Source organism: Asticcacaulis sp. YBE204, assembly GCF_000495855.1.
Taxonomy (GTDB): Bacteria; Pseudomonadota; Alphaproteobacteria; order Caulobacterales; family Caulobacteraceae; genus Asticcacaulis.
The window spans coordinates 114,605-172,275 of record NZ_AWGF01000004.1 but is presented as its reverse complement, the minus strand read 5'-3'; the positions used below and the strand labels follow the sequence as shown (position 1 = coordinate 172,275).

At 61.6% G+C, this 57,671-nt stretch carries 48 protein-coding genes and 1 riboswitch (2 of these 49 running past the window's edge); of the genes, 23 read left to right on the top strand and 25 right to left on the bottom strand.

Going from position 1 to position 57,671, the window contains the following annotated elements:
- Positions 1–438, bottom strand: the beginning of a protein-coding gene (aroA, locus tag AEYBE204_RS27880) for a 3-phosphoshikimate 1-carboxyvinyltransferase (protein ID WP_023461750.1). Its footprint begins 837 nt before the window's first position; the window shows 438 of its 1,275 coding nt (coding positions 1–438); it begins with the start codon at positions 436–438; the stop codon falls past the left edge of the window.
- Positions 439–606: 168 nt separating this feature from the next.
- On the opposite strand from aroA, the gene AEYBE204_RS27875 reads away from it, so the two are divergent.
- Genes AEYBE204_RS27875 through AEYBE204_RS27855 form a run of 5 tightly spaced genes read left to right on the top strand, consistent with a single transcriptional unit; the run spans position 607 to position 4,765 of the window.
- Entirely contained in the window at positions 607–849 is a 243-nt protein-coding gene (locus tag AEYBE204_RS27875) for a FeoA family protein (protein WP_023461749.1), read from the top strand.
- Positions 849–2,678, top strand: coding sequence for a ferrous iron transporter B (locus tag AEYBE204_RS27870; protein WP_023461748.1), 1,830 nt, complete (start codon positions 849–851; stop codon positions 2,676–2,678). The genes AEYBE204_RS27875 and AEYBE204_RS27870 overlap by 1 nt, the downstream gene beginning before the upstream one ends.
- Entirely contained in the window at positions 2,675–2,878 is a 204-nt protein-coding gene (locus AEYBE204_RS27865; RefSeq protein WP_023461747.1) for a DUF6587 family protein, read from the top strand. Before AEYBE204_RS27870 ends, AEYBE204_RS27865 begins: the two co-directional genes overlap by 4 nt.
- Before the next feature lie 34 nt (positions 2,879–2,912).
- Complete coding sequence (locus AEYBE204_RS27860; RefSeq protein ID WP_023461746.1) at positions 2,913–3,536, top strand: plastocyanin/azurin family copper-binding protein; 624 nt, start codon at positions 2,913–2,915, stop codon at positions 3,534–3,536.
- The gene (locus AEYBE204_RS27855) at positions 3,533–4,765 is read left to right on the top strand and encodes an outer membrane beta-barrel protein (RefSeq protein ID WP_023461745.1); all 1,233 of its coding nucleotides are present in this window, start codon (positions 3,533–3,535) and stop codon (positions 4,763–4,765) included. The genes AEYBE204_RS27860 and AEYBE204_RS27855 overlap by 4 nt, the downstream gene beginning before the upstream one ends.
- On the opposite strand, the gene AEYBE204_RS27850 is transcribed toward AEYBE204_RS27855, so the two are convergent.
- From AEYBE204_RS27850 to AEYBE204_RS27830, 6 genes are all read right to left on the bottom strand, one after another.
- Positions 4,762–6,171, bottom strand: coding sequence for an efflux transporter outer membrane subunit (locus AEYBE204_RS27850; protein ID WP_031230223.1), 1,410 nt, complete (start codon positions 6,169–6,171; stop codon positions 4,762–4,764). The two genes, AEYBE204_RS27855 and AEYBE204_RS27850, sit on opposite strands and share 4 nt — an antisense overlap.
- A gap of 4 nt (positions 6,172–6,175) precedes the next feature.
- Positions 6,176–8,143: a MacB family efflux pump subunit gene (locus AEYBE204_RS27845; RefSeq protein ID WP_023461743.1), complete on the bottom strand. Its 1,968-nt coding sequence runs from the start codon at positions 8,141–8,143 to the stop codon at positions 6,176–6,178.
- An 11-nt stretch (positions 8,144–8,154) separates the two neighbouring features.
- Positions 8,155–9,360, bottom strand: coding sequence for an efflux RND transporter periplasmic adaptor subunit (locus AEYBE204_RS27840; protein ID WP_023461742.1), 1,206 nt, complete (start codon positions 9,358–9,360; stop codon positions 8,155–8,157).
- 226 nt (positions 9,361–9,586) lie between these two features.
- Positions 9,587–11,644 carry a PAS domain-containing hybrid sensor histidine kinase/response regulator gene (locus AEYBE204_RS39450; protein ID WP_023461741.1) on the bottom strand — a complete coding sequence of 686 codons (2,058 nt, stop codon included), beginning with the start codon at positions 11,642–11,644 and terminating at the stop codon, positions 9,587–9,589.
- A 343-nt stretch (positions 11,645–11,987) separates the two neighbouring features.
- Positions 11,988–12,734 (bottom strand): energy transducer TonB, encoded by a 747-nt coding sequence (locus AEYBE204_RS39445; RefSeq protein WP_023461740.1) that lies wholly within the window; start codon positions 12,732–12,734, stop codon positions 11,988–11,990.
- Between the two features lie 213 nt (positions 12,735–12,947).
- On the bottom strand, positions 12,948–15,023 hold the full coding sequence (locus AEYBE204_RS27830) for a TonB-dependent receptor domain-containing protein (protein WP_023461739.1): 2,076 nt from the start codon (positions 15,021–15,023) through the stop codon (positions 12,948–12,950).
- A 202-nt stretch (positions 15,024–15,225) separates the two neighbouring features.
- On the opposite strand from AEYBE204_RS27830, the gene AEYBE204_RS27825 reads away from it, so the two are divergent.
- Together AEYBE204_RS27825 and AEYBE204_RS27820 are read left to right on the top strand one after the other, a co-directional pair.
- A complete protein-coding gene (locus tag AEYBE204_RS27825) occupies positions 15,226–16,020 on the top strand; it encodes a DUF4198 domain-containing protein (RefSeq protein WP_023461738.1) in 795 nt (264 codons plus the stop codon).
- 12 nt (positions 16,021–16,032) lie between these two features.
- The gene (locus tag AEYBE204_RS27820; protein WP_023461737.1) at positions 16,033–16,521 is read left to right on the top strand and encodes an EF-hand domain-containing protein; all 489 of its coding nucleotides are present in this window, start codon (positions 16,033–16,035) and stop codon (positions 16,519–16,521) included.
- A gap of 40 nt (positions 16,522–16,561) precedes the next feature.
- Here the strand turns inward: AEYBE204_RS27820 and AEYBE204_RS27815 are convergent, their stop codons facing one another.
- On the bottom strand, positions 16,562–17,665 hold the full coding sequence (locus AEYBE204_RS27815; RefSeq protein WP_235068097.1) for an alpha/beta hydrolase: 1,104 nt from the start codon (positions 17,663–17,665) through the stop codon (positions 16,562–16,564).
- Between the two features lie 147 nt (positions 17,666–17,812).
- On the opposite strand from AEYBE204_RS27815, the gene AEYBE204_RS27810 reads away from it, so the two are divergent.
- Positions 17,813–18,043: a hypothetical protein gene (locus tag AEYBE204_RS27810; protein WP_023461735.1), complete on the top strand. Its 231-nt coding sequence runs from the start codon at positions 17,813–17,815 to the stop codon at positions 18,041–18,043.
- Positions 18,044–18,100: 57 nt separating this feature from the next.
- Positions 18,101–18,332, top strand: a riboswitch (cobalamin riboswitch).
- Between the two features lie 108 nt (positions 18,333–18,440).
- On the top strand, positions 18,441–20,747 hold the full coding sequence (metE, locus tag AEYBE204_RS27805; protein WP_031230214.1) for a 5-methyltetrahydropteroyltriglutamate--homocysteine S-methyltransferase: 2,307 nt from the start codon (positions 18,441–18,443) through the stop codon (positions 20,745–20,747).
- A gap of 39 nt (positions 20,748–20,786) precedes the next feature.
- Here metE and fahA read toward each other — a convergent pair whose 3' ends face one another.
- The 6 genes from fahA to AEYBE204_RS40675 all read right to left on the bottom strand — a co-directional run bounded on the left by fahA (position 20,787) and on the right by AEYBE204_RS40675 (position 28,477).
- On the bottom strand, positions 20,787–22,052 hold the full coding sequence (gene fahA, locus AEYBE204_RS27800; RefSeq protein WP_023461733.1) for a fumarylacetoacetase: 1,266 nt from the start codon (positions 22,050–22,052) through the stop codon (positions 20,787–20,789).
- 98 nt (positions 22,053–22,150) lie between these two features.
- Positions 22,151–23,476 carry a homogentisate 1,2-dioxygenase gene (gene hmgA, locus AEYBE204_RS27795; RefSeq protein ID WP_023461732.1) on the bottom strand — a complete coding sequence of 442 codons (1,326 nt, stop codon included), beginning with the start codon at positions 23,474–23,476 and terminating at the stop codon, positions 22,151–22,153.
- A gap of 84 nt (positions 23,477–23,560) precedes the next feature.
- On the bottom strand, positions 23,561–24,880 hold the full coding sequence (locus tag AEYBE204_RS27790) for an NCS2 family permease (protein WP_023461731.1): 1,320 nt from the start codon (positions 24,878–24,880) through the stop codon (positions 23,561–23,563).
- A gap of 335 nt (positions 24,881–25,215) precedes the next feature.
- Positions 25,216–26,130: a 5'-methylthioadenosine/S-adenosylhomocysteine nucleosidase gene (locus AEYBE204_RS27785; RefSeq protein WP_023461730.1), complete on the bottom strand. Its 915-nt coding sequence runs from the start codon at positions 26,128–26,130 to the stop codon at positions 25,216–25,218.
- A 58-nt stretch (positions 26,131–26,188) separates the two neighbouring features.
- Positions 26,189–28,168, bottom strand: coding sequence for a PAS domain-containing methyl-accepting chemotaxis protein (locus AEYBE204_RS27780; RefSeq protein WP_023461729.1), 1,980 nt, complete (start codon positions 28,166–28,168; stop codon positions 26,189–26,191).
- Positions 28,169–28,300: 132 nt separating this feature from the next.
- Complete coding sequence (locus AEYBE204_RS40675) at positions 28,301–28,477, bottom strand: hypothetical protein (RefSeq protein ID WP_023461728.1); 177 nt, start codon at positions 28,475–28,477, stop codon at positions 28,301–28,303.
- 251 nt (positions 28,478–28,728) lie between these two features.
- Between AEYBE204_RS40675 and AEYBE204_RS27770 the strand changes: the two genes are divergently transcribed.
- Entirely contained in the window at positions 28,729–28,932 is a 204-nt protein-coding gene (locus AEYBE204_RS27770) for a hypothetical protein (protein ID WP_023461727.1), read from the top strand.
- An 84-nt stretch (positions 28,933–29,016) separates the two neighbouring features.
- Positions 29,017–29,457 carry a pyridoxamine 5'-phosphate oxidase family protein gene (locus AEYBE204_RS27765; RefSeq protein WP_023461726.1) on the top strand — a complete coding sequence of 147 codons (441 nt, stop codon included), beginning with the start codon at positions 29,017–29,019 and terminating at the stop codon, positions 29,455–29,457.
- Positions 29,458–29,461: 4 nt separating this feature from the next.
- Here AEYBE204_RS27765 and AEYBE204_RS27760 read toward each other — a convergent pair whose 3' ends face one another.
- Both AEYBE204_RS27760 and AEYBE204_RS39440 read right to left on the bottom strand, forming a co-directional pair.
- Positions 29,462–30,205, bottom strand: a complete 744-nt coding sequence (locus AEYBE204_RS27760) for a CVNH domain-containing protein (RefSeq protein WP_023461725.1) — start codon at positions 30,203–30,205, stop codon at positions 29,462–29,464.
- Positions 30,206–30,310: 105 nt separating this feature from the next.
- Positions 30,311–31,291, bottom strand: coding sequence for an EF-hand domain-containing protein (locus tag AEYBE204_RS39440; protein WP_023461724.1), 981 nt, complete (start codon positions 31,289–31,291; stop codon positions 30,311–30,313).
- Between the two features lie 321 nt (positions 31,292–31,612).
- On the opposite strand from AEYBE204_RS39440, the gene AEYBE204_RS27750 reads away from it, so the two are divergent.
- Positions 31,613–32,368, top strand: a complete 756-nt coding sequence (locus tag AEYBE204_RS27750; protein ID WP_023461723.1) for a hypothetical protein — start codon at positions 31,613–31,615, stop codon at positions 32,366–32,368.
- 303 nt (positions 32,369–32,671) lie between these two features.
- Positions 32,672–33,433: a prephenate dehydrogenase gene (locus AEYBE204_RS27745; protein ID WP_023461722.1), complete on the top strand. Its 762-nt coding sequence runs from the start codon at positions 32,672–32,674 to the stop codon at positions 33,431–33,433.
- Positions 33,434–33,436: 3 nt separating this feature from the next.
- On the opposite strand, the gene AEYBE204_RS27740 is transcribed toward AEYBE204_RS27745, so the two are convergent.
- Genes AEYBE204_RS27740 through AEYBE204_RS27730 form a run of 3 tightly spaced genes read right to left on the bottom strand, consistent with a single transcriptional unit; the run spans position 33,437 to position 35,880 of the window.
- Positions 33,437–33,748 (bottom strand): type II toxin-antitoxin system RelE/ParE family toxin, encoded by a 312-nt coding sequence (locus tag AEYBE204_RS27740; RefSeq protein ID WP_023461721.1) that lies wholly within the window; start codon positions 33,746–33,748, stop codon positions 33,437–33,439.
- Between the two features lie 2 nt (positions 33,749–33,750).
- On the bottom strand, positions 33,751–34,005 hold the full coding sequence (locus tag AEYBE204_RS27735) for an addiction module antitoxin (protein ID WP_031230203.1): 255 nt from the start codon (positions 34,003–34,005) through the stop codon (positions 33,751–33,753).
- A 57-nt stretch (positions 34,006–34,062) separates the two neighbouring features.
- Complete coding sequence (locus AEYBE204_RS27730) at positions 34,063–35,880, bottom strand: cation:proton antiporter (protein ID WP_023461719.1); 1,818 nt, start codon at positions 35,878–35,880, stop codon at positions 34,063–34,065.
- A 403-nt stretch (positions 35,881–36,283) separates the two neighbouring features.
- Between AEYBE204_RS27730 and AEYBE204_RS27725 the strand changes: the two genes are divergently transcribed.
- Together AEYBE204_RS27725 and AEYBE204_RS27720 are read left to right on the top strand one after the other, a co-directional pair.
- A complete protein-coding gene (locus AEYBE204_RS27725) occupies positions 36,284–38,425 on the top strand; it encodes a M13 family metallopeptidase (RefSeq protein ID WP_023461718.1) in 2,142 nt (713 codons plus the stop codon).
- Between the two features lie 313 nt (positions 38,426–38,738).
- A complete protein-coding gene (locus AEYBE204_RS27720) occupies positions 38,739–40,898 on the top strand; it encodes a prolyl oligopeptidase family serine peptidase (RefSeq protein ID WP_023461717.1) in 2,160 nt (719 codons plus the stop codon).
- Positions 40,899–40,938: 40 nt separating this feature from the next.
- Here the strand turns inward: AEYBE204_RS27720 and AEYBE204_RS27715 are convergent, their stop codons facing one another.
- Both AEYBE204_RS27715 and AEYBE204_RS27710 read right to left on the bottom strand, forming a co-directional pair.
- Positions 40,939–41,373, bottom strand: coding sequence for a helix-turn-helix domain-containing protein (locus AEYBE204_RS27715; RefSeq protein ID WP_023461716.1), 435 nt, complete (start codon positions 41,371–41,373; stop codon positions 40,939–40,941).
- A 100-nt stretch (positions 41,374–41,473) separates the two neighbouring features.
- Positions 41,474–41,710, bottom strand: coding sequence for a hypothetical protein (locus AEYBE204_RS27710; protein ID WP_023461715.1), 237 nt, complete (start codon positions 41,708–41,710; stop codon positions 41,474–41,476).
- A 368-nt stretch (positions 41,711–42,078) separates the two neighbouring features.
- Here AEYBE204_RS27710 and AEYBE204_RS27705 point away from each other — a divergent pair, with 368 nt between their 5' ends.
- Positions 42,079–42,702 carry a TetR/AcrR family transcriptional regulator gene (locus AEYBE204_RS27705; RefSeq protein WP_023461714.1) on the top strand — a complete coding sequence of 208 codons (624 nt, stop codon included), beginning with the start codon at positions 42,079–42,081 and terminating at the stop codon, positions 42,700–42,702.
- Positions 42,703–43,040: 338 nt separating this feature from the next.
- Here AEYBE204_RS27705 and hisS read toward each other — a convergent pair whose 3' ends face one another.
- Complete coding sequence (gene hisS / locus AEYBE204_RS27700; RefSeq protein WP_023461713.1) at positions 43,041–44,540, bottom strand: histidine--tRNA ligase; 1,500 nt, start codon at positions 44,538–44,540, stop codon at positions 43,041–43,043.
- A gap of 113 nt (positions 44,541–44,653) precedes the next feature.
- Between hisS and AEYBE204_RS27695 the strand changes: the two genes are divergently transcribed.
- Positions 44,654–45,223, top strand: a complete 570-nt coding sequence (locus AEYBE204_RS27695; RefSeq protein ID WP_023461712.1) for a hypothetical protein — start codon at positions 44,654–44,656, stop codon at positions 45,221–45,223.
- Positions 45,220–45,828: a hypothetical protein gene (locus AEYBE204_RS27690; protein WP_023461711.1), complete on the top strand. Its 609-nt coding sequence runs from the start codon at positions 45,220–45,222 to the stop codon at positions 45,826–45,828. The genes AEYBE204_RS27695 and AEYBE204_RS27690 overlap by 4 nt, the downstream gene beginning before the upstream one ends.
- Positions 45,829–45,862: 34 nt before the next feature.
- Here the strand turns inward: AEYBE204_RS27690 and AEYBE204_RS27685 are convergent, their stop codons facing one another.
- The 3 genes from AEYBE204_RS27685 to ubiG form a co-directional block, all read right to left on the bottom strand.
- Positions 45,863–46,942, bottom strand: a complete 1,080-nt coding sequence (locus AEYBE204_RS27685; RefSeq protein ID WP_023461710.1) for a DUF4167 domain-containing protein — start codon at positions 46,940–46,942, stop codon at positions 45,863–45,865.
- Positions 46,943–47,384: 442 nt separating this feature from the next.
- Positions 47,385–48,251 (bottom strand): peptide chain release factor N(5)-glutamine methyltransferase, encoded by an 867-nt coding sequence (gene prmC, locus AEYBE204_RS27680; RefSeq protein WP_023461709.1) that lies wholly within the window; start codon positions 48,249–48,251, stop codon positions 47,385–47,387.
- A 135-nt stretch (positions 48,252–48,386) separates the two neighbouring features.
- Positions 48,387–49,193, bottom strand: a complete 807-nt coding sequence (gene ubiG, locus AEYBE204_RS27675; RefSeq protein WP_081724608.1) for a bifunctional 2-polyprenyl-6-hydroxyphenol methylase/3-demethylubiquinol 3-O-methyltransferase UbiG — start codon at positions 49,191–49,193, stop codon at positions 48,387–48,389.
- A 146-nt stretch (positions 49,194–49,339) separates the two neighbouring features.
- Here ubiG and AEYBE204_RS27670 point away from each other — a divergent pair, with 146 nt between their 5' ends.
- The 5 genes from AEYBE204_RS27670 to ptsP form a co-directional block, all read left to right on the top strand.
- Positions 49,340–50,596: an aspartate kinase gene (locus AEYBE204_RS27670; protein ID WP_023461707.1), complete on the top strand. Its 1,257-nt coding sequence runs from the start codon at positions 49,340–49,342 to the stop codon at positions 50,594–50,596.
- 184 nt (positions 50,597–50,780) lie between these two features.
- A complete protein-coding gene (locus AEYBE204_RS27665) occupies positions 50,781–52,466 on the top strand; it encodes a methyl-accepting chemotaxis protein (protein WP_023461706.1) in 1,686 nt (561 codons plus the stop codon).
- A gap of 184 nt (positions 52,467–52,650) precedes the next feature.
- Positions 52,651–54,339, top strand: a complete 1,689-nt coding sequence (locus tag AEYBE204_RS27660; protein WP_023461705.1) for a methyl-accepting chemotaxis protein — start codon at positions 52,651–52,653, stop codon at positions 54,337–54,339.
- 279 nt (positions 54,340–54,618) lie between these two features.
- Positions 54,619–56,079 (top strand): PAS domain-containing methyl-accepting chemotaxis protein, encoded by a 1,461-nt coding sequence (locus AEYBE204_RS27655; protein WP_031230192.1) that lies wholly within the window; start codon positions 54,619–54,621, stop codon positions 56,077–56,079.
- Positions 56,080–56,515: 436 nt separating this feature from the next.
- Positions 56,516–57,671, top strand: the 5' portion of a protein-coding gene (gene ptsP / locus AEYBE204_RS27650) for a phosphoenolpyruvate--protein phosphotransferase (protein ID WP_235068122.1). Its footprint extends 1,046 nt past the window's final position; only the first 1,156 of its 2,202 coding nucleotides appear in the window; the start codon lies at positions 56,516–56,518; its stop codon lies off the right edge, out of view.

Here is a 57,671-nt window from a genome sequence, read left to right as displayed (position 1 = left end):
CGGTGCGGACACCTCAACCCCCAGTCGCGTCAGGGCCTCGACCAGCGGCCCGATCGGACGTTTGCGCATATGCTCGTCCCCGTCGACGACGACCTCGCCGTCAGCCAGGGCGACTGCCGCCGTCAGAAAGCGCGTCGCCGTTCCGGCATTGCCGAGGAACAAGGGCTTGGCCGGGGCTTTCAGCTTGCCGCTAGAGCGCACGGTCAGGGTCGTTTCGTCTTCACTGTCGATGCCGACGCCCATGTCGCGCAGCGCCGCCGCCATATAGACAGTGTCATCGCTCGACAAAACGCCGGACAGGCGGCTGTCGCCTTTGGCCAGCGCCGCCACCAGAAACGCGCGGTTGGTCAGGGATTTCGACCCCGGCAGGACGACACGGCCTTTCAGCGGGCCGTTGACCGGGACGATTTCAAGCTGCGGGAAGGCGTCGATATTCACAGGATGGGCTCCTCACTCTTGCCCGCTCTCCTAAACGCCAGATACCTATCCGTAAAGTGGGGCCTATCCGTAAAGTGCGCAGGCGTTACGCCGAAAAACATTGTCAGGCCCGTCCCGATTTCGTAATAGCCTTCTTATAATCATTCTCACTTGCAACAAGTCAGCGTCATGAAACTGAGCGAACTGCCCCTGCACCGGCCCGCCGTGGTCACCGAAGTGATCGACAGCGGCCCGGACGATCGCGTCGGGCGTCGCTTGCGGGAACTGGGCTTCGTGACGGACGAGCCGGTAAAGGTCGTGGCGCGCGGTCCGCTGTTCGGGGAACCCATCCTGATCCAGATCGGCTTCACCCGCTTCGCGCTGCGTCGCGCCGAAGCCGCCCGCGTCCTCGTGCAGCAGGGGCAGGTCTGATGTCCGGTTTGATGATCGCGCTTGTCGGCAACCCTAATTGCGGCAAAACCGCCCTGTTCAACCAGTTGACCGGCTCGCGGCAAAAGGTCGCCAACTTTGCCGGTGTGACCGTCGAGCGCAAGGAAGGCAGCTTCACCGCCCCGTCCGGTCGCAGGGTTCAGGTGCTCGACCTGCCCGGCACCTACAGCCTCGACGCGCTGGGCCCCGACGAAGTCATCACCCGCGACGTCTGTCTGGGCAAGGTGGCGGGCGTCGCCCTGCCCGACGTCATCGTCTGCGTCGCCGACGCCACCAATCTGCGTCTGCATTTGCGCTTCGTGCTGGAAATCCGCCGTCTGGGCCGCCCGATGGTGCTGGCGCTGAACATGATGGACGCCGCGGCCAAGCGCGGCATCACAATCGACCGCGAAGCGCTTGAGGCCAAGCTCGGCATCCCGGTCATCGAAACCATCGCCGTCATGACCAGAGGTGCGCGCGCCCTGATCGAATATATCGACACGCAGGGCGTCGAGGCGCCCAAAGCCAGCGACGACAAGGACCTGCACATCGAGGTGCGCGAAATCCTCAGCGCCTCCGTGGTTATGCCGCGCTTTACCGCGAAAATCGACGATCAGTTGGACGGCATCCTGCTCAATCCGTGGCTGGGCATCCCGATCCTGCTGGCCATCATGTTAGTCATGTTCCAGGCGGTTTTCGCGTGGTCGGGACCGTTGATGGACGGCATCGAAGGCGTCTTCGGCTGGGCGGCGGAGGCCGTGCGCGGTTATCTGCCCGAAGGCCTGTTGCAAAGCTTCATCGCCGACGCCCTGATCAGCGGGGTGGGTTCGGTACTGGTCTTCCTGCCGCAGATCATCATCCTGTTCGCCTTCATTCTGGTCCTCGAAGAATCCGGCTACCTGCCGCGCGCCGCGTTCCTGCTCGACACCCTGATGGGGGCGGCAGGGCTTACCGGGCGCGCCTTCATTCCTCTGCTGTCGTCCTTTGCCTGCGCCATCCCCGGCGTCATGGCGACGCGTTCGATCCATGATATCCGCGACCGCCTGACCACCATCATGATCGCGCCGCTGATGACCTGCTCGGCGCGCTGGCCGGTCTATATCCTGCTGGTCGGGGCCTTCGTGCCGGAACGCACCGTGTGGGGCTTTGCCAGCTTCCGCGGCCTGATCATGCTGGCTCTGGTCTTTGCCGGCATTTTCTCGGCCATGATTGTCTCGTGGGTCATGAAGCTGATCCGCCGCGACAAGACCGACTCGGTCCTGATGATGGAATTGCCGTCCTACCGCTTGCCGAACCTGCGTAATCTGGGCCTTGGCCTGTGGGAGCGCGCGGGTATCTTCATGCGCCGCATCACCGGCGTCATCTTTGCCGCCAATACCCTGATCTGGGTGCTGGCCACCTTCCCCCGCGCCCCGGCCAACGCCACCCTGCCGGAGATCGACTACTCTTTCGCCGGCATGATCGGCCACGCCATGGAGCCGATCTTCCGTCCGATCGGCTTCGGCTGGGAAATCTGCATCGCCCTGATCCCCGGCATGGCGGCCCGCGAAGTCGCCGTCTCGGCGCTCGGCACCGTCTATGCCATCGGCGGGTCGGAAGACGCCGTCGCCGATCAGCTATCAAGCGTTATCGCCTCGCAGTGGTCGCTGGCCACCGCCCTGTCGCTGCTGGCCTGGTACGTATTTGCGCCGCAATGCCTGTCTACACTGGCCGTCATCAAGCGCGAGACCAATTCCTGGCGCTTCGTCGGCCTGACCACGGCCTATCTGTTCGCCCTGGCCTATCTGGCTTCGTTCGTGACCTATAACGTAGCAAAAGCGATCACCGGATGACCTACGACCTTTTCCAGAACGCGTTCATCGCCGTCATCGTCGCTCTGGCCGCCGTGATGATGTTCCGCCGCCTGTTCCCGCAAACGGCGCGCAGATGGGTAGGCCGCAAGGCACCGGCCCCGAAAACAAGCGGCTGCGACAGCGGTTGTTCAAGTTGCAACGGCTGTTCATCGATCAAGTTCGAGATCAAGCGAGATTAACCCTGTTTTCAGGCCTGTGGATTATCCTGCGGGCATGAAAATATTTGCGTACCTTCTGCCGCTTGCTTTTGCCCCGGCGGCCTTTGCCGCCGACGTGCCCGTCACCGTGCTCGACATCGCGGGCAAGCCCGTCGCCGACACAGTCATCACCTACACCCCGGATCAGGGCGCGACGCTCAGCGCCGCTGACCGCAAGGGATCGTTCGTCGTGGCGCAGGAAGACATGCAGTTCACGCCCAAGGTGCTGGTCATCCCGGCGGGGTCGACGGTCAATTTCCCCAATAACGACACCGTCTCGCACCATGTCTATTCGTTTTCCCCCGCCAAGAAGTTCCAGTTGCCGCTCTACGGCCACGGCATCAGCCGCAGCATGAAGTTCGACAGCGAAGGCACGGTCGCCATCGGCTGCAACATCCACGATTCGATGCAGGCCTATATCCGCGTCGTCGGCACGCCCTACTTCGCCAAGACCGACGCCAAGGGCCGCGCCGTACTGAAAAACCTGCCCGACGGCAAGGGGCAGGTTCTGGTCTGGCACCCGCTGAGTACGGCCAAGGACGGCGAAACGCTTCAGCCGCTGATCGTCAATGCGGGCGTCAAACCGCTGAACTTCCGCCTCAAGGTCCGTCGCATGAGTACGGCGGGCGGTGGCTATTGAAACGTCTGCTCGCGCTCCTCGGATTGCTGGCGACGCCGGCCCTTGCCGATACCAGTCTGTTCGCCCGTGAAAACATCAAGGGCTGGATCGACCTGCGCGCGGTGTCGGCCAATGGCGAGAAAAGCTGGCTCGACGGCAATTATGGTAAGCTGCGCTACGGCGATCAAAGCAAGCTCAGCCTCGGTGAAGCCACTCTGATCTGGACACCGCGCTTCACCGATACCCTGTCGGCCTATGTGCAGGTCGTCCACTTCCCCGAATGGGGGCATGAAACCGGCGTCAACGAGGCCTATCTCAAATGGCGGCCCGTGCCGAAATCGGGCCTGCGCGTCTCGGCCCGTCTGGGTCAGATGTACCCGCCCGTCTCGCTGGAACACGAAGGCACCGGCTGGACGACGACCCACACTATTACCCCTTCGGCGATCAATGCCTGGGTTGGCGAAGAGGTTATCGTTCAGGGCGCCGAACTGAGCCTGAAACAGACCTTCGACGACCAGCAGATCGGGGCAACGATCGGCGTCTTCCGTGGCAACGACACGTCGGGCACCCTGCTCGCCTATCGCGGCTGGGCCCTGCACGACCTGCGCTCTACGACCACCGCCAAGCTGCCTCTGCCGGTCGGCAAGGCCGGCTGGTCGCAGACCTTTCGCCGTCAGTCGCCCTTCACCAAGCCGCTGAAAGAGGTCGATGACCGTCAGGGCTACTATCTGCGCCTCGACTGGCGACCGCCGGTGCCGGTGTCGCTGAATGTCACCTATTTCAACACCCACGGCAATCCGACCGATTTCGACACCGGTCAGTATGGCTGGGCGACGCGGTTCTTCAATTTTGGCGCCAGGTACGAGGTGACCGAAACCACCGAGATTATGTCTCAGCTCATGGTCGGTAACACCAAGTGGGGCCGGATGCGCACCGACGGCGTGCGCGCCATCGATGCCGATTACCGATCGGCCTATGTCATGGTCTCACACAGGTTCGACAGTGGGTCGCGCCTGTCCCTGCGCGGCGAGGTGTTCGAGACCGAGGACTATTCCGCTCCGTCGCTCGACAACAACAACGAGACCGGCCACGCCGTGACGCTGGCGTGGATGAAGCCGGTCAATGCGCACCTCGATCTGAATACCGAGGTGCTGCATATCGACAGCGACCGCCCGGCACGGGTCTATCAAGGACTGGCCCCGCAGCAGGACCAGACGCAGGTTCAGGTCATGCTGAAGGTCAAGTTCTAGCGCGAAACACCACCGCCGAGCGCCTGATAGAGCGTTGCCTGATTGACCAGCTGCGTCAGGCGGTTGTTATCGACCGCCAGTCGCGCCGAGCGCACCGTTTCCTGCGCGTCGAGCCAGACCCTGAGCGCAACCGAACCCGCCTTGTAACGTACCGCATAGAGCTGCTCGGCCTTTTCGGCATTGGCCAGAGTCCGTTGCAGGCTCTCGCCCTGACGGATCAGTTGCGTGCGGTTCGACAAGGTTGTGTCGACGTCGGACAGGGCCTGCAACAGGGTCTGGCGGAACTCGACGACGGCAATCTCGTAATCGGCTTTCGCGACCTTCACATTGGTGTCGACCTGCCAGAAGTTGAGGAACGGCAGGCTGAGGCCAACGCCCAGCGCACTCGACGGATTGGACAGGACATTCGACAATTCGCTCGACGAGCCGCCGGTCGAACCGGTCAGCGACAACGACGGATAGTAGGACGCCCGTGTCGCATCGACCCCGCGCAGGGTGCCGCGCAGACGCATTTCGGCCGCGCGCAGGTCCGGGCGACGACCCAGCAGATCAGCAGGCAATCCCGGCGCGACCTCCGGCAAAATCGTGTCGGGCAGTGAGGCGGCTTCCTGATCTTCCGGCCACGGCTCGCCATTCAACAACAGCGTCAAAGTGGCGCGATATTCGACCAGTTGCTGCTCCAGCTGGCTGATCTGCGACAGCTGCGCATTGACGCTTTGCTCGGCCTCGGCCATCTCAACGCCGGACACGGCCCCGGCCTTGTACTGCACCTGAATCGTCTCATAGACGCGCTTGGCATAGGCAAGACTGTCGTGCGCATAGGCCAGTTGCTGGCGCGTATAGGCGATGCGCCAGTAGGCTTCCGCCGTGGTGCCGATCAGCGACAACCGCGCCGCCGCAAGGTCTTCGGCGGTGGCCTGCGCCTCCCATTTGGCCGCGTCGGTCGTGGCCGCCAGACGCCCCCACAGGTCGAGTTCGTAGCTGACGCCGAAGCTGGCGGAGTATGTCACATCGTCGCTGCCAGAGCTTTGCACCGTGCCGTCGTCGCCGACATAGGAGGAGCTGTTTTCGCCCAAAGGCTTGCGCGCGGAGACGCTGCCGCTGAGGGAGGGGAACTGGTCCTGCCGCGCCGAACGGACGCGCAGATTGGCCTGCCGCACACGCAGCGCCGAGGCGGCGAGATTGTTGTTCTTGGCCAGCACATTATCGATCAGCACGTTCAGCTTCGGGTCGTTGAACGTCTCCCACCAGCGGTCGGAGACGTTGTACGCCCCTTGGCTCACAGCGTGCTGAAACGACGCGGGCGTATTGACCTGCGGCGTCTCATAGGGCGTCGACAAACAACCAGTCAGGGCGGTGGCCGACAGCAAAAGTGCCGTCAGTGTCAGGCGGAGTGATACTCTCATTCTACTAATCCCTCGAAAGCGCGGCGACGGGGTCGAGCTTCGCCGCGCTACGGGCGGGCAGGAAGCCGAACACGACACCGATCAGGGTGGAACAGGCAAAGGCCGCGACAATCGAGCCTGTCGAATAGACCAGTCTGAAATCGCTGGAAAACTGCGCGAAGACGACGCCGAACAGCAGGGCGAACGCGATCCCCAGCACGCCGCCGATCAGGCAGACCAGAACGGCCTCGATCAGGAACTGCTGCATTATATCGGCGCGTCGGGCGCCGACCGCCATGCGCACCCCGATCTCATTGGTGCGCTCGGTGACCGAGACCAGCATGATGTTCATCACCCCGATCCCACCGACGATCAGCGAGATGATGGCGATAGCCGAAATCAGCACCGTCAGGGTCTGCGTGGTCGCCGTAATCGTCTGACGGATCTGATCCGTATTGATGATGAAGAAGTCCTTGGTCCCGTGGCGTTTGGTCAGCAGACTGACCACACCGTTTTCGGCGATCGCGCTTTCGGTGTCGTCCTTGACCCGCACGGTGATCGAGCGCAGCGTCGTCGTCCCCAGCATCCGCGTATTGACCGCCGTATAGGGCAGATAGACGTTCATGCTGTCATTGCTACCGCCGAAGCTGGAGGTCTGGGCCTTCAGCACGCCGATGATGCGGGCCGGGGTCTTGCCCAGCAGGATGACCTCACCGATGGGCGAGCCCTGAAACTTCATCGTCTTGACGGTGGCTTGGTCGATGACCACGTCCTGCGCCGAGGTCGCGATGGCTTCGTCGCCGAACAGGCGGCCCTGCTCGATCTCCAGCCCCTTGACGCGGAAATAGGCGCTGCCGACGCCCTGCACGGTGCCGGTATTGGCGACCGAGCCGTATTTGACCGTCACCGAAGTCCGCACCAGCGGCGTCACACTGTCCACGTAAGACTGCGTCGCCAGAGCCTCGGCGTCCGACACGACCAGCGTCCGGATCGCGCCCGACCGCCGGTCGCCGAAGCCTGAGCCCGGCATGATTTCCAGCGTATTGGTCCCGATGGACGAAATCTGCTCCAGCACCTTTTGCCGCGATCCGGCCCCCAGCGCCACGACGCAGACCACCGAGGCGATGCCGATAATGATCCCAAGCATGGTGAGAAATGTCCGCATTCGGTGAGCGTTCATGGCCAGCACGGCCATGCGGAAGGCCTCATTAAAGCTGTCCGCAAGCGCCGCCAAACCGGTGCGTCCGCGCGCCGTCTGCGGCGGTAACGGCTCGGTGTCGGCCTCGCCCTGCCCCGCACCCGCGCGGTCGGCGATGATCTCACCGTCCTTGATCTCGATGACGCGCTGACAATGTTCGGCCACGGCCTTGTCGTGGGTGACGATGATCACCGTGTGACCTTCGGCGTGCAGCCCTTTCAGGATGCGCATCACCTCTTCGCCCGACTTGGAATCGAGCGCGCCGGTGGGTTCATCCGCCAGAACGATCTCGCCGCCATTCATCAGGGCGCGCGCGATCGAGACACGCTGCTGCTGACCGCCGGACAACTGACCGGGCCGGTGGCCGGTGCGTTCCTCAAGTCCCAGGCGTTTCAGCAGGGCCTTGGCGCGCTCTTTGCGGTCGTGCGGCGGCACCCCGGCATAGACGGCGGGCACCTCGACATTGCCGACCGCGCTCAGGTCGCCGAGCAGGTGATAGCGCTGAAAGATGAAGCCGAAATGCTCACGACGCAGTTCGGCCAGCTCGTCGGGCTCAAGCTCCGACGTCGCCCGATCACCGACCATGTAAACGCCGCCGGTCGGCCGGTCGAGGCAGCCCAGAATGTTCATCAGGGTCGATTTGCCCGACCCCGATTGCCCGACGATGGCGACCATTTCGCCCGCGCCGATTTCCAGATCGATGTCCTTGAGGACGGTGATGGTCCCTTCACCCGCCGGAAATTCGCGGCGCAGCTTTTCCACCTTGAGGACGGGAGGAGTCCTGACATTGTTCATGCGCTTGCCCCTTACAGGCCGCCGCCCGGAGGGCCGCGCCGACGCATATTGCCGGTGTCGCTCTTAGACGCATCGAGCGCGCCATCGACCGTCACCACGCGTTCACCAACCTTGAGACCGGACTTGACCTCGACATTCGAACCGTCATTGACGCCGGTGGTGATCTTGCGCGGCGCGACCTTACCGTCCTTGTCCTGCACCTTGACGGTGTAGCTGCCGTCAGGCGCGGCTTGACCCAGCGCCGTGGCGGGGATGATCATGACGTTTTTCGCGCCTTCGATGACGATATAGACCTGCGCCGTCATGAAGGTCCGAAGCGTGCCGTCTTCGTTGTCGACGTCGAATTCGCCGTTGTAATAGATGGCCGAGGTCGCATCCGCCGTCGTGACGCTGTCGTTTTCCTTGATGGTTTCCGGCGCAGGCGCGATGGTCCGCAGCGTGGCGTAATAGCGCTTCTTCGGTTGGCCCAGCGTGGTGAAATAGACCTCCATGCCGGGTTTCAGATTGACCACATCGGCTTCGGAAATTTCCGCCTTGATCGTCATGCGGTTGAGCTGTCCCATCTTGACGATGGTCGGCGTCGTCTGGTTAGCGTTGATCGTCTGACCTTCCTTGGTAACGATGGCCAGCACCGTGCCGTCGATGGGCGCGGTGATCTGCGTATAGCCGAGATTGACCTGAGCGGTATTGAGCGACACCTGCGCCTGCGCCAGTTGCGCGTCATTGGCCTTTAACGCCGCCTGCGCGCTTTTGTAGGTATTCTCCGCCGCTTCGAAATCGGCGCGCGATCCGGCGTCGGCCTGATAGAGGGTGCGCTGCCGCTCATAGGTCAGTCTGGCGGCGGCCAGATCGGCCTCGACCTGCGCGCGCTGGGCGCGGACATTGGCGACCTCGGCCTGCTGGCTTTGTAAGGTATTGCGCTGGGTCTGCGAGTCGATCTCGGCGATCAGGTCGCCCTTTTTCACCTGCTGCCCCAGTTGCACTGCCAGCCGTTCGACGCGACCCGAGGTCTGCGCGCCGACGCTGATCAGGGTGTAGGGTTCCAGCGACCCGGTCGCCAGCACCGTGCGTTCGACATTACCCATGGCGACCGGCGCGGTAATGACCGGCGGTGCCTTGGGCTTAGAGAAGAAGGCCGCCTTGATGCCCCATGCCGCCAGCAGAACCGCCAGCGCTGCCAGTCCGATAATTAGCCACTTACGGTTTTTAAACGACATACCTGCCTCTTCTCACACGTTACGATCAGAGAGGTATCACGCGCACCGGGACAACCCTATGTCCGCGTTCGACATATTTCACACCTTATGGGAGATTAAATAAGGTCATTTCGCGACACAGGGAAAGCGGTGTAGAAATACCCATCCAGCTTTTCGGAAACGACAAGACCTTAAAGCGCGTAAGGAATGAATGTGTTTATAGGGTGATATTCATTACCACTCAAAATCAATTGCCACTGAGAGTCTGTATCTTCTCCTGCAATTCATCGGGGTTGAACGGCTTCGGCAAATAATCGTCCATGCCGACCGCCAGGCAGCGCTCGCGATCCCCTGCCAGCGCATGGGCTGTGATACCGATGATCGGCAGCCGCGCCTTGCCCGTCTGAGCTTCGTGCGCACGGATCATGCGCGTGGCGTCGAGCCCGTTGAGTCCCGGCATCTGCACGTCCATCAGCGCGACGATATAGGTGTGGTGCTTGATCTTTTCGAACGCTTCAAGCCCGTTGCGCGCCACATCGACGCGATAACCAAACGCTTCCAGAAATGTCGAAGCGACGAGGATATTGGGCTCGTAATCCTCGACCAGCAGGACCGGCGGTTGCTTCTTGTGGCGCAGGGTATTTTCCAGCACCTCGGCGATCGACGGCAGGGCCACATCGTCGGGCAGGCTATCGGGCGCGATCTCCAGCGGCACGCAAACGGTAAAGGTCGAGCCCTTGCCCTCCACGCTTTCGACCGCAATGGTGCCGCCCATGATTTCGGCCAGCGTCTTGGTAATGGCCAGCCCCAGACCCGTGCCGCCGAATTTGCGATTGATGCTGGAATCGGCCTGCACAAACTTCTGGAATATGGTGTCGATCTTATCCGGTGCGATGCCGATGCCGGTGTCGGCGACGGCGATACAGATCGTCTCGACCCGGGGATCGTCCGTCGGCTGGCAGGTGATGGCGACGTGGATACCGCCCTCATTCGTGAACTTGATAGCATTGGAGCAAAGGTTGGTGATGATTTGGCGCAGGCGCGTCGGATCGCCGAGGAACATGTGATTTTCGGCGCAATGCCCTTCTCCGGAAAAGGTCAGGCCCTTTTCCTGCACCGGCACCGCCATCATCGAGGCGACTTCCTGAATGAGCGCCGTCAGGCTGAAAGGTATGTGCTCCAGTTCGACCGTGCGGGCTTCGATCTTGGCGATATCCAGCAGATCATTGACCAGCCCCAGCATCGAATCCGCGCTCATCTGAAGCGTCTTGATGAACTCGCCCTGTTTTGGCGTCAGGGGCTGCGACTTGGCCAGAATCGCCGACAGACCGACGATCGCATTCATCGGGGTGCGGATTTCGTGGCTCATATTGGCAAGGAATTCCGACTTGGCGATATTTGCCGCCTCTGCGGCATGGCGTGCGGCGCGGATTTCCTGTTCGGCCATGTGGCGGTCGGTGACGTCGGCGCCTTCGACGAAGATGCCGGTGATCTCACCCGACGCGTCGATGATCGGCTGGTAGACGAAGTCGAGGAAGCGGTCTTCATAGGTGCCATCGTCCTGCCACAATGCAATCTTTACCCCATTCGCGACGATGGGTTCACCCGTGGCATAGACCTGATCCAGCAGGGCGACGAAACCCTGCTCGACGGTTTCCGGCAGCCCCTCGGCCACAGTCAGGCCGACGACCTCACGACCGGCAATCAGGCGGCGATAGCGCGGATTGCAGTATTCGAAGCGATGCTGCGGCCCGCGCAGCAGAGTCATGAAGGTCGGGGCCTGTTCGAACAACGCCGCCAGCCGCTCACGTTCGGCGCGCATCTTGCGCTCGGCGTGGACCTTGCCGGTCGTTTCGACCACCGTATCAATGATGCCGACCACCTTGCCATTTTCATCGTGGAAGGGACTGTAGGAAAAGGTAAAATAAGCGTCTTCCGTCTCGCCGTAGCGGTTGAGCGGAATCGCATAGTCCTCGAAAAATGCCCCCTCGCCCGCCAGAGCCCGCTCCGCGATCGGGCCCATCGAGTCCCAGACCTCGGCCCAGGTGACGCGGAATGGCTCGCCCAGAGACTCCGGTTTGTCGCCGGTCAAAGGGATATAGGCGTCGTTATAGATGGCAATCAGATCAGGCCCGAGGAACAGGCAGATCGGGAAATGCGACGACAGGCACAGATTAACGCCGACGCGCACCGTCGCCGACCACGTCTCTATGGGGCCTAGTGGCGTCGAGGCCCAGTCGAAGGCCCGAATCTTCTCCGCCATGACGCCACCGACCGCCGGAAACGTTCCCTCAGCGCCCGCCATCGGTCCGCGCTCCCGCCATGTTCAACCCCTTATGATACCTTCTCCGGTTATACGAAGCGCGTATAAGAAAGCGATATTATTCGACGGGGAAACCGAGCAAAAAAAAAGCCGCGCATTGCGGCGCGGCCAAGTCTACAGGGAGGAAACGCCCAGGAAGGGCAATCGACGTAAAAACGTCGAATAAGTTGGATTTAGTTTGCGACGCAGCAAAAAGCAACCTGAATCGTAACTTTTCATTATCAACTAAGGTTACAAAAGCGTTTGCTGCCAGCGGTTTTCGTGAGGGGTGGCAGGAAAAACCCTTCGCAATCGCACCATAAACAGACAAATCGGAACGGATCGTTCAGTTTTCCAGCGAAAACTCGGTCATCACGTTCAAATCGATGCGATCGCCCGTTACATCGGCGGGGGGTTTCGGCAGGGGTTGTGCGGCGGTGAGCATGTCGAGCGCGGCCTGATCCAGTTCCGCCGAACCCGACCCTTTGGTTATGTGCGACGACAGCACACGCCCCTGACGGTCAATGGTGAAGCTAAGCGTTATCGTGCCCTCGACGCGGCGGCGCTTGGCCTGTTTCGGATAGACCTTGAAGCTTTCGAGGTGGCGGCGGACCAGTGCCAGATAGGACGCCCTGTGCTTGCCGATTTTGACGGCACTCTGGGCCGCAGGCGTTGGGCCGGAAGTGGGCGCAAGCGGCGCATCGGACTGAACCCTGCCATTGCCGGGAGCCGCAAGTGTGATCGTCGCCGGTGATTTTGCGGCCGTGTTGGACGGGGCTTCCGCGCGAACATCGGCGGGCTTCTCCGCCGGTTTTTCCGGGGCTTTCTCCGGCGTTTTCGTGTCCGATACAGGCTTCGGTTTCGGCAGCGGCTCCGACACCGGCGGGGGTGGAGACTCTGCCGATGGCGGTGGCGCGGCGCTGTCTCTGGCAATCTCTGCCGACAGGTCGAGCGGCTCCATCGACACCTCCATCACGACGTCGGAGGTGGCTGTGGTCACCGTTGGCGACCAGAAAGCAAGCGCCAGCAGGAAGCCTCCGTTGAGTACAACGGAGGCCCCTGTGGCGAACAGCTTGTGCTTGAAGGTCAGCATGAAAGCTTAGAGCGCCCTCCCTCCTCCCTACGAAGTGGGGAGGTGGCAGCGAGCAGAGCGAAGCTGACGGAGGGGGGCGACTCCGAAACTTCCCGCACGTTGAACCGTTTGGCGCTATCCCCCTCCGCCTCAACGCTGCGCGTTTCGGCACCTCCCCACGCAAGCGTAGGGAGGAGAGAGCTGAATGACGTCTCCACTTTAAGCTATTCCTGTCTAGAAGGTCTTGCCGACGCTCAGGCGAAAGGTCTGGCCCTCGGCCGGCAGGGCCGACAGGTGGCGCTGATAATATTTGTCGAAGATATTGTCCCAGTTCAGACGCACATCGAGGCCTTCCAGCGGACCGCCGTCGGCGCGGTAGCTGAGGAACAGATTGTGGATCGTATAAGATTTGTGCGAGGTCGAGGGGCTGACCACGCCCGCCGTCGTATAGGCGTATTGCTTGTCGGCGATCTCGCCCTTCCAGCCGACCGTCAGGCCGAGGTTCGGAATGATATAGCCCGCCGTCAGGTTCAGTTGTTCCGCCGGGATCGTGGCGAACGGAATATTGGTCACCTTGTTATAGCCGTTGACCGTCGAATAGGCCGCGCGGGTGAAGAACCGGCGCGAGGCGTATTCGGCCTCAAGCTCGGCGCCTTCGTACCGGGCTTCGCCGACATTGGTGTAGGCCGATGACGTCGCCGTGGTGCGCGTGATCAGGTTCTTAATATCGTTCTGATAGACGGTTAGCTTGACGTTGAAGCCGTCACCCGCCTGGATCAGGCCGCGCGTCGAGAACGACGCCCCGATTTCACGGTTTTCCGATTCTTCGGGTTGAAGGTTGAGGCTGATCGTCTGGGCCGCGCCACGGGTGTAGATTTCATCCAGCACCGGCGAACGTTCGGTGTGCGCCAGCGAGCCGAAGACGTTGATCTTGTCCGTCACGGCGTAGATCACGGCGACCTTGGGCGAGACGGCGTCGAGATCGACTTCCGACGGCATGCCGGTCGAACCGACGACATAGGTGCCCGCGCCGGGCTTCAGCTTCGACTTGTCGAAACGGACGCCGGGGATGACGGTCAGCTTGTCGCCGATCAGGATTTCGTCCTGCACATAGAAACTGACACGGTTCATATCGCCTTCGGGGTGCGTCGTCGCGCCGTTGGTGACGGTGCCGGTCAGGCTGTAGCGCGGGTTGCGGCGCTCCTGATTATAGGTCTGCACGCCGACGGTGAGGAAGTGATCGAGCGGCCCCGTAGTGAAGCGCGAGACGTTCTCGACCCTGGCCTGCACGGTCTTGTAGCTATATTGCGAGGTATAGCCCAAAGCCGTGGGCGAGAAGGTGTTGTCGCGCTGATCGGTGGCGGATTCGTCGAACGCGATCTGCGCCTTGATGTCGAGCCAGTCATTGCCTTCGAAGCTGTTGTCGTAGCCGATGACATAGTTGGTGTCTTCGGTTTGACGGCGCACCATATTGGTGAAGGCGGCGGCCTGCTGATCATAGAGTTGGTACGAGTCGCTCGACCATTTCTGCGCCGAGGCCCAGACGCTGTGTTTGCGGTCGCCGCCGATATAGTAGCGCGTCTTGACCAGCACCGAGTCGCCCGAGGCCTGCGACGGCGACACCACATTGCCGTTGCCGTCCTTATAGTCGTTCGAGTCGCGCTTATTGGCGACGAACAGCAGGTCGAGGTTTTCCAGCGGCTTTACCGCCACGATGACCGAAGCGAGAGTGCCCTTGGCATTGGTGTCGTAACCGCCCTTGAGCCTTACGGCAAGCGTGTCGTCGCCCTTGAGGAAGTCCGACGCGTCCTTGGTGGTGAAGTTGACCGTCCCGGCCAGCGCCCCCGTGCCGAACACCGTCGAGGACGACGGGCCGCGCAGCACTTCGACGCGCTTATACAGTTCTGGATCGGTGAACAGGCTGCCCATGCGGTAACCTTCGAAGAACTTGGTCACGCCGTCGATGGTGAAGACGACGCGGCTGTCCGATTCCGACAGGGCCGTGCCCATGCCGCGGATGTTGAAGCCCTGCCCCAGCGACGACACGCCGCCCGCCGCATCGACCCCGGCGACGCTTTCCAGCAGCTCACCGACGGTGCCGGCCTGAGCCGCGTCGATGTCCTTTTGATCCAGAACCGTGACCGATTGCGGCGTGTCGGTAGCGACCTTTTCCTTACCGGCGGACACGACGATCTTGCCGAGCGACAGCTTGGTCGCAGCGCTGTCCTCGGTCGTTTCCTGCGCCAGAACCGGCGCGGTTGAAAGGGCGAAAGCACTGACGGCCAGAAGGCAGGTATATTTAAACGACATCCCCATTACTCCTTTAGAAAACTGGCTCACACGCCAGATGAGGTGGCAATATAACACCGTTGTTACATTTGCGAATAATTCTCATTGACTCGGTGCCTATACCTCACGCCGCAGTGCGTCAAGGGACTTGCAAATAATAATGATTCTCATTAGTAAGTTGTGACAATGCGACCACATCGCGTTTCAACCCTTGGGGACCACCATGTCGACATCACTGAAATTGAGCGTCAGCTCATTGATCCTGCTGGGCTTTTTAGCCGCACCCGCCCTTGCCCACTCACCCTATCTCAAGCCGAACAGTTTCACGCCCGCCGCCCAGCGCGATCATGTCACCGTCGAAGCCTCGTTCGCCGAGGGCGATCTGCGCCCGGATGTGGCGATGAAATCCGACAGCTTTTCGGTCACCGGTCCGGACGGCAAGGTCACGCCGCTGACGCCCGCCGCCACGCTGCGCGACGCGGTGTTCCTCGAAGTGCCGCTGGCCACGCCGGGCACCTTCCTCATCTCGTCCGGCGTGCGTAAGGGCCGCGTCGCCAAGGCCGCCCTCGTCAATGGTGAAGTTCAGTTCATCGAGCCCGGTAAGACCCCCGCCGCCGGGGCGCAACTGGTCGACGTCCAGAGCCTGACCCGCGCCGACGTCTATGTAGCGCACGGCACGCCGACCAAGCCCGACATCGCGGTCGAGGGCGTGCAGATCCACCCGGTCACCTCACCCTACGACGCCTATGCCGGTGAGCCGGTCACCGTGCAGATCCGTGAAAACGGCAAGGGCCTGAAGGGCGAAAGCCTGACCGTCATCACCGACGGCCAGACCTATGCCACGACCAAGTTCGCCGAATATGACCTGAAATCCAACGACACGGGCGAAGTCACCTTCACCCCGAAAACCGCCGGTCTGTACCTGCTTCAGGTTCGCGTCCGCCGCCCCGCCGATGGCACGCCGAACCTGTGGAACAGCCACACCGCGACCCTGACCCTCGAAGTCCTCCCGCAGTAAAAAGAGCTTAACATGAAATATCTTATCCTCGCCCTCGCCCTTTCGGCGATTGTCGCCGCCCCGGCCTTCGCCGCCTCGCATTCCTCCGCCGTCTTCATCGAAGAGCAGGACCTCAATGGCGACGGCAAGGTTTCGACCGAAGAGTTCAAGACCGGTCGCAAGGTCGAGTTCGTCAAGGCCGACTTCAACGAAGATGGTGCCTTAAGCGAAGTCGAATATGTCGGCGAATTTGAGGGCCGTCTGATGGTCCGCCTGAGCCAGATCGCCGATCCGGAAAAGCGTCTGGAAGAAAACCAGCGCCAGATGCGTCAGGCCAGGGTCCGCTTCGGTGTGCTCGATACCGATAAGAACGGGTCGATCAGCTTTGAGGAATATCTGGCTTCGGGCCTGCGCATGATCGGTATGCACGACCGCGACAAGGACGGTTTCGTCACGGACAAGGACGTCGCCCTCGCCGAAAAGGCCGCCAAGGAAGGCAAAAACGATTTCGTTCAGCCGTAAAACGAAAAAGCCCTCCGGATCGCTCCGGAGGGCTTTTTGTTTAGAACGAGCCGCGCAGGTCCATGGCCGCCATCGTCCCGGCCAGCTTGGCCTCTCCCGTCACCAGCGCCATGCCGAAGAATTCGTGCGTCGCGCCTTCAAACACCCGCGAATTGACCTCGACCCCAGCATCTTTCAGCTTTTCAGCGAGGATTTCGCCGTCCGAACAGAGCGGATCGATCTCGGCCATGATCAGGGTCGTCTTCGGCAGGCCGTGCAGATCGGCCTTGCCGATGGCGTCGATGCGCGGATCCTGAAGGTCCTGTTCACCGTTGGTATAGTGCTTAACGAACCACTGCATCATCGCCTTGTTGAGCGGCTTGGCATTGGCGTATTTGATGTAGGATTCGGTTTCCATATTCACGCCGGCGACCGGATAGACCAGCACCTGATGCACCGGTAGTGGCAGACCGACGTCGCGCGCCTCGATGGCGGTCGCCAGCGCCAGATTACCGCCGGCGCTTTCGCCGACCAGCGCCACGCGTTCCGGATCGCCGCCGTACTGCGCCGCATGGGCCAGCACCCAGCGGTAGGCCGCAAAGGCGTCGTCGTGCGCGGCGGGGAACTTGTGCTCCGGCGCGTGGCGGTATTCCGCCGAAATCACCACCGCATTGACCAGCTTCGACAGGGCGCGCGGCGAGGAATCGTAAACATCAATATCGGCGATGACAAAACCGCCGCCGTGGAAATAGAGGATGACCGGCAGCGGCTTGTCAGGGCTGGAGCCCTCGGGGATATAGACGCGTGCGGGCAGCGGGCCGGCCGCGCCATCATAGGTGATGTCCTGGGTTTCGACGCCCAGCGGATCGTTCGGATCCATGCCCTTTTCGCGCAAGACCTTGGCCGCGCCATCGGCGGGCGTCGGCTGCAACCGCGCCTCGTCGGGTGTCAGGGTCTCGATCGGCAGAGGATTGAGGCTGGCCAGCGCATCGAGCACACGCTGCATATCGCCGTCGGGTATATTGGGGGCGTCGGGGTCCTTACCCATCAGTTTATCGGCGATGTCGGACAGGGGCTTGGTGATCGATTCGAGCACGACGGTCTCACAAAACAGGGGGTGCAGTTGGACCTCCACCTTGCCGGTTTGTGCGTAAGTAAGAACCACGAGCACCCGACTCTCAGGTCAAATCACCATAAAAACCCGTCCCTTAGGGCCGAATCGACCTTGCCGCTTCCTTACGAAACGCCGTGTAACCGGTACTGATAATTACGTTCTCGCCTGTCATGCTGAGGTAAAGAAAAGGAGTTTCCCATGACTCAGTACCACGAAGACCCACTGCATGCCGAAGGCGACGAACAGACCCGCGCCGGTCCCGAAGGCCCCGGCAATCTGCCGTCACGCCGCCTGCCGTGGGGCGTTGTGTCGATTATCGCTGTTGTCGCCGGTTTTCTGATCGCCTTTACGGCGTTGAACCACGAAAGCCCGACGGCAAAAGGTCCTGAGGCTGTCTATGACGCCAACCGCCCGACGCAAACTCAATAACACATAATCATATAAACATATCTTTATATCTCTATTGCAATTCCACGGACAAGGCCGTATAGGTGCCTTGTCCGTGGTTCTGCGTGCCCGCAAGGGAACGCAGCTAAGAGGGAAGCCGGTGACCTGAGCGCATTCCAAAAATGCGCGCCTCAAGGAAGTCCGGCGCTGCCCCCGCAACTGTCAGCGGCGAGTTCTGATCAGCATATGCCATTGGGGTGACAGCCCGAGAAGGCGAGATTGGAACGACGACCCGCAAGCCAGGAGACCTGCCATCGACCTCATATCCACACCGGGCGGGGTGCACCGGCGATGCGTCATGACATCGTTCAGGCCCCTCACCTGCGCAGGAAGGTTGACGCACGCCTTAACACACGCCCTCACATCACGGGGTTACGTTGTGTCATTATCCATTCCTGTCGCCACCTTGGGCACGCCGCGCATCGGCCTTAAGCGCGAGCTGAAATTCGCTCTCGAATCCTACTGGGCGGGCAAATCCGATCAGGCCGCCCTTCTCGATACCGCCAGAGCCTTGCGCGCCGCCAACTGGGCGCGGCAAGCCAAACGCGGCGTCACGATCATGCCGTCGAACGATTTTTCCTTTTACGATCAGGTACTCGACACCTCGCTGATGGTGGGTGCCATTCCGGCCATCTATGGTGATAAGGCCGATCTCGACACCTATTTCGCCATGGCGCGCGGGGCGCAAGGGGCCACCGAAACCTGTGCCCACGGTCATGTCCATACGACCGGCCATGGTGTCCCGGCGCAGGAAATGACCAAGTGGTTCGACACCAATTACCACTACATGGTGCCGGAATTCACCCCTGATCAGGCCTTCCGCCTGACCTCGCTGAAGCCCGTCGAAGAGTTCATCGAGGCGAAAACCTTGGGCCACCACACCCGCCCGGTGTTGGTCGGACCGGTGACCTTCCTCACCCTCGGCAAGGGCGTCGAGCATCCGGTGCGCCTGATCGACCGCCTGCTGCCGGTCTATGTCGACCTGTTGAAAAAGCTGGCCGACGCCGGGGCTGACTGGGTGCAGATCGACGAACCCGTTCTGGCGCTCGATGGCAGTGTCGATGTCGCCGCCGCTCTGCAAAAAACCTACGCGCGCTTCGCGACCGAAGTGCCAGAGTTGAAGATCATGGTCGCCAGTTACTTTGGCGATCTGAACGAGAATCTGTATGTCGCGACCTCTCTGCCCGTCGCGGGTCTGCATATCGATCTTGTTCGTGCGCCTGAGCAACTCGACGCCGTGCTGGACGCCGCACCGAAAGACCTGACCCTGTCGCTGGGTGTCATCGACGGCCGCAATATCTGGCGCGCCAACCTGCCAGCCATCCTCGACCGCATCGCGCCCGCCGTAAAACGCGGCAACATTCAGATCGCCCCGTCGTGTTCCCTGCTGCATACGCCGATCGATCTGGAACTGGAGACCGGTCTCGACGCCGACGTAAAATCGTGGCTGGCCTTCTCGGTACAGAAGCAGTCCGAACTGGTCATTCTCGCCCGCGCGCTTAACGAAGGCCGCGACAGCGTGAAGGCCGAACTCGACGCCTCGGCTCAGGCCGCCGCCGCCCGCGCCGCCTCGCCAAAGGTGCATAGTGCCGCTGTCCGGGCGCGTTTGGCGGCGGTCACTCCGGATCAGGCGCAACGCGCGCAGCCCTTTGCCGCCCGTGCCGCGCTTCAGCGTCAGGCCTTTGCCCTGCCGGCGTTTCCGACGACGACCATTGGCTCGTTCCCACAAACCTCCGAAGTGCGCAAGGCGCGTTCCGACCACGGCAAAGGCACCATCGACGACGCGCAGTACGAACGGTTCCTGAAGGACGAGACCGAACGCGCCATCCGCTGGCAGGAAGAGATCGGTCTCGATGTGCTGGTCCACGGCGAGTTCGAGCGCAACGACATGGTGCAGTATTTCGGCGAGCAGCTTTCAGGCTTCACCTTTACCAAACACGGCTGGGTGCAGTCCTACGGTTCGCGCTGCGTGCGACCGCCGGTACTGTACGGTGACGTGGCGCGCCCGGCACCGATGACGGTGGCGTGGTGGCAGTATGCGCAAAGCCTGACCGACCGACCGGTCAAGGGGATGCTGACCGGGCCGGTGACTATCCTCAACTGGTCCTTCGTGCGCGACGACCAGCCGCGTTGGGAGAGTTGCCGCCAGATCGCGCTCGCCATTCGTGACGAGGTGAGCGACCTCGAAGCCGCCGGGGCGAAGATGATCCAGATCGACGAGGCCGCCCTGCGCGAAGGCCTGCCGCTGCACCGAAGCGACTGGGCGCATTATCTCGATTGGGCCGTGGAGTCGTTCCGCCTGTGCGCGTCGGGCGTGCGCAACGAGACCCAGATCCACACCCATATGTGTTATTCGGAGTTCAACGACATCATGGACGCCGTGGCCGCGATGGACGCCGACGTCATTTCCATCGAAACCTCGCGCTCGAAGATGGAGCTGCTCGACGTGTTCAAAACGACGAAGTACCCCAACGAAATTGGGCCGGGCGTCTATGACATCCACAGCCCGCGCGTGCCGGAAGTGTCGGAAATGACCGATCTGCTGTCGCTGGCGCGCGAGCGTCTGTCGGACGCGCAGATCTGGATCAATCCGGACTGCGGCCTGAAAACCCGAAAATGGGACGAGGTCAAACCGGCCCTGGTCAACATGGTCGCCGCCGCGAAAGCCTTGCGCGAACCGGTGTGATACGGCGAGCTGCGCTACAGCATCATACTGTAGCGCAGCTTATCCTCTTATAGTGCCCCGGCACTCGCCAAAGCCAATCGGCGCAAACCCGTCAGTCACGCCGCGCGCCCTTAGGGTCACCTCGTCGCCGTCCTGAAGGAAGGTCCGTGTCTCGCCGGAAGGCAGTTCAATCGCCGATTTGCCGCCGTTTGTCATTTCCAGCAGGCTGCCGTGCATACCGGCGTCCGGTCCCGACAGCGTCCCTGTCCCCAGCAGATCGCCGGGCCTTAAGTTGCAGCCGCCGACCGTATGGTGCGCGATCATCTGCGCCACGGTCCAGTACATGTGGCGGCTGTTCGACCGCGCCAGTCGATGCGGCGGCAAACCCTGCGCGCGCATCTGCGCCGTCAGGATCGACACCCCCAGTTCGAGATTCAACGCACCCGTCGCCTGATCGCTGTCGCTCCACAGATAGGGCATGGGGTGTGGATCGCCCTCCACTCGCTGGGTTTGCGCCACGCGAAACGGCGCCAGAGCCTCCGGCGTAATCACCCACGGCGAAACGGTGGAGGCGAAATTCTTGGCCAGAAACGGCCCCAGCGGCTGATATTCCCACGCCTGCACGTCGCGCGCCGACCAGTCGTTGAGCAGGCAGAATCCAGCTACCTGATCGGCGGCGTTATCGATACCGACCGGCGCGCCCATCTCGTTGCCGGGACCGATCCACACCCCGAGTTCCAACTCGTAATCCAGTCGCTTCGACGGCCCGAAAATCGGCGTGTCACCGTCCGGCGCTTTCGTCTGGCCGTGCGGACGATGCACGTCCGCGCCCGACGCCTGCACAGACGAGGCCCTGCCATGATAGCCGATCGGCACGTGCTTATAGTTCGGCAGCAGAGGATTGTCGGGACGGAACAGCGCGCCGACGTTCTGCGCGTGATGGATACCGACATAGAAGTCGGTATAGTCGCCGATATGAAATGGCAGGTGCAGAGTGCAATCCGACGCCTTGTGCAGACAGGCTTCCGCCAGCGCGCGATGCGGGCTGCCGTCACGCAAAACCTCCACCAGCCGCAGGCGCAAAGCCCGACGCGGCGCGCTACCCAAGGCCATGAACGCATTCAGCGTTTCGCCTTGCGGCACGACATCGAACAGGGCTTTCGCCGCCGTCAGGTCGAGGATCATGTCGCCTATGGCCACGCCCGGACGCGGCGTGTCACCCGTCCTGAAAATCCCTAGCGGCAGGTTCTGGATCGGAAAATCGGGGTGTCCATTGGCGGACGTGACCCAGCTTTTCAGGGTGATGTCATGGGTGTGATCGATCATGCTTTCCTTTCCCCTCGCCCCCCATTCTTGACTTTCAGGGGGAGAGGGTGGCCCACAGGGCCGGGTGAGGGGGAGTTACGAACGCCGGTGTTGCCCCCTCACCCTAGCCCTCTCCCCGTAGGGGCGAGGGGATCAAAGCGAGACTCTAACCTCTGTCCATACATGCCGTACTCGGCCTGCCGCATCGGACTCTCCCAGGCCCAACGCGTCACCTGTTGCGGCAATCGCGTCTCCAGCATGAAGGCCAGTGTCCCTTCCAGCTTCTGCGGTTTCAACTCGGCACGGGACGCCGCCGCAAAGGCCTCGGCGTCCGGGCCGTGCGGGATCATCCGGTTGTGCAGCGAGGCTGCGCCCGGTGCGAAACCGTTCGGTTTGGCGTCGTATTGCCCGTGGATCAGGCCCATGAGTTCGCTCATAATGTTCATATGATACCACGGCGGCCGGAAGCTGTGCTCGGCGACCAGCCAGCGGTCGGGGAAAATAACGAAGTCGATATTGGAGGTGCCCGGCACCTCGGACGGCGAGGTCAGGACGGTGAAAATCGACGGATCGGCGTGGTCGAACAGCACGGGCCCCATCGGGCAGAACTTGCGCAGATCATATTTATAGGGCGCATGGTTACCGTGCCACGCCACGACATCGAGGGGACTATGGGCGATATCGGCAGCCCACAGATTACCGCCCCATTTGATGTAGAGCTTCGAAAGCGTTTCAACATCCTCGAACGCCGCCTGCGGGTAAAGAAAGTCGCGCTCGTTGGCCAGGCCATTGGCACCGATGGGACCGCGCTCCGGCAATTGAAACGGCGGGCCGTAGTTTTCGCACAGATAGCCCCGCGACGGGCTGTCGACTTCCAGCCGGAACTTGACGCCGCGCGGGATGACGACGATTTCGGCGGGCTCGGCCTCGATTAGCCCCATCTCGGTATAGAAGCGCAAACCGCCCTGTTGCGGCACAAAGAGCATCTCGGCGTCGGCATTGTAGAAATATTCGTCCCGCATCGACCGCGTAAACCCATAGACCGACGCTGCCATACCGTGCCCGGCCTCGACATCGCCGCACGTCGTCAGGGTGTGGACGCCTTGCGGAAACGCGACCTCGCCCTCCGGCAGCGGCAACGGGTCCCAGCGCAGGGGCTGCGGCGGCACCTCGATCTCACGCGGCCCAACATCGCCTATATGCGCGGAGCGCCAATCACCCGCCTCGACCTTCAAAAACGCGCCCCAATGCGCCAGAGTCGGGCGGATGCGATAGAGCCAAGACCGGCGGTTCTGCGCGCGCGGTGCGGTGAACGGCGTGCCGCTCAACTGCTCGGCATAGAGGCCATAGGGACAGGTCTGCGGCGAATTCTGCCCGTCCGGCAAGGCATTGGGCAGGGCTTCGCTGGCGTGATGATTGCCGAAACCGGAGAGGTAAGCGGACATGGACGTTTCCCGTTATATTTTGTCACAATTGTAACTAAAATAACGAAACGCTCAAGCGTCATTTCCTGTGTTCACGGGCAAGTGTTAGCCCGCGCTCAGATAGATAAAGCGGAACACGAACAACCCAGCCAGCACCAGAAGCATCCAGTCGCTCAACCGTGCCTGACCGCGCAGCAGCTTGATCACCGCATAGGCCGTGATCCCGAACGCCAGACCGTTAGCGATGGAAAAGGTCAGCGGAATCCCGATCAGGATCAGGAACGCCGGAACGGAAACCAACGGATCGTCCCACTCGATTTCGCGTAAGGGTGCCATCATCATCGCCCCGACGATGATCAGGGCAGGCGCTGTGGCGGCGGCGGGGATGACCTGCGCATAGGGCGCGAAGAACATGACGATCAGGAACAGCAACCCGGTCACGACCGCCGTCAGGCCGGTACGCCCGCCTTCGGACACACCCGCCGCGCTTTCGATATAGGAGGTCACCGTCGAGGTGCCGAACAGCGCGCCGACCATAGAGGCAATCGAGTCGGTAAACAGGATGCGATTGAGGCGCGGGATCGTACCGTCGGGCTTCATCAGCCCGGCTTTTTTCGACACGCCGACCAGGGTGCCGACATTGTCGAACAGATCGACGAACAGGAAGACGAAGACGATCTCAAGGATGCCGAACCCAGTCTTGCCGATATCGAGCGCCGCGGGAATATCGAGCGCAAACGCCGTCGCCGTCAGGTCCGTCAGGCTATAGGGCGCGGGCATATAGGTCACCATGCCCAATACCCAGCCAATGCCCGCCGTGGCTAAAATCCCGATCAGGACCGCGCCCTTGACGCGCCACGCATTCAGGATGGCGATGATCAGCAAGCCGCCGAGCGCCAAGGCCGGGACCGGCGATTTGAGGTCGCCGAGACCGACGGTGGTGGCCGGATTGGCGACGATGATCCCGGCTTCTTTCAGGCCGATAAAGGCGATGAACAGGCCGATGCCACCGGCCACGGCGGCGAACAACGGCTTGGGGATGGCGTTGACGATCATCTGACGGACGCCGCCGAAGGTCAGCAGCAGAAAACAGACGCCCGAGAGAAAGACGCAGCCTAATGCCGTCTGCCACGGCAGGCCCATGCCCTTGACGACGGTGAAGGTGAAATAGGCGTTCAACCCCATGCCCGGCGCCATGGCCAGCGGGTAGTTGGCGACCAGCCCCATCAGGATCGAAGCGAACGCCGCCGAAGCGCAGGTCGCGGCGGCAACCGCAGCCAGCGGCATCCCCGTCTGCGACAGGATCGCCGGATTGACCAGCACGATATAGGCCATGGTCAGGAAGGTCGTGAACCCGGCCATGACCTCGGTGCGGACATTGGTGCCCTGTGCCGTCAGGCCAAAATACTTATCGAGAAACCCCATGATCGTCCCCACACACAAACCCGGATATTAGCGCCCAAGGCTTGGTGTTCCGCAAGCTGAAAGTTAAAGACTTAACCAGTGGAAATTTCGGGAAGTAACGATGGCCCCCACCACCACATCTAGCCGCTGCGCGGCGTCGTGCGGTCCCCCTCCCCGACCTCATCCATTGCGCTGAATCTTTTGCGCTGAGGCCAGGGAAGTATGAAAGAGAGTCATTTCTGAATCATACCTCCCCAGCTTGCTGGGGAGGGGGACCGCACGAACATGCCGAGCCTTGGCGAAGCATGTGAGATGTGGTGGTGGGGGCCCTTACTAAGCGCGAACTCCAGCAAAGTTTAAGGCAAAGCCCGGATAAACCTGCACACCACCGTCGCTGAATTTTCCGCTGCCAGCGTCATGAACACCGCCATCTGATTGGCGTGCTCGTCGCCGCCCGCCAGATCCGACAGACTGCGGAAAACGATAAACGGCACACCGTTGGCATAGGCCACCTGCCCCACGGCGGCGCTTTCCATATCAGCGACGCGCGCTTTGAACACCCGATGCAGATAGTCGCGGTAATCGGCATTATCGACAAAGGCCGAAGACGAGACTCCCTCGCCGCCCACATGCAGCTTCGGGCGATGATCGAGGCATTGGCCGTCTTTGGTACACCATGCCAGTTCGGTCTGCTCCAGTCCGGCGGCCACGGCCAGCATGGTCGGATCGGCCTCGAACCAGACCTTCGGTTTCGCAGCTTCCGCCGCATTGCCGACCACGACCGAATTGGGGATCATCATACCGTAAGGCGCCATACCGTCAGGCGCCCAGGTCAACCAGTCGGGCTTTACGAAACCACTCGCTGTTTTCCGCCCCATGATCGTTTCCAGCGACTGCGCCCAGCGCGTCGGTACGACCACGTCGCCGATCTTCAGCGTCGGATCGATCCCGCCGGCGATCCCGGAAAAGACGATATGCTCGACATGAAAGCGGTCGATGAGTATCTGCGTCGTCATGGCGGCATTGACCATCGACATGCCCGACATGGCCAGGACCACCGGCTTGCCTTCCAGCGTCCCGGTGACGTAGCTCATGCCATTGATCTTATGGGTCTTTGCGTCACCCAGCCGTCCGATCAGGGCCTGCCATTCGGGCTCGAAAGCCGACATGACCGCGATGCGCGGCATCGTATCCAGTCGTTCACCCGCGCGCGTCCCGGTCACCATTACCCCCAAAAGGATCGTCAGCCAGACACCCAAAGCCCGCCACATGTGTCGCTCCTTCGCAGTTGCGAAAGGCTAGCGCGAGACGTCGGCTCGGGCAATCAAATTATGCGGCATAGACGGCGCTGGCGGCTTCCATGAAACGGACGCCGATATCGCCCTTGCCGCGACGCGCGATACGGCAGCGGCGGCGGCCCGGCTCGTCGCTGATTTCCAGATCGAAAACGTCCGGCAAATGCTGATGATCGGCGATAATCAGCTTGGCACCGCTCTTCGACTGATTGCGCAGCGAGCAGTTGATCGATCCGCCGTGCGGCAAGATGATGCGCGCGGCCTTGGCGGTGCGAATGCGCGCATCGAAGCGGCGCTCTTCCATCCCGATGATCCAGTCGTCGAGATTGCGCCCGATATCGGCCACGCCGCCCGCCGCCACGTGCATATTGGCGGAGATTTCCTGCGTCACCGCGCTTTGTTCCTGAATAGATCCCGTCGCCGTATCGACAAAACCCTGCACTTCGTCGATGGCGGTGGTGATCGATTCCAGCGCGCCGACGACCTGATCCGACAGGGTCTGCATCCCGGCGATCTCCGTAGAGATACGCTTGGTCGCCGCGCTCGTCTGGGCGGCGAGCACCTTGACCTCATTGGCGACGACGGCAAAGCCGCGCCCGGCCTCACCGGCGCGCGCCGACTCGATGGTGGCGTTGAGCGCCAGCAGATTGATCTGCCCGGCGACCTGCGCGATCAGTTGCACCACACCGTCCATCGACTGCGCGGCATTGCGCATTTCGCCGGTCGAACGGCCTGCGGCGCTGGTGCGGGCGTGGATCTGATCGACGGCTTCCTTGGTGCGCAGCATGCTGGTGGCGATGTCGCCGACCGAGACGTTCATTTCCTCAGCCGCCGCGGCGACTGTTTCGACATTGTTGAGCGTGTCTTCGGCGGCTTCGACGGCGCGCGAGCGAGCCCCCATGCTGGCGGTGATGTCGGTGGCGTATTTGACGATCTTGACCGGCTGACCATTGGCGTCGAGGATGGGGTTATAGGTCGCCTGAAGCCAGATCAGCTTCCCGTCCTTGCCGAAACGCTGATAGATGGCCGACAAGGCTTCGCCGCGCCCCAGCCGCTCCCAGAAAACGCGGTATTCGTCGCTGGTGGCGTAATGCTTGGCCACGAACATCCGGTGATGCTGGTCCTTCACCTCGTGCAGGCGGTACCCCGTGGCGGTCAGGAAGTTGTCGTTGGCATCGATGATCGTGCCGTCGAGACGAAACGAAATGACCGCCTGGGTGCGGTTGATCGCGGCGATCTGGCCTTCGTAATCGGCGTTGCGGCGCTTTTCGGCGGTGACGTCGGTGGCGAACTTGACGATCTTTATCGGGCGCCCCGTCTCGTCGAGGATCGGGTTATAGGTGGCGCGAATCCACACTTCACGGTTGCCCTTGCCCAGACGACGGTATTCGCCGGCCTGAAACTCGCCGCGACGCAGAGCGGCCCAGAAAGCGGCATATTCGGGCGACGAAGCCTCTTCCGGCGTAACGAACATCCGGTGATGCTGTCCGGCGATCTCGCCCACACCGTAGCCCATCGCATTCAGGAAATTGTCGTTGGCCTCAAGGATAATTCCGTCCAGGTCGAACGCAATCACCGCCTGAGCGCGCTGGATGGCGGCGATCTGACCGGCGTCGCTGATCGAACGGTGCTTGTCGGCGGTAATATCAGAGGCGATCTTGACGATGCGCGTGACGCGACCGCGCGCGTCCGTCACCGGATTATAGGTCGCCTGAAGCCAGATTTCGCGCCCGCCCTTGGCGACGCGGCGGAATTCGCCGTCCTGAAAATGCCCGGCACGGAGCGAGGCCCAGAAGGCGCGGTAGGTGTCGCTGTTTTCCTGCCCGTCCGGCATGAACATACGGTGCGGCTTCCCGATCACCTCGGATTCGCTGTAACCCATCGTCTTCAGAAAATTGCCATTGGCCTCCAGCAGCCGACCCTCGGTGTCGAAACTGACCACCGCCAGAGACTGATCTATGGCGCGTTGAAGGGCGACATTGCGGGCTAGCGATGCAGGGGTCCACAGGGGCATGGGCGCGCTCCGTACTCAATACTACTTACAGGTGTGGATAAGATTGCCCGGTTCGGTAAATTATCACTTAACCTGAACGCCGCCGTGCCCCGCGGTCACAAAAAAAGCGAGCCCGAAGGCCCGCTTTTTTGTCTACCGATCCTGCTGATTACCCGAATGGGTGGTATTGATCTTCGTATTGGCCGACTGACCCTTCTGGTCCGGATTGACCGAGTCGTGGGCGATGTTCGGATCGGCATTGGTGGCGTGGGCGTCCGCAGGACCGTTGGGGCTGCGGCTGGCCGGCGGAATGGGGGGCATATGGCTCATAAGAACACTCCTTTTACGAGCATCCATCTTAGGGGCAAGGCTCATAAGCGGACAATCAGAAGCCCCACCCCAGACCTAAAGCTTTGATCCCTGCCGCATCTTTACAGCAAAAAAAGCGCGCCCCCTGCTCAGCTCAAGGGCTAAAAATAAGCGCGCAATAGGGAAGACGGGTTTTAATGGGGGTTAACCTGTTATAAACAGGCCGGGGCGATACTTCTTTCGTTCCCTATTCAGTATTGAGAGACGCGTTTATGTCCTTTGTTCGCACGCTGCTGCTGCCCAAGAAAATCCTGACCGCCGCCTGGGTCATGGTCGCGACTCTGTGGGTCGCCATCGCCGTCGAGCACTTTACCGAGGTGCAGACCCTGCCCTTCGTCAAGACCGTCTTCTTCTATCTGCTGCTGGACTATGTGTGGACCTCGCTGTCGCGCGAATGGTCCAAAAGCGAGTCCTGACGCCGGACAGCCTCCATCCGGCTCGATTCCTTACACGGCGGTGCGTCACAGTGTGCGCCGGAAACGCTGTAAAGGAACGCCCCCATGAGCCTCTCTCTCGAAGACATCGCCAAGGCGATGAAGGACATCGACCTCTGCCTGCTGACGACCAGCGCCGCCGATCACGACGGCCTGCGCACCCGACCGATGAGCAATAACAAAAAGGTCGAATACAACGGCGACTCGTATTTCTTCGCCAATGGCGACACGTCGGTCGTGCGCGATATCGCCGCCAATCCCGAAGTCGATCTCGGTTTCAGCCACCTGCCGGCCCTGCCGCCGCCCTTGGGCAAGGCCGTGTTCCTGTCGGTCAATGGCCGCGCGGAGTTGATCCGCGACCGCGCCGAGATGGAAAAGCACTGGGACAAGGATATCGAGCTGTGGTTCAAGGACGGTCTCGATACGCCGGGCCTGACCCTGATTAAGGTCCATGCCCGACGCATCAAATACTGGCGCAACGAAGAGGACGGCGAGTTGATCCTGTAGGGGATCAGTCGCGGCAGACCAGATTGCCGTTGCGGTTCTCGACAACATTGGTGCGGCAGCCCTGAAGATTCAGTGCCGTCGGATTATAGCTGTTGTACTTGTTACGGCACTGACCCGACAGGGTGTCGCCGCGCAGGCTGAGATCGCGGCAGGTTTCACGGTAATTGCCTTCCGGCAGACGACCATTACCGCCATTGCCGTATCCGCCGCCATAGTTGCCGCCGTTATACCCGCCTGCACATTGCAGATTGCCGTTGCTGTTCTCGACATAACCGCCGCGGCATTCGCGCAGGGACATAGAGCTATAGTTATAGCTGCCGTACTTGTTGCGGCACTGCGCCGTCAGGCTGTCGCCGCGCACCTCGATATTACGGCACGAGTCGCGGTAGTTGCCGTCGGGCAGACGGCCATTGCCGTAGCCGCCACCGGAATTGCCGCCGCTGTATCCTCCGGCGCATTGCAGGTTACCGTTGCTGTTCTCGACGAAGCCGCCCCGGCATTCGCGCAGGGACAACGACGTATAGTTATAGCTGCCGTACTTGTTGCGGCACTGCGCCGTCAGGCTGTCGCCGTGCATCTCGATATTGCGGCAAGTTTCGCGGTAATTGCCGTCGGGCAGGCGCTCATAACCGCCGCGCTGCTGGGCCGGTTGCGCACCGCGATCCTGAGCGGCGGCTGCCGACGGCAAGACGGCGCTCAGGGCGAGAGAGAAAACGAATCCGGAAAGTATCGAAAAAAGTTTGCGCATGGCGGCGAGTCCTCAGATGCCTTGTTATGAGGCTACTTAAACCCCGCTTGCCTGAACCGAAGGTGAACGGAAAAAGAGCGGGCCGTTCTGACCCGCTCTTTTTGGTTACGCGGCGACCGAAGTCGTCGTACTGGTCGTCTGGTCGGCGATCACGCTGGCCATCGACTGCATCCAGCGGCTGGTCAGGGCCGCGAACTTGGCAGCGGTCGCATCGCTACTGGCAGAGGCGCTGTCAGCCGAAGTGCTGCCGGTCGAGGCCATCTGCGTCGCACCCCCTGGCGGCGGCGGGCCGTTGGCGCGCATCTGTTCGTCGAAGCTCGACTTTTCGCTTTCGGTCACCGATCCGTCGCCGTCAGAGTCCATCGCCGTGAACAGTTCCTCGATCTTCGACGTATCACCACTTTCGTCAGCCCCCGAAGCCGCCGTCATTTCGTCGAGGCTCACAGTGCCGTCCTGATTGGTATCCAAGGCGTCGAAGCTTTGAGCGCCGCCGCCCATGCCGCCCATACCCTGAGGACCACCCGGACCGCCCGGCGGCGGGCCGTTGGCGCGCATCTGCTCATCGAAGCTCGACTTCTCGCTTTCGGTCACCGAACCGTCACCGTCGGAATCCATGGCCGAGAACAGTTCCTCGACCTTCGACGTGTCTTCGCTCTCGTCGGTGCCGGACGCCGCCATCATCTCATCGAGGCTGACCGTGCCGTCTTCGTTGGTGTCGAGTTCGTCGAAGCTTTGCGGCGCGCTACCGCCCTTAGCGCCACCGGTCCCGCCCATCGGCGGCGCACCGCCTTCACCCTGACTCGCCTCCTGGGCCTGTAACATGCCGCCCATAGTCCCGGACGCAATCTGGGTCTGAAGGTAACTGACGCTTTCCTCTTCGGTCACCGATCCATTGCTGTCGGTGTCCATGCTGGCGAAGCGTTTCGCCACCGAAGCCGCATCTTCAGTCTTGCCCGTCTTGCTGGTGGGCGCGCCGGAGGTCATTTCCTCCAGCGTAATGCCGCCGTCGCTGTTGGCGTCGATTTTGGAAAAAATCTTCGCCTGCATTTGCGCCAAGGCGGCCGCAGATGTCGATCCGATCTGCATAATCCATCTCCTTTTACAAGATTCGTCAACATGACGAACCCCATATGAAGATGATCTTATTCTTAATGATGTATTTAATTAACACTAATTTCTTACTCGAAACGAGAAAGACATATTTTAAACTTTAATTATGCCAGATTTAACTTAGACTATATCATGAAAAATACAATTCAAGCGCTTTTTTCTTACCGGCAAAATTTACCCTGCTTGGCGCTCACCTCATGCCATCTGAATCTATGTCATTGCCGCCATATTCCAACCATGTAAAAAGCACATATGGACCTCAAATAAGCGTCCAATATATCCGGCGGGAACCTTCTTATGACGATCAAGACCCTCGTTTCTTTCAGTTTCATGGCACTGGCCATCGCCGCGCCCGTGCTGGCGCAACCCGGCCCTCCGGGCGGCGGTGGTGGTCGTCCGAACATGGGCCCGCCCCCTTCCGGCGATCAGGGCCCGCAGAACAGCGGCCACACAGTCGGTCAGGCGGTCTTCTTCAGCCCGTCGGGCGAAGTGTTCAAGGCGCCGCTGAACGCCCCCTATCCTTCGGCCATCTGGTTCGCCGCCGCCGATACGGACAAGGACGGCGCCCTGTCGCGCGACGAGTTCATGACCGACGCCCTGCGCTTCTTCGCCATCGTCGACCGCGACGGCAAGAAGATCATCACCTCGCAGGACAACAGCAACTACGAAGCCGTTCTGGCTCCGGAAATCGCCGGTTTCAGCCCACTGGTCAGCCAGCCGAAGAACCCGCGCCGCGCCGAGGACGAAGGCGACAAGGAAGCCACCCAGAACCGCTACGTCAAACGCGTGGTCGGCGCCGCCCAGTTCAGCCTGATCAACGAACCGCAGCCGATCCGCAACGCCGATACCAATTTCGACTTCCGCATCACGATCGAAGAATGGATCAATGCCAGCGGCCAGCGCTTCGACATGCTCGACGCCAATAAGGACGGCAAGCTCACCTTCGCCGAACTGCCCAAGACGCCGCTGCAACGCGGGCTGGAACAACGCGCGGCGGAACGCGAAAAACAACAGAAGAAGGGCGGCGGCCTGTTCGGTGGCAAAAGAGAATAGATTACCGCTCTCAACTTAGACTTTGCTTGCCGTCGATGCCGAATGAACAGCATCGACGGCATTTTATTTAGTAACAAAAGAAACGTGTTGCGATTTAAGAACGAATGCAACCGCTTTGTTTGCAAAAGCAACGACAGGTTCGTGCAAATTTTTGCCACGCGGCGCAAGATATTTGCAAAAACACCCTTAATTCCTGCAAAATCCATCTAATTATACGCGGGTTTGGCGTTTAATGTCGCACAGCTGTTTAGAACATGCTACGCCGCCTCCCTTCTAAAAAGATAACTATAAAAGCGACGTGACGTGGTGAAAAAAGTTCACAGACTGGGTCTGTTCGGGTTAGGGGCCTTCGGGCGGCTGATCGTGCGTCATCTGGCGCCCTATTTCGACATCCTGGCCTATGACCCGTCGCCCGAAGCCAGGGCCTATGCCAAGCGCCACAATGTCTCGCTGGTCTCGCTCGAAGAAGCCGCCGGCTGCAAGGTCGTCATCCTCGCCACGCCGATCCGTACCCTGAAAGAACTGGCGACGAAGATCGGGCCGCACGTGCCGCTGGACGGCCTCGTCATCGACGTCGGTTCGGTCAAGGTTAAGCCCGCCGCGTGGCTTCAGGAGGCCCTGCCGCCACAGGTCTCGATCCTGTGTACGCACCCTTTGTTCGGCCCGCAATCGGCGAAATTCGGCATCCACGGTATGGAAATCGTCGTCTGCCCGGTGCGTGTGCGTCACCTGAAACCCATCGTGCAGTTTTTCGAGCGGACGCTGGACCTCAAGGTATCGCTGACGACGCCGGAAATCCACGACCGCGCTTTGGCCGCCGTGCAGGGCCTGACCCACATGATCGCCAAGGTGCTGAGCGGCCTTGAGCCCCTGCCGCGCGTCCACACCACGCGTTCCTACGACCTGATGATGCAGGGTGTCGGCCTTGTGCAGGGGGATTCCGACGAACTGTTCATGTCGATCGAGCGCGACAATCCGTTCGCGGCCGAAATCCGCAAGCGCTTCTTCGCCGAGATCGACGGTCTGCGCGACCGTTTGGAAGCCCACAGCCACGCGGCGGATTGACGCTCATAGACCAAATGCGTCCTTGAGCCATTCGATCTGGTGCATCCGCTGATGCAGTATTGTCACGATACCGATGTCGCCATTCGATAGCCATCTCCAATAGACGAAATGGCTTTCATAACGGAAGACATAGCCATCGACGCCAAATTCCGCCGGGACGGGTCGGGAGTTAACGCTGCGGCTTTCAATACGTGCAAACGTCTGAAACAGTCCGTTAATATATGTATCCGCCTGCGCATCGCCCCATCTGTCGCGCGTGAACCTGTAAATTTCATCAAGGCGTACCGAGGCGGCCTCTTGAATCCGCACAGCCATGCCTACGACCTGTTGCGAGCAATGACTTCTGCCGCCGACAACGGTTGGTAAGATGTTTCAGGAGCCGAAAAGGCCTGAGTCAATTCCGCTTTCAGTCGTTCAAAAGCGCGCTCATCGGCTTGTGACTTATCCTTACGAATAAGGTCGCGAATATATTCGCTTACATTTTCATAGGCACCGTCAGCCCCGACATTTTGAGCGACGAAATCGCTCAGGGCACCGCTGACGCGAACCGTCATGGTCGTGGTATGGGACATGCGCATTCTCCTAACACCTGTCTTCATTATAACCAATAATGAAGACAGGTGCAATAATTACGCCTCGCCTGCCGCCTTTCGCAGGGTCGAGCGCAGGATGCGCGGCACATGACCATCCGGTGCGTATTTGAGCAGGTCCTTGCGGAACTCGTCGCGCTTTTCGTGGATCGAGGCCAGGACCAGCCCCATCGGCACCCCCAGATCGACCAGCGTGTTTTCCGCCAGTTGCAGCGAGGCCTCGATGGTTTCGGGCACGGCGTCGGTGACCCCCAGACCGTAAAGCTTTTCGGCGTGGCGGGCATCGCGCGCGCGCGCGATCAGGCCGACATCGGTGCGCACCGTCCGTACCGCTGAGACCACATTATCGGTAAAGGTGGCGTTCGACACCGTGACCACCACCGCGCGAACATTATCGAGCCCCATCCTTAGCAGCATTTCGGGGTTTGACGCATCACCGTACCACGCTTCGACGCCCTCCTTGCGCGCACGCGAGGTCACGCGCGGATTGGCGTCGATCACCGCGAACGGGATATCGTGCCGCTTCAGCATATCGACGACCAGCTCGCCGACGCGCCCATAGCCGACCACCAGCACATCGACCTTTTCGGAAACCTGCGACGGCGCGACCGCCGTTTCGCTCTCCGCCACGGCGGATTTGCGATTGACCTTACCGCCCAGCATGGCCAGCGCCGGGACGAGGAACATCGAGACGATGGCCGAAACGATCACGGCGTGGCCGAAACCTGACGAGACCAGCTTGCGCCCTACGGCCTCGTCGATGATGACAAAGGCGAACTCGCCCGCCGGGGCCAGCACGGCGGCGGCTTCCAGCGCGCCGCGCCAGCTCAGGCCGAAGCTGCGCGCGATCGGGGCGACAATGGCGATCTTGAGCGCGATCAGGGCCACAGCAAACCCCAGAACCAGCACCGGCTGGGCCATGACGATGGCGAAGTCGAGCCGCGCGCCAACCGTGACGAAGAACAGGCCGAGCAGCAGGCCTTTGAATGGCTCGACCATCATTTCGATTTCGCGGCGATATTCGGTTTCGGCCAGCAGCAGCCCGGCGATAAAGGCCCCCAGCCCCATCGACAACCCGGCCCAGACCGCCAGTTGCCCGGACACCAGAACGACGAGGAAACAGGCCGCCATGAAGATTTCCGCGCTTTTGGCCAGCGCCGCCGAGCGGAACAGCGGCCTGAGCAGCAAACGCCCGCCGACGACGATCAGGCCGATGGCGAGGATGGCGGGAATGAGCGCCAGCAAGCCGCTGATGCCGAAGGAGTCGGTGCCTGACGCCAGCACGATGACCGTGACCATGATCGGCGCGACGGCCAGATCCTGCGCCAGCAGGACGGCGAAGACGCTGCGACCCGTGGCTGTATGCAGACGCTTGCGCTCGGCCATGACGGGCATGACCATCGCCGTCGACGACAGGGCCAACCCCATCGCCACGGCGACGGAACCGCCGATGCTGCGCCCCAGCAGCAGGAACAGCCCGGTCAACACGGCGGCGCACAGCACGATTTGTAGCGCCCCCAGCCCGAAGACCATTCGCCGCATGGCCTTGAGGCGCTCCCAGGTCAGTTCCAGCCCGATGGCGAACAGAAGAAAGACGACGCCCAGTTCGGCGAGTTGATGCACATCCTCGGTTTGCGAGATGGTGAACATCGAGACGAAGGGTACATGGTCTTCCAGCCGTCCTAGGCCGAACGGCCCCAGAAGCGCGCCGACCAGCAGAAACCCGAGGACCGGCGAGACGCGAAAGCGGTGGAAAAACGGTACGAAGACCGCCGCGGCGATCAGAAACGCGATACCCGACGAACTGGTGCCTGACGTCGCCACATGCGCGGCGGTCCCTTCCGGTAGCAGATTCATCGGCAACGCGTAGATCCCCTTCGTGATACGAGTAAAACTCCCTTATGAGACAACCTGCGACATAGCTTCCGATTATGAAAGAAATTTTATGAGACGAACGCAAAAAAATGCGCCATGGTGCCGCGTCGTTTCAAATGAGCCTATTTTCACTGGGGACGACAGCCCTACTTTCACGGCCTGTATGAGGCTGCTTATTTCATACTCCCCCACCCCGTGGGGGAGGTGGATTTTTGAGCGCCAGCTCAAAAAGACGGTGGGGGCCTTGCGAAGGATCGACCCGCGCCGCGCGTTGAACACTCCAAAGGCCCCCACCACCCCGCGCTAAAGCGCGCGGTCCCCCTCCCCGCGTAGCGGGGAGGTATGAAAAGTAACCCCATTCGCCCCCCTCTATACCGGACAGACCATGCGTACACGTTTCCCACTGCTCGCCACCACCGCCTTGGCCCTGAGCCTCGTCACGCCCGCCCTCGCCCACGCCGATGAGCGTCGCTGCCTTGACGAGATGTGCTTCTACCAAAGCCTTCCCACCGTCGATGCCCTGTTGTCGGGCGGCGGCGCGGACGGCACCGAACCGGGCGGCCTCAACTCGACGGTCGCACGCACCTTCGGCACCTGGGGCTTCGACCTCAAGGGCATGGACACCTCCGTAAATCCCGGCGACGACTTCTTTCGCTACGCCAATGGCAAGGCCGTCGATGCCATCGTCATCCCCGACGACCGCACCTCGTGGGGCGCTTTCATCGAACTGCGCAACCTGTCGGACAACCGCCTGAAGGTCATCATCGACGACCTGTCGACGAAACAGGGCCTGACCGGCGACGAAAAGAAGATCGCCGACTTCTACAATTCGATGATGGACACGAAGTCGCGCAACGCGCTCGACATCGCGCCGCTGGCCCCAACGCTGGCCAACATCCGCGCGATTAAGACCAAGGGCGAGATGGCTGCCTATATGGGCCAGACCTCGGGCAAGTTCGGCGCCTCGATCTTCGGGCCGTCGATCAATGCCGACCAGAAGAACCCCGGCATCAACATCCTTTACGTCTCGCAATCGGGCCTCAGCCTCCCGGACCGCGATTACTACCTGAAGGACGGCTTCGCGGCCAAAAAGACGCTGTACGAGGCCTATGTCACCGATGTTCTGCGCATGGTCGGCTACCCCAACGCTGCTCAGGCCGCCAAGGACATCGTCGCCTTCGAAACCAAGATCGCCGAGGCCTCGTGGTCGCGCATCGAAAACCGCGACGACAACAAGACCTACAACCCGATGACGATCAAGGAGATCGCCGCCGCGTCGCCGGGCTTCGACTTCGTCACCTTCTTCAAGGCCTCGGGTCTCGACAAGGCCGAGAAGATCGTCGTGTCGCAAAACACCGCCTTCCCTAAGATTGCGAAGATCTACGCCGACACGCCGCTGGAAACGATCAAGGCGTGGCAGACTTTCAAGACGGTCGACGAAGCCGCACCTTACCTGTCCGACCGCTTCTCGACGCGTCAGTGGGAGTTCCGTTCGCGCGATCTTTCGGGCGCAAAGGTCCAGCGTCCGTTGTGGAAGCGCGCCCTGTCGGTCACCGACGGTGCGATGGGCGAAGCGCTCGGTCGCGAATACGTCAGCCGCTACTTCCCGGCCGAATCCAAGGTCATGATGCAGGGCCTCGTGGCGGATTTGAAAACCGCCATGGGCAAGCGCATCGACGGTCTGACCTGGATGAGCGCCGAAACCAAGGCCAAGGCGCACGAGAAGCTGAACAAGTTCGGCGTCAAGATCGCCTATCCGGACAAGTGGAAGGACTATTCCAAGCTGGAGGTCAAGGCCGACGATCTTTTCGGCAACATCGTCCGTAACTCTCAGTTCCGCTGGAACGAGCGTCTGGCCAAGCTCAACAAGCCGGTCGATCCGCTCGAATGGGGCATGACGCCGCAAACCGTCAACGCCTATTATTCGCCGACGCGTAACGAGATCGTCTTCCCTGCCGCCATCCTGCAACCGCCCTTCTTCGACCCGAAGGCCGATCCGGCGGTCAATTACGGTGCCATCGGCGGCGTGATCGGCCACGAGATCACCCACGGCTTCGACGATCAGGGCCGTAAGTCCGACGGTGACGGCTTCCTGCGCGACTGGTGGACGGCGGAAGACGGTGCCAAGTTCGACGCTCAGGCCAAGATCTTCGGCGCGCAGTACGACACCTACGAGCCGCTCCCCGGCGCGCACGTTCAGGGCGGCCTGACCATGGGCGAGAACATCGCCGATCTGGGCGGTGTGCTGATGGGCCTCGAAGCCTATCGCCTGTCGCTCAAGGGCGCGGAGGCTCCGGTACTCGACGGCATCACCGGCGATCAGCGCGTCTTCCTCGGCTTCTCGCAGGTCTGGGCGACCAAGTACCGCGACGACGCCCTGCGCGCGCAGGTCGTTTCCGATCCGCACTCGCCGGGCATGTTCCGCGTCATCGGCCCGATGCGCAATATCGACGAATGGTACAAGGCGTTCAACGTCAAGGACGGCAAGTATTACCTCAAGCCGGAAGACCGCGTCAAAATCTGGTAACGCCAAACTATACCTCCCCGCTGGCGGGGAGGGTGGCACTGCGGAGCAGTGACGGGTGGGGTGGCACCGTAAAGCTGAACGAATACACCCCACTACTATTGGCTCTGCCAAATGGTCCCCTCCCCGCACTGAAGTGCAGGGAGGTATAAGAATTGATAAGCCCTCCGGTTAGCGCCGGAGGGCTTTTTTGCGCCTGTAACCCTGCCCCATATTACCGTCTTGACAGAATGCGTAACAAAGTTACCACTTCAACCATTCTCAGTTCAGCATTGCCGTGCCTGCCATTCCTCATTCCATATTCAAGGAATTTCCCATGACCGTGTCCAACCGCCGGCAAATGCTGGCTGCCGCCTCCAGCCTGTTTTCGCTCAGCCTCCTGCCCGCCGCCGTCCGCGCCGCCACACCGGCCCTCAAACAGCCCGTCGCCCGCATTGACACCGTCGTTGACACCCGCTTCGGCATCACCCTGCCCGATCCGTACCGCTGGATGGAGACGACGACCAAGGACAAGGAGTGGGAGCCGTTCATGAAGGGGCAGGCGGCCTATAGCCGCGCCTGGTTCGACGCCCTCCCTGGTCGCGCCGATCTGGCCAAGCGCGTCGCCGCCCTGTCCGGCGATACGGCGGCGGCCCTTACCGTGCAACCCGTCGGCGACAAGCTGTTCTTCGAGCGCCGTCCCGCCGGCGCCAACAACAACAAGATCTATGTCCGTGATGGCGGCAAGGACATTCTGCTCATCGACCCGGAGACCATGAAAGGTGCGACCGGCGCCCATATCTCGATTGACTACTGGTCGCCGTCGCCCGACGGCAAGTATCTGGCCTATGGATCATCGGAGGCCGGGTCTGAAAATTCGACCATTCGCGTGCTAGAGGTCGCCACGCTGAAAGTCCTGCCCGACGCGCTCGACCGGGCGCAGTACGGCTCGCCGTCGTGGCTTCCCGATTCCAGCGGCTTCTTCTTCATGCGCGGTCGGGCCGACGCCGTGCTAGGGGCCGCGGACTACTACGCCGACCGCATCAGCTATCTGCATAAACTCGGCAGCGAGGCGAAGACCGACAAACTGATCTTCTCGCGCACCGCCGTCCCGGGCATCACCGACAGCGCCTACGAGTTCCCCTTCGTCATGGTCACGCCGGGTTCGGACATCGCGCTGCTGGGCCTGTTCGAGGGCGTGCGCCACGAGATGCATCTGCTGGCCGCACCGCTGAAGGACGCGATCGCCGGCACCGCCAAATGGCAACTCGTCTGTAAGCCCGAAGACGGCGTCACCTATGCCGCGCTGAGAGGCAACGACCTTTACCTGCTGCTAGAAAAGGACACGCCGCTGGGCCGCGTCCTCAAACTCGACGCGCGCAAGCCGGACCTGAAAGCCGCCGTCGAGGTCGTGCCGCAGGGCAAACTGCCGATCGAGGCGATCACGGTGGCCAAGGACGCCCTTTATCTTCAGATCATGGACGGCGGCAATCAGCGCTTCCGCCGCCTCGACTGGACCGGCAAGCTGACCGACGTGAAAATGCCGTTCGACGCCGGGGTCTATGCCGTGGTCGCCGATCCGCTGATCGACGGGTTCTACACCCGTATTTCGGGCTGGATCAATCCGACCGGCATCTGGCGCTACGACCCGAAGACGGGCGTCCTCAGCGACACCGGCCTGAGCCCCAAACCGGACATCGACCTGTCGCCCTACGAGGTCATCACCGGCCACGCTCCGGCGCGCGACGGCACGATGGTGCCGATCTCGCTGGTGTTCAAAAAGGGCCTCAAGCGCGACGGCAAGAACCCATTGCTGGTCGACGCCTACGGCTCCTATCAGGTCTCGATCAGCCCGGCCTTCGGCGCGCGTCAGGTCGCCTTTATGGAAAAGGGCGGCATCATGGCCTCGGCCGGCGTGCGCGGCGGCGGCGAGTATGGCCGCCCGTGGTGGGAGGCCGGCAAGAAGAAAAACAAGCCGAACACCTGGCGCGACCTGATCGACTGCTGCGAGTACTTCATCAAGGAAGGCTGGACCTCGACGCCGAAACTGGCCGTCGTCGGGGCCTCGGCGGGCGGCATCACCATGGGCCGCGCCCTGACCGAGCGTCCGGACCTGTTCGGGCTAGTCATTTCGCAGGTCGGCTGGTCGAACCCGGCGCGCGGCGAAGTCGAGCAGAACAATGCGCCGAACATCCCCGAATTTGGCGACGTCAAATCGGCCGAAGACTTCCCCGCCATCTACGAGATGGACGCCTATTTCCACGTCAAGGACGGGGCGAAATACCCCGAAGTCATCCTGACCACCGGCATGACCGACCCGCGCGTCGCCCCGTGGCACGCCGCCAAGATGGCCGCGCGTCTGCAAAAGGCTACGGCGTCGGGCAAGCCGGTCCTGCTGCGCGTCGACTTCGATGCCGGACACGGGCTAGGCTCGACGCGCTCGCAGCGCGACGAGGAGACGGCGGACCTCTATGCCGCAGTGCTGAATTTGAAGTAGGAATAAGGCCGGGCATGGATCGCCATGCCCGGTATCTTTTTTAATCTTCGTCGATTTCGGCCAGCGAGCGGACCAGTTCGAGAATCCGGCGCCGCTGCTGTGCCGATTTGATGCGCGGGAAGGCTTCGGCCAGTTCGATGCCTTCGCCCGACATCAGAAAGGCATGCACGGCCTGCTCGCTGTGCGACTCGCTGAACCCTTCGGCTTCGCTGCCAGCGAAGCCTTCGAAGTAATAGGCCACGGGCGCTTTCAGAACGCGCGAAATCTCGTAGAGCTTGGACGAACTGATGCGGTTGGTGCCGCGCTCGTACTTCTGCACCTGCTGAAAAGTCAGGCCGATCCGGTCGGCTAGCGCTTCCTGGCTCAGACCGAGAAACTTCCGTCGCATACGCACGCGGGCGCCGACATGGATATCAACGGGATTGGGCGCCTTGTCGTCAAAGGAAACGGGCGTATTTTGAAGGGTCGAATTCATTCTGTACTCATACCAATTTGCGACACATTACGCGTGCCTTACGGTTGCACTGCAAGTGCTAAGCCGTAATACGGGTAAGTGCTGCTATTGGATCACAGAATCAGTCTTTGCGCGACAGTGATAAACCTATGAGTCGCAAAACAACCCCCGCGGCCAGCAAGGCGCCGCCGATTTCGGCCTGGATCATATAGCGGTCGAGGTGACCGAACATGTCGTTGGCGGGCGACATGCCGCCCTGAAACCTGGCCAGTACGACATAGACCATCAACAGCGGTGCCAGTGCCAGACCACCTCCGGCCAGCATGATCGTACGAGCGGAATTTTGAAAGCGAACCATGAGACGACACCCTTTTGGATGAAAGAACCGCGCCCTGAACAGCCCGCGCGTGTGGCTCGGAAAAGCGCATCCCAAAAAGTGTGCAGCGGTTTTTGGAATCAGATGCGCGACTAAGAAAGCGCATCCCAAAAAGTGTGCAGCGGTTTTTGGAATTAGATGCGCGACTAAGAGATGAAGAGTTGGGGCGAAACGGCTGGGAACCGTTCCGCCCTCCCCCTCGCTCCGGCCCCCCGGAGTGTGTGAACTGCGCCCTTTAACACGGGGACAACATATGTTATGAACGCCGTTCACAATTCTGATGTAGCGCACATTTGAACTTTGTTCAATGTAAAAATGAACATTGTTCAAATTATTTTTTGAGTGACCCAGTGACTGATACGCCCGACACCGCCGCCAAACCGTCCGCCACCACGCGCCGCCGCGAAGCCCAGTTCGAAGCCCTGATGCAGGCTGCCGAAGCGCGTATTGTTGCCGACGGTGTTGCGGCGTTGAAGGCGCGCGATCTGGCCGGAGATATCGGCATTGCGCTGGGCGGGCTCTATAATATCGTCGCCGATATGGACGATCTGATGCTCCGGCTGGCGCAGAGGACTATGGGGCGTCTTGATGCCGCGCTCGAGGCCGGGGCCGCGACCGCCGACGAACCCGCCGCGCAATTGCAGGCTATCGCTCTGGCCTATTATGATTTCGCCCGGCAGAACCTGCAATTGTGGCGCGCGCTGTTCGAGATGCGACTGAAAAATCCCGATCTGCCGGAATGGAACGTTGCGGCGCAGTTGGGCCTGTTCCGTCACATGAATACGCCCATGTCGGGTCTGATGCCGGATAAGTCGGAGATGGAACGGACGCTGGTCGCGCGAACCCTGTTTGCCGCCGTGCATGGGATTGTGGTCATCGGTCTGGAAGAACGTCTGATCGCTGTCCCGCCTCAGGCACTGGCCGCGCAGATTCGCTGGCTGGTGCGCGCCGCCTGCAAGGATGTCTCGGCCTGATTTAAAAAAATTGACAGATGCGTCAGAATTAACCCTGTTAATTCCGGAATCTGAAATTAGAAAGGCCCGGCAATGGGGGATAAACACACTGCCGGGCCTCTTCTGTTTTAAAGAGCGTTTCCTCCCCGAAACGCCGGGAACTGACTTCATCTCTCTGGCGAAGTTCCGTTCTCTTGAGGCCAGAGAAAACAGCTTTTTGGAGGCTGTGTCAACGCCTTTTATCGCATTATGTCAAAAATAATCCGACAGCTTGCGGTTATGTCAAAAAACCATAAAGACACGCCACATAATTGACAGCGATGTCATTCTTAAGCCGAAGTTAACGCTACGAAAAGCGATTAACCATTTACGATAGATTTCAAATGGTTGATCGCCTCGGCACGCGGCAAGGTAACTTGCCCCGGACGGGCTTCGCGCCATTCCTTATTGTCGGAAATTTTACCGGCCAGTTCGCGCCCCTGATCGAGATCCTTGATGGTTACGGTACCATTTGCCAGCTCATCGCCACCCAGCATGACGGCGGCGGGCGACAAACGGCGATCGGCGTATTTCATCTGTGCCTTCATGCCCGAACGCCCCAGATACACCTCGACGGCGAGCCCGGCGGCACGAATTTCGGCGGCCAGTTTGAAATATTCGCCCATATCCGACTCGGAAAACGCGATGATGACGATCGGGCCGCGCACGGGCTGCACCGCACCGGTTTCCGCGAGCGCCAAGGCCGCCGCCAGACGCGACACGCCGAACGAAAAGCCCGTCGCCGGGACGCTTTGCCCGGTGAACCGTGCCACCAGATCGTCATAGCGCCCGCCACCGCCGACCGAGCCGAACTTGACGAGGTTGCCCTTGTCGTCGCGCGTCTCCATCAGCAGTTCGGCCTCGAACACCGCGCCGGTATAGTATTCCAGCCCACGCACGATCGACGGATCGAACAGGGCTTCCGATTCGGCGACGCCAAGACCGGTCAGCGCCGTCGAAATGCGCGACAGGTCCTCAAGCCCCGCCTGCCCTTCCGGCGAATTGGCCAGCACGGCGGCAAGCTTGTCCAGCACCGCGCCGCGTTCGGCCTGCCCGCCCGAAGCGTCACGACCGGCGGCAACGAAACTCAGCACGGCGGCAATGGCGGCGTCGTTGAGGCCCGCGCCCTTGGTGAAATCGCCCGACTCGTCCTTGCGTCCGCCGCCGAGCAGCAATTGCACGCCGTCGAGGCCTAGACGCTCCAGCTTGTCGATGGCGCGCAGGACGCCCATCTGCTGACCGGCGCTGTCGACGCCCAACGACGACAGAAGCCCGTTAAGCAGCTTGCGGTTATTGATGCGCAGCACGGTCGGCAAGGCATTGGCCTTGAAGCCTGCAACCGCCAGCGCGATGATTTCGGCATCGGCTTCCGGCCGGTCGGTGCCCACCGTGTCGGCGTCGCACTGCATGAATTCGCGCAGACGCCCCGGCCCCGGCTTTTCGTTACGCCACACCGGCCCGAAGGCGTAGCGGCGGAACGGCTTGGGCAGGGTTTCCCAGTTCTGCGCCGCGAACCGCGCCAGCGGCGCCGTGTGGTCGTAGCGCAGCGCCATCCACTGCTCATCGTCGTCCTGAAGCGAGAAGACCCCGACGTTCGGGCGGTCGGCGTCGGGCAGGAACTTGCCCAGCGCATCGGCATATTCGAAGGCCGAGGTTTGCAGGGCCTCGAAGCCGAAGTCTTCATAGACCTTCGACACATTGGCGATCAGCTTGCGCTCGATGGCGATCTGCGATGCGCGCTTATCGGCAAAGCCGCGCGGGGCCCGCGCTTCGGGGCGGAAATCGGTGAATTCGGCGGTATTGGGGGCGTTTTCGGTCATGCTGCGCGATTAAAGCAAACGGCGGCATCAGACAAGACCCGCGACGGCGGCTTGCCAAAAAGCGCAGTCATGCTACTTTGTATCGCTAAGTGAATGAGGAGAGGGCGGCGTTCATGACCAGCATTGCATTGGATCGCGCGAACACTCCGATCTTCACGCCTATTCAGCAAAGCCTGATTGGCTTGTTAGCCTTAGGTCTAGCGCTTGCCGTCCACTGGCTGGCCTTTGCCGATCTGCGCGCCATGCCGTGCTCCGCCAGCGACACCTGCCTTCTGCCGCTGGAGCCTATCTGCGACTGCGGCATTCCGATTGATATAGTCGCACCGCCGCCGGACTGGCGCCGCGTTATTTACGGGATTTGTGACTGCATTGCGCCGCCACCCCGGTTACAATCCGCCGCGTCAAAGCCCACCGATATCGACTACGTCCATTTCCCGACCGGCGCGGAGGCCGCCGTGGCGCGCGGCAATCTCGTAGTCAGCGAACGCACCTTTGTGACGGTGACCTGCACGGCGACACCCGAAGGCCGGTTGCAGGATTGCACCGCCGTATCGCCCTCGCCTCTGGTCGAGGCCACCGTGCGCCTGTTTGAAACCTCAACTCAAGTCAAGCCGGTCGGCGGCATTACCGCCACAGCCCCCTATGTCGTCCGCCTGACCTATGTCTGGGAGGCCGTCGTATGAACACGGCACTTGCGGATCGCTTTGCTTACCCTTCCGGTCTTGTCGAGAAGGCAGGCCTTGCCGTAACCAGTCTTATATCTGGCGTTGCTCACGTCTGGGGATTATCGCTGCTCCCTATCGCCACGCTGACTGTGATGGAAAACCTGCCGTCTAATGACGAATGCCTGTGCGATATGAACAAAGGGCCGATTACCGTGCAGATCTACGACACGCCCGTCAAAAGCGGGCCTGCCATGGCGCACCTTCCGCCCCCTTTGAAAGCTTACACGATGCCGTGGACGCCGCCAAAAGCGTTCGTTCACTATCCCACGGCATCAGAGGCAACAGCGATTTTGGGGCGCACGGTCAAACCGACGGATGCTGCCGTTACGATTGTCTGCGCCATCACACCCGGTCGCCGCCTGACCACGTGCAAAGCGGATGACGAAACGGCCTTAGGTGCTGCGACCGAACGACTGTTTGAAACCCATGCCCACCTCAGACGGCTGCCGCTTGCCGATCGTGACAAGGTGCGCGTCAGATACGAGTGGAACCCGTCCCCGCCCGTCATCGGCGTGGAGGTCGTCGAGCCTGATCCCAATTTCTCAAACTGGAGTCGATTTTAAAAAAGCGCCCCGTTTCCGGGGCGCTTTTTTGTTTTTAGGCCTCGTCGGCGCTGACCTCTTGGGCAAGTGCGTCTTCCGGCTTCTTGCGGCGGGCGCGGGGCTTTTTCGGTGCCGCCTCTTCCGAAGCCAGTTCGGCTTCCACCGGCGCACTCACCGGCACAGGCGCGCGCAGGAAGGCCGGCAGATGCGAATGATCATCGGCTTCGGCAACAGGCACCGGACGGGCGCGTGGCGCACGGGCAGGCTTCGGAGCGGCTTCGACCGTTGCCTCAGCCACCGGCGCGATTGGCGTGGCTTCCGGCGTTACGACGTCGAACCCGGCGACGTTGACGTCAGAGGTTTCCGAGGGGGACGGCGCGCCCAGCGGCTCGGTCCCGGCGACGACAAATTCCTGCTCGTTCAGGCGTTGCAGACGGCGGCGCTCATAGCGTTCGCGACGGCTTTCGCGACGGCCACCGCCCTCACCTTCGGCAACATCGCGCGGGGCATTGTCGCGCGCGACGAATTCACGTGGTTCACGTTCAGGACGCGGCTCGTTGCGCTGGTCGTTACGAGGTTCATTGTTACGCTCGCCGTTGTTACGATCGCGGTTATTGCGATCGTCACGATCCCGATTATTGCGCTCGTAGCGATCATTATTATTCCGGTCGTTACGGTCGCGATTGTTGTTGCGCTCGCCATTGTTACGGTCATTCCGGTCGCGGTTACTGCGATCGCCGTTGCGGTCATAACGCGGCTGATCGTCCCCGCCGTCAGTGTCCTGATCGTTATCGCTGTCGCTCTGGTCCTGAGCCGGTTCGCCGTCCAGCTCTTCGTCGAAATCGAAGCCGGTCGAGAACGGATCGCGTTGCAGGAACTCCGCCACCGGGCGGTTCGGCTGCATCTGACGGATCAGGCGGAAATAGTGCTCGGCGTGCTGAAGATAGTTTTCTGCCAGAACCCGGTCGCCCGACGAATTGGCGTCGCGCGCCAGCTGCTGATACTTTTCGTAGATGGTCTGCGCGTTGCCGCGCACCTTGGTCGTATCGGGGCCGTTCGATTCGTAGGCACGATTCGGGTTGTTGTTCTGCTGATTGCCAGTGGGTTTGCGATTCCGGCTGCGTTGCCGTTTCATACCCCGAAAATCTTTCATGTGATGTAACCGTATGCAGGCCCCGCCTCAAACGCGCGGGTGCGAATTAATTATGTTGCACAAGGCCGGAAGGCGTTTTGTCCGGTGCGGGCCTTGGAATCTGGAGGTGTGTTCTGAGCGTCAGCCGTTTTATGGGGTTTGACCTGTACCGGGCGATTGCCCCCCTCACAGGTGCCTTTGCTTGTCGCACAAGATATAGGATTGCGCGTCAGGGTCTCGCTCACGAAGCCTAGGTGATAAGCCTAAACAAGTCCTTTAGGGCGGGCGTAACCGTCCGGCCGTCGAACCATGAATGCGGGAGACCGGGTAGTGTTAGCCTTTTCCGCGCCGGTTTCCAAGCGAAATTTCGCGAACCGGCGCGGAAACTGTTAAGTGGTCGCGATATTGTAGCCGAAAACCGCTGCACACTTTTCGGCATATCGCTCTAGGCGATCTTCGTTCCGACGACGATGCGCGGCTGATCCGACAGGTCCTTGAACGTCGTCACATTGAAGAAACCGGCCTTTTTCATCAGGCCTTCGACGGCTGCGGACTGATCGTAGCCGATCTCCAGCCACGCCCCGCCGCCCTTTTTCAGGATGCGGTAGAGGTCGGGGACCAGGTCGATATAGGCGTCCAGCCCCGATTCGCCGCCATCGAGCGCCAGGATCGGGTCGTGGTCCTTGACCTCCGGATCGAGGGTCGGGATGACGTGCGACTGGATATAGGGCGGGTTCGACGCCACGTAGTCGAAGCTTTCATCGTCCAGTCCCGACGCCCACGAGGTGCGCAGGAAGGCCGCCCGATTGCCGATACCCAGATTGGCGGCGTTGTCGCGTGCCACGGCCAGAGCCTCTTCGGACACGTCGGTGCCAAGGCCCTTCGCTGCGGGACGCTCAGAGAGGATCGACAGCAGGATGGCGCCGGAACCGACGCCGAGATCGGCCACGGTAAAGGCCTGATCCGGGGTCGTGGTCTTGAGGATCATGTCGACCAGACACTCGGTCTCAGGGCGCGGCACCAGCACGGCGGGCGACAGGTTGAGCAACAGCTTCCAGAAACCCTTCCGGCCGAGGATGCGCGCGACGGGCACACGCTTTTCGCGGCGGCTGAGATAGTCGTCGAGTTTGGCGTTCTGTTCCGGCGTGATCAGCTTGTACGGATCGGTGATGATATCCGTGCGCGTAAAGCCGGTCGCGGCTTCGAGCAGCAGACGCGCGTCGATGGCCGGGGAATCGATATGGGCGGCCTTGAGGCGCTTTTGCGCGCCGTTCCAGGCTTTGACGAGGGTCAGGTCGGTCGTTTCGGTCATTTCATTCCTGCCCCCTCTCCCCTGTGGGGAGAGGGCTGGGGTGAGGGGGTGTTACACAAAGAAGGCCCCCTCACCCGGCGCTAAAGCGCCACCCTCTCCCCAAAGGGGCGAGGGGCAAGAGGCCCAAGCCCAGAATTAAATCAAATCCCGTCTGGCGACGATCATATAGTTGACGCTGGTATCGTTTGAAAGAGCCCAGCGCGCGGTGATGGGGTTATAACTTACCCCCGTCGCCGGATCGGGGTTCACACCGGTATCGCTGAGGAACCCTTCGATCTCTTCGGGTTTCAGAAATTTGTTCCAGTCGTGCGTGCCTTTCGGCACCCATTGCAGAATATATTCCGCTGCCACGATGCCCAGGGCATGGGCTTTCAACGTCCGGTTCAGGGTCGCCACGAACAGCAGACCGCCCGGCTTGACCAGCGACGCGCAGGTTTTCAGAAAGCTTTCCGGGTCGTTGACGTGTTCGATGACCTCCATGGTCAGGACGACGTCGAAGCCCTCTTCGCCCGATGCTGCCAGTTGCTCGACCGTCTGCGCCATATAACGGATATCCAGCCCGCCCTGCGTCGCATGGGCTCTGGCCGTGCCGATGTTCTTTTCAGAGGCGTCGAGGCCGGTGACCTCGAACCCCATCCGCCGCATCGGTTCGGACAGCAGGCCACCGCCGCAGCCGATATCGATTAGCCTGAGACCTTCAAAGGGTTTCAAAGCATAGGGATCGCGCTGGAAATGGTCCTGCACCGTTTCGCGGATAAAGCTGACGCGGGTCGGGTTGAACTTGTGCAGCGGCGCGAATTCGCCCTTTACGTCCCACCACTTGGCGGCCAGCGCTGAAAAGCGCGCCACGTCTTCGGCATCGATGCTCGGACCGGCCGGGGCCTCCAGCAATTCCGTGTCATTTGTAACTGATTTTGCAGGTTTTTTTGCCGGATCGGCCATGAGACAGCTCCAAAATCGTATCAGAACGCCCGAAATAGCCCAAAAAGCGCTCTCCGTGTGCGATTTTTTCGCAAAAAAGCTTCACAGTCCGGTGCAGGGGCTTTAAAGCGGGCGCGATTTTAGTGCTTTAAGAAAGAGACACACAGATGACGCGCTTGGTGATGAAGTTCGGCGGCACCTCGATGGCCGACCTTGAACGCATCCGCAGGGCCGCCCGCCTGGTGGCCGCCGAAGCCGACGCCGGCCATAAGGTCGCGGTCGTCGTTTCGGCCATGTCGGGCAAGACGAACGAACTGGTGACCTGGACCGACGGCGCCGGTAAGGCGTCCGGAAAGGCCATCGAAGGCGACGACGAATACGACGTGGTCGTGGCCTCGGGCGAGCAGGTCACCGCCGGGCTCCTCAGCATGACGCTCCGCAATATGGGCTACGACGCCGTGACCATGATGGGCTGGCAGGTGCCGATCATCACCTCCGACGTCCACGGCAAGGCGCGCATCCTCGACATCCCGCCGGCCAAGCTGGAAACCGCGCTCGATGCCGGTCAGATCGTCGTCGTCCCCGGCTTTCAGGGCGTCACCGAGTCGGGCCGCATCACCACGCTGGGTCGTGGCGGTTCGGACACGTCTGCTGTGGCGGTCGCCGCCGCCGTCAAGGCCATCCGCTGCGACATCTATACCGACGTCGACGGCGTCTATACGACCGACCCGCGCGTCGAATCCAAGGCCCGCCGCCTGAAGAAGATTTCCTTCGAGGAAATGCTGGAGATGGCGTCGCTGGGGGCCAAGGTCCTGCAAACCCGCTCCGTCGAGCTGGCCATGGGCCAGCGCGTGCCGGTGCGCGTACTGTCTTCATTCGTCGAACCCGGCGAAAATATCGATCAAGGCACCATCGTGTGCGACGAGGATGAAATCGTGGAAAAGCATATCGTTTCCGGCGTGGCCTTCAGCCGTGATGAAGCCAAGATCACCCTGCTCGGCCTGCCGAACAAGATCGGCGTCTCCGCCGCTGTCTTCGCCAAGCTGGCCGAAGCCAATATCAATGTCGACATGATCGTGCAGTCGGAAAAGCGCTCAGGCGAGTATGCCAATCAGCTCTTCACGGTCGGCCGTCGCGACGCCAAGGCCGCCGCCGACCTGATGCTGTCGGTCAAGGACGAGATCGGCTTCGACGACATCAAGGTCGATGAAAACGTCGCCAAGGTTTCGATCGTCGGCGTCGGTATGCGTTCGCACACCGGCGTGGCCCAGACCATGTTCCAGGCGCTGTCGGAAAAAGGCATCAATATTCAGGTCATTTCAACCTCGGAAATCAAGATCTCGGTTCTGATCGACGAAGCCTATACCGAACTGGCCGTGCGCGCCCTGCACGCGGCTTACGGTCTGGATAAGATCGGCGCTTAGTCTGCCTCTGACTGTCTGAATGAAGCGCCGTCCTGTTCACTCAGGGCGGCGTTTTGCTGAGCGCATCAGATGCGCGTCCTTAGAGTTTACAGCCTCTTAACCGTCCCCGCCTAAGCTACCGCTAACAAACAAGAATACAGGGCCGTCCGTTCCAACGGACACGGAAACAAAGCGGGAGCATTCCATGAATTTCGACCACTGGCCGCTCAGGGCCAAGATGGGCGCACTGGTCTCGGTCATGGGGCTGGTCGCCATCGGCGCCGTGCTGTTCGCGCTGATGCGCATGGGGCAGATCGACACGACCTATACCCGTATCGTCAACGGTCCGGACAAGGCCATGGTCTATCTGGCCCGCGCCACGCGTCAGATGGCGTGGACCGAACGCGCTATGTACAAGACGCTGGCCTCGACCACCCCCGACGACATCAAGGCGTCGGAAGAGGCCATGACCAAGGCCTTCGTCAAGTTCACCGAATATGCCGATCTCGCCGCCACCGCCCTGCCCGAACGCGCGACAGATATCCATACCCTGCGCGACACCTTCAACAGCGCCGTCGAGACCACCTGCGCCCCCGTCATGGCTCAGGCCCGCGCCGGTCAGCGCGAAGCGGCGCTTTCCACCATGTTGTCCACCTGCGGTCCGGCGATGAACGTCGCCATCGAACAGGCCAAGGTTATCCTCGAAGGCACCATCACCGCCACCGACGCTCAGGCCGCCGCCGCGAAAGCCGCCACGCAGACGACCGTGTGGACGACCCTCGGCCTCATCCTCGTCGGCATGGCTGTGGTGCTGACCGGCGCCTTCGTCCTCATCCGTCGCAGCGTCGTCGATCCGGTGCGCGCGCTGAATACCGCCATGAGCCGCCTCGGCGACGGGCAGTACGATCTCGACATCCCCGGTCGCCACCGCCGCGACGAACTGGGGGCCATGGCCGCGGCGCTGGACGGTCTGCGTGGGGGGCTGGCCGACGGCCACACCACGCGTCAGGCCGCCGAAGCCGCCCGCAGCGCTGAACTGAACCGCCTGAGCCGCGAGCGCGGTATCGTTGAGCGCTTCAATGGCCGCATGATCGATCTGGCCGCAGGCTTCGTGCGGGCGTCCGCCGAAATGTCCGAGGCCGCGCAGTCCCTGTCGAATACTGCCGAAGAAACCGCCCGTCAGGCACAGGTCGTCACCGGAGCCGCCGAAGCCGCGGCGGCCAACGTGCAGACCGCGGCCGCCGCGACCGAGGAAATGTCGGTCTCCGTCCGCGACATCAATCAGCAGGTCGGCCGCGCCGCCGTCGTGGTGGGCGAGGCTTCCGCCGAGGCGAACCAGACTCATGCCGAGATTCAGTCGCTCAGCGCCGCCGCCCAGCAAATCGGCGAAGTCGTCAGCCTGATCAATTCCATCGCCTCGCAGACCAACCTGCTGGCGCTCAACGCTACGATCGAGGCCGCGCGTGCGGGCGATGCGGGCAAGGGCTTTGCCGTCGTCGCCACCGAGGTCAAGTCGCTGGCGACCCAGACGGCCCGCGCCACCGAAGACATCGGACGCAAGGTCGCCGAGATCCAGACCGCGACCCAGCGCACGGTGGCTTCGATCGGGCGCATCGTCGGCACGATCGAGGAAATCCGCACCAATGCCGGTAACGTCGCCGCCGCCGTCGAACAGCAAGGGGCGGCGACGAATGAGATCGCCCAGAACACCAGCCGCGCCGCCGAAGGCACGCAGTCGGTGACCGAAAACATCCTTGGCGTCGGACGCGCGGCGGAACAGACCGGGGCCGCGTCGTCGCAACTCATGGCCCTGTCCGGCGACCTGTCGGCGCAGGCCCATGCGCTTCAGGCCGAGATGGACGGCTTTCTGCGCGACCTGAACGCCGCCTGACCAACCTGTGGAAAAATATACACCTGAAACCGATTGCACGACGGTTTCAGGCGTTTTGCTTTAAATCCCGGTTAACCCTGTTTTTCTATCCTGAATTGCGACAGACGGTTCTTCCTGTGGATGAGTCGTCGCGCGGCTTTTTCAGGAGCATGGGCCGCGAAACAGTATCTGCGCGGAGTACCCCATGTCGTTCAACAACATCCCCATGATCGGCAAGGTCCTCTCCTTGCTCGCCCTGCTCGCCCTGCTCGGCATCGGCGCAGTGGCCTTCGCCGCCGTGCAGATGATCGACATCACGCAAAAATACGATCAGGCCCTGCAAGGCCCCGCCCGCGCCAATGTCGCACTCGCCCGCGCGGGTCGCCACGCCGTATGGACCTCGCGCTCGATCTTCAAGCTGGCCACTTCCGAAACAGCGGAGGCCCGCACCCAGGCGGAAGCCGACATCAAACAGGGCCACGCTCAGTTCGGCAAGGAAATGGACACGGCGCTGGCCGCCATGCCCGAACGCAAGGCTGAGATCGAGGCCCTGCGTCAGGCCTATCTCAACGTCATGGACTCGGTGTGCTGGCGGACGGTCGATCTGGGCAAGGGCGGGCAATCCGCCGCCGCGCTGAACCACATGAACGCCGAATGCGGCCCGCAACTCCTGACCATCATCACCAGCATTTCCAAGGTGGTCGATGAGACCGTCGCCGCCAACGAAGGTCTGGTCAACCGCCTCAATACACAGGCCGACGAGGCCGTGACGCTCTCGGTCGCCGTTGGCGCCATCGGCCTGATCACCGTCATGGGCCTCGCCTTCTGGCTGACGCGCAGCAGCATTTCAGGTCCGATGCGTCGCCTGACCGATACCATGTCGTCGATGGCGCACGGCAAGCTCGATATCGAGGTCGGCGGCGGCAATCGTCGCGACGAACTGGGGGCCATGGCGCGTACCGTTGAGATCTTCCGGCAGGGCCTGTCCGAGACCGAGCGTCTGCGCGAAGAGGCCGCCGATACCGAAAAGGCCAATGCCCAGCGCCTGCGTACGGAGCGCAACGCCATCGCGGATCAGTTCCAGTCGAGCATGGGCGCTCTGGCCGAAGCCTTCGCCCGCTCGTCGGTCGAGGTGTCCGAGGCCGCGCAGTCCCTGTCGGCCACCGCCGAAGAAACCGCCCGTCAGGCGCAGGTCGTCTCCGGCGCCGCCGAAGAAGCCGCCGTCAATGTGCAGACGGTCGCCGCCGCCACCGAGGAAATGTCGGTCTCGGTCCGCGATATCAATGCTCAAGTCTCGCGCACCGGCACTGTGGTGGGTGAGGCCTCGACCGAGGCCGACCGCACCCACGCCGAGATCCAGTCGTTGAGCGACGCCGCCAACCAGATCGGTGAGGTCGTCAGCCTGATCAACAACATCGCCTCGCAAACCAACCTGCTGGCACTCAACGCCACCATCGAGGCCGCCCGCGCGGGCGATGCCGGCAAGGGCTTCGCGGTCGTCGCCTCGGAGGTTAAGACTTTGGCCACTCAAACGGCGCGTGCCACCGAAGACATCAGCCGCAAGGTCGGCGAAATCCAGACCGCGACCCAGCGCACCGTCGCCTCCATCGGACGCATCGTCGGCACGATCGAGGAAATCCGCGCCAATTCCGGCAATGTCGCCGCCGCCGTCGAACAGCAGGGCGCGGCGACGAACGAGATCGCTTCGAACACCAGCCGCGCGGCATCGGGGGCACAGCAGGTCACCGAGAACATTTTCGGCGTCGGCCGCGCCGCCGAAATGACCGGTGCGGCTTCGACCCAGCTCATGGCCCTGTCGGGCAACCTGACCGAACAGGCTCAGGCCCTGAAAGGCGAGGTCGAGACTTTAGTCAGACAACTGCGCAGCGCCTGATCCCAACCCTTTCAAACAAAAAGCCGGATCGTCAGGCGGTCCGGCTTTTTGTTTTGCCCCGCGCCTTGCACCGCACACCCCTGCGTTGACGAGGTCACGCCCCATATGTCGAGACGTGTATTTTGCAGACGAAAAGTCTGCTTATGATCAGAAAAAGCCGAACAGCGTTCTTTTTGTAAACCTCTCGTTCACCATTCCCGCGTCAATTTGCCCCCGACGCCCCGCAGCGCAACATAATGCGACTCAATCGCACCCACCCTTCCGATGGATATCTGCGCCATGCTGTTCGCCAAGCCTGAAACCACCTCGACGCTCGACGCCCTGAACGCGGCGCTGGCCGTGGCTGAATTCTCACCGTCGGGCGAATGCCTGTCGGCCAATGCGCTGTTCCTGACGGCGACGGGCTACAGCGCGCACGACCTGAAAGGCCGCCGCCACGACGCCCTGTGTGTCACGCCGGAAACCGAGCTTTGGGCCGACTTGACGGCCGGGCGCAGCCGCACCGGCAGCTTCAAACGTCTCGCCAAAGATGGCGCGACGATCTGGCTCAACGGCGCCTATATTCCTGTACGCGACGGTCGCAGCCACGTGACGAAGATCGCGTTCTATGCGACGCCCGATACGACGGCGACCGCCAAGGCCATCGACGACGCGGGCAAGATCGATGCCGTCTACCGCTCGCAGGCAGTCATTGAATTCACGCCGCAGGGCATCATCCTCCGGGCCAACGACAACTTCCTCAAGGCCGTGGGTTATCGCGCTGAAGAGATCGTGGATCGACCGCACGGCCTGTTCTGCGACCCGGCCTTCGTGCAGTCGCGCGATTATGCCGACATGTGGGCGTCGATCCGCGCCGGGCGCTTCGTCGCCGGAACCTTCAAACGCATCGCCAAGGGCGGACGCGTGATCCATATCGACGCCGCCTACAACCCGATCTTCGACGACGCCGGTCAGGTGATCAAGGTCGTCAAGTTCGCCACCGATGTCACCGAAACGGTCGAGCGCCGCCTGCGCAACGATGTTCTGGGCGCCGAAATCCACGGCGAACTGGGCGACGTGGTGACGCGCATCACCGACGCCAACCGCATGGCCGTCGGCGCGTCTCAGGCCTCGACGGAGACCGGGGCTATCGTCAATTCCGTCGCCGCCGCCGCCGAGGAACTGCGCCACAGCGTGCGCGAAATCTCGCAGAGCATGAGCCTGGCGCGTCAGGCCGTCCAGAGCGCCTTTACCCAGACCGAAAAGGTCAATGCCTCGGCCAGTAACCTGACCGAAACGGCCTCGGCGATGAGTAATATCGTCACCTTCACGCAGGAAATCGCCTCGCAGATCAATCTGCTGGCGCTGAATGCCACCATCGAATCGGCACGAGCCGGTGAGGCCGGTCGCGGCTTTGCCGTCGTCGCCACCGAGGTCAAGTCGCTGGCCAACCAGTCCTCGGCCTCTTCGGCGCGCATCGCGCAGGAAATCGCCAATATGCAGGGCGTCGCCGAAGAGGTTGTGGGTGCCTTGGGCGAGGTCATCGCCCAGATGACGACCGTGCTCGACAACGTGGTGTCCGTGGCCTCGGCCATCGAGCAGCAGAACACGGTGACCAGCGAAATTTCCGGCAATATGCATTCGGCGGTGAATGCCGTGGGTGAGATCGAAACGAGCCTCGGTCGCATTACCGAGACCTTCGAGACGATCTCCGCGGCGTCGGATCAGGTGAAAAAGCGCGTCGAAACGCTGGTGGCGTAAAATATCCTTTATACCTCCCCAACTCGTTGGGGAGGGGGACCGCACGAGTTGGCTGCAAGCGAACGAGATGTGGTGGTGGGGGTTCTTGCTTTCTTGCGCCAGCATCCGTTGAACCTCCGCAAGATACCCCACCTTCCGGCCTTCGGCCTCCCTCCTCCCCGGCGAAGCCAGGGAGGTATAAGACTTGCGACCCTACCCCTCCACTTCGGTTTATTTTGTCTATGTGAACCGTAAAGTCTTCGTGACTTGTCTTGCCCCTTCCCCCTCTATAGACAGCGCCTCATATAATTTCTTATTATGTAAGCGTATTTGAGCGTATTCGTATAAGGATGCGCGGCACATCAATGCCGATTATGGGGAGCAAGATCAGGTGAGCCCAAGCCTCGTTCAGGGCGCGCGCGGACAGCGCGGCCTTCTGCGGCAAATCCGCGAGGTCATGGCCGACGGGTCCAGCGCGCAGGCGCGTCTGGACGGCGTCGTCGCCATCATCGCCGGATCGATGGTCGCCGAAGTCTGCTCGATCTATCTGCGCCGTACCTCCGACGAACTGGAACTGTTCGCCACCGAAGGCCTGAACCGCGACGCCGTCCACAATACGCGTCTGCGCCTCTCGGAAGGTCTGGTCGGTGAAGTCGCCCGGTCGGGTCAGCCGCTGAACCTCAACGACGCCCCGTCGCACCCGAACTTCTCCTACCGTCCGGAAACCGGCGAAGACCCGTACAACTCCTTCCTCGGCGTGCCGCTGCTGCGCGGCGGGCGGACCATCGGCGTCCTCGTCGTCCAGAATATGGCGCTGCGCCAGTATCAGGACGAGGAAGTCGAGGACCTTCAGATCATCGCCATGGTTCTGGCCGAGATGGTCACCGCCGGCGATCTGGTCGGCGGCGCCGAACTTAAGGACATCGAACTCACCCCGCACAAGCCCGAGCGGCTGAAAGGGTCGAGCTTCGCCGACGGCATCGCCATCGGGGTCGTCATCCTGCACGAAGTCCCCGTCACGCCGGACCACCTGCTGTCGGACGACGTCATCGCCGAAGAGGCGCGGATGCTCAAAGGCATCGGCGACCTGCGCGACCAGATCGACCAGATGTTCGAAGGCCAGCACGGTCTCGCCGGGCCGACCTTCGACGTGCTGGAAACCTACCGCATGTTCGCCCACGACCGCGGCTGGACGCGCAACCTGGTCGAGGCCGTGCGCTCCGGCCTGACCGCCGAAGCTGCGGTAGAGCGCGTCCGCAATGAGCAACGCGCCCGCCTCAACAGCGCCCGTGACGCCTATATGCGTGAGCGTCTGCACGACCTCGAAGACCTCGGCAACCGGTTGCTGCGCGTGCTGGCGGGCAAGAACACCATTGCCCGTGAAATCCCCGAAAACGCCATCCTCGTGGCGCGCGACCTTGGCCCCGCCGACCTGCTCGAATACGACCGCAAGCGCCTGAAAGGCATCTTGCTCGAAGAAGGCTCCGCCGCCAACCACGCCGCCATCGTCGCCCGCGCCTTGCAAATCCCCTGCGTCGGGCGGCTGGAGCGGCTGCGCGACAAGGTCAATCAGGGCGACGTCGTCGTGGTCGACGGCGAAACCGGCGAATCCT

Coding starts and splice junctions, on each gene's coding strand:
- AEYBE204_RS27875 (WP_023461749.1), top strand. CDS start 607: ATGAAACTGAGCGAACTGCCCCTGCACCGGCCCGCCGTGGTCACCGAA.
- AEYBE204_RS27870 (WP_023461748.1), top strand. CDS start 849: ATGTCCGGTTTGATGATCGCGCTTGTCGGCAACCCTAATTGCGGCAAA.
- AEYBE204_RS27865 (WP_023461747.1), top strand. CDS start 2,675: ATGACCTACGACCTTTTCCAGAACGCGTTCATCGCCGTCATCGTCGCT.
- AEYBE204_RS27860 (WP_023461746.1), top strand. CDS start 2,913: ATGAAAATATTTGCGTACCTTCTGCCGCTTGCTTTTGCCCCGGCGGCC.
- AEYBE204_RS27850 (WP_031230223.1), bottom strand. CDS start 6,171: ATGAGAGTATCACTCCGCCTGACACTGACGGCACTTTTGCTGTCGGCC.
- AEYBE204_RS27845 (WP_023461743.1), bottom strand. CDS start 8,143: ATGAACAATGTCAGGACTCCTCCCGTCCTCAAGGTGGAAAAGCTGCGC.
- AEYBE204_RS27840 (WP_023461742.1), bottom strand. CDS start 9,360: ATGTCGTTTAAAAACCGTAAGTGGCTAATTATCGGACTGGCAGCGCTG.
- AEYBE204_RS39450 (WP_023461741.1), bottom strand. CDS start 11,644: ATGGCGGGCGCTGAGGGAACGTTTCCGGCGGTCGGTGGCGTCATGGCG.
- AEYBE204_RS39445 (WP_023461740.1), bottom strand. CDS start 12,734: ATGCTGACCTTCAAGCACAAGCTGTTCGCCACAGGGGCCTCCGTTGTA.
- AEYBE204_RS27830 (WP_023461739.1), bottom strand. CDS start 15,023: ATGTCGTTTAAATATACCTGCCTTCTGGCCGTCAGTGCTTTCGCCCTT.
- AEYBE204_RS27825 (WP_023461738.1), top strand. CDS start 15,226: ATGTCGACATCACTGAAATTGAGCGTCAGCTCATTGATCCTGCTGGGC.
- AEYBE204_RS27820 (WP_023461737.1), top strand. CDS start 16,033: ATGAAATATCTTATCCTCGCCCTCGCCCTTTCGGCGATTGTCGCCGCC.
- AEYBE204_RS27810 (WP_023461735.1), top strand. CDS start 17,813: ATGACTCAGTACCACGAAGACCCACTGCATGCCGAAGGCGACGAACAG.
- fahA (WP_023461733.1), bottom strand. CDS start 22,052: ATGATCGATCACACCCATGACATCACCCTGAAAAGCTGGGTCACGTCC.
- hmgA (WP_023461732.1), bottom strand. CDS start 23,476: ATGTCCGCTTACCTCTCCGGTTTCGGCAATCATCACGCCAGCGAAGCC.
- AEYBE204_RS27790 (WP_023461731.1), bottom strand. CDS start 24,880: ATGGGGTTTCTCGATAAGTATTTTGGCCTGACGGCACAGGGCACCAAT.
- AEYBE204_RS27785 (WP_023461730.1), bottom strand. CDS start 26,130: ATGTGGCGGGCTTTGGGTGTCTGGCTGACGATCCTTTTGGGGGTAATG.
- AEYBE204_RS27780 (WP_023461729.1), bottom strand. CDS start 28,168: ATGCCCCTGTGGACCCCTGCATCGCTAGCCCGCAATGTCGCCCTTCAA.
- AEYBE204_RS40675 (WP_023461728.1), bottom strand. CDS start 28,477: ATGAGCCATATGCCCCCCATTCCGCCGGCCAGCCGCAGCCCCAACGGT.
- AEYBE204_RS27770 (WP_023461727.1), top strand. CDS start 28,729: ATGTCCTTTGTTCGCACGCTGCTGCTGCCCAAGAAAATCCTGACCGCC.
- AEYBE204_RS27765 (WP_023461726.1), top strand. CDS start 29,017: ATGAGCCTCTCTCTCGAAGACATCGCCAAGGCGATGAAGGACATCGAC.
- AEYBE204_RS27760 (WP_023461725.1), bottom strand. CDS start 30,205: ATGCGCAAACTTTTTTCGATACTTTCCGGATTCGTTTTCTCTCTCGCC.
- AEYBE204_RS39440 (WP_023461724.1), bottom strand. CDS start 31,291: ATGCAGATCGGATCGACATCTGCGGCCGCCTTGGCGCAAATGCAGGCG.
- AEYBE204_RS27750 (WP_023461723.1), top strand. CDS start 31,613: ATGACGATCAAGACCCTCGTTTCTTTCAGTTTCATGGCACTGGCCATC.
- AEYBE204_RS27740 (WP_023461721.1), bottom strand. CDS start 33,748: ATGGCTGTGCGGATTCAAGAGGCCGCCTCGGTACGCCTTGATGAAATT.
- AEYBE204_RS27735 (WP_031230203.1), bottom strand. CDS start 34,005: ATGTCCCATACCACGACCATGACGGTTCGCGTCAGCGGTGCCCTGAGC.
- AEYBE204_RS27730 (WP_023461719.1), bottom strand. CDS start 35,880: ATGAATCTGCTACCGGAAGGGACCGCCGCGCATGTGGCGACGTCAGGC.
- AEYBE204_RS27725 (WP_023461718.1), top strand. CDS start 36,284: ATGCGTACACGTTTCCCACTGCTCGCCACCACCGCCTTGGCCCTGAGC.
- AEYBE204_RS27720 (WP_023461717.1), top strand. CDS start 38,739: ATGACCGTGTCCAACCGCCGGCAAATGCTGGCTGCCGCCTCCAGCCTG.
- AEYBE204_RS27715 (WP_023461716.1), bottom strand. CDS start 41,373: ATGAATTCGACCCTTCAAAATACGCCCGTTTCCTTTGACGACAAGGCG.
- AEYBE204_RS27710 (WP_023461715.1), bottom strand. CDS start 41,710: ATGGTTCGCTTTCAAAATTCCGCTCGTACGATCATGCTGGCCGGAGGT.
- hisS (WP_023461713.1), bottom strand. CDS start 44,540: ATGACCGAAAACGCCCCCAATACCGCCGAATTCACCGATTTCCGCCCC.
- AEYBE204_RS27695 (WP_023461712.1), top strand. CDS start 44,654: ATGACCAGCATTGCATTGGATCGCGCGAACACTCCGATCTTCACGCCT.
- AEYBE204_RS27690 (WP_023461711.1), top strand. CDS start 45,220: ATGAACACGGCACTTGCGGATCGCTTTGCTTACCCTTCCGGTCTTGTC.
- AEYBE204_RS27685 (WP_023461710.1), bottom strand. CDS start 46,942: ATGAAACGGCAACGCAGCCGGAATCGCAAACCCACTGGCAATCAGCAG.
- prmC (WP_023461709.1), bottom strand. CDS start 48,251: ATGACCGAAACGACCGACCTGACCCTCGTCAAAGCCTGGAACGGCGCG.
- ubiG (WP_081724608.1), bottom strand. CDS start 49,193: ATGGCCGATCCGGCAAAAAAACCTGCAAAATCAGTTACAAATGACACG.
- AEYBE204_RS27670 (WP_023461707.1), top strand. CDS start 49,340: ATGACGCGCTTGGTGATGAAGTTCGGCGGCACCTCGATGGCCGACCTT.
- AEYBE204_RS27665 (WP_023461706.1), top strand. CDS start 50,781: ATGAATTTCGACCACTGGCCGCTCAGGGCCAAGATGGGCGCACTGGTC.
- AEYBE204_RS27660 (WP_023461705.1), top strand. CDS start 52,651: ATGTCGTTCAACAACATCCCCATGATCGGCAAGGTCCTCTCCTTGCTC.
- AEYBE204_RS27655 (WP_031230192.1), top strand. CDS start 54,619: ATGCTGTTCGCCAAGCCTGAAACCACCTCGACGCTCGACGCCCTGAAC.